This window comes from Novosphingobium sp. (assembly GCF_027489515.1).
GTDB lineage: Bacteria > Pseudomonadota > Alphaproteobacteria > Sphingomonadales > Sphingomonadaceae > Novosphingobium.
In genome coordinates, this window is record NZ_JAIXZS010000026.1 from 1 (window position 1) to 57,372 (window position 57,372).

At 63.4% G+C, this 57,372-nt stretch carries 50 protein-coding genes and 1 pseudogene (1 of these 51 only partly in view); 30 read left to right on the top strand and 21 right to left on the bottom strand.

The genetic code is table 11. The annotated features are described in order from the left end of the window. The first annotated feature begins 400 nt into the window (after nt 1–400). From Q0082_RS04090 to Q0082_RS04100, 3 genes are read left to right on the top strand one after another with little or no spacing between them, the layout of a single operon-like run. Nucleotides 401–835, top strand: a complete 435-nt coding sequence (locus Q0082_RS04090) for a TIGR01244 family sulfur transferase (protein ID WP_298190225.1) — start codon at nt 401–403, stop codon at nt 833–835. Nucleotides 836–850: 15 nt separating this feature from the next. Next, nucleotides 851–1,291 (top strand): hypothetical protein, encoded by a 441-nt coding sequence (locus Q0082_RS04095; protein WP_298190227.1) that lies wholly within the window; start codon nt 851–853, stop codon nt 1,289–1,291. Next, on the top strand, nt 1,288–2,277 hold the full coding sequence (locus Q0082_RS04100; protein WP_298190229.1) for a sterol desaturase family protein: 990 nt from the start codon (nt 1,288–1,290) through the stop codon (nt 2,275–2,277). The genes Q0082_RS04095 and Q0082_RS04100 overlap by 4 nt, the downstream gene beginning before the upstream one ends. Here Q0082_RS04100 and Q0082_RS04105 read toward each other — a convergent pair. The 5 genes from Q0082_RS04105 to Q0082_RS04125 are packed head-to-tail and all read right to left on the bottom strand — an operon-like array spanning nt 2,218 to nt 8,833. Continuing rightward, nucleotides 2,218–3,687: a hypothetical protein gene (locus Q0082_RS04105; RefSeq protein ID WP_298190231.1), complete on the bottom strand. Its 1,470-nt coding sequence runs from the start codon at nt 3,685–3,687 to the stop codon at nt 2,218–2,220. The two genes, Q0082_RS04100 and Q0082_RS04105, sit on opposite strands and share 60 nt — an antisense overlap. A 40-nt stretch (nt 3,688–3,727) precedes the next feature. Continuing rightward, the gene (wecC, locus tag Q0082_RS04110) at nt 3,728–5,047 is read right to left on the bottom strand and encodes a UDP-N-acetyl-D-mannosamine dehydrogenase (RefSeq protein WP_298190233.1); all 1,320 of its coding nucleotides are present in this window, start codon (nt 5,045–5,047) and stop codon (nt 3,728–3,730) included. Next, nucleotides 5,037–6,158, bottom strand: coding sequence for a UDP-N-acetylglucosamine 2-epimerase (non-hydrolyzing) (gene wecB, locus Q0082_RS04115; RefSeq protein WP_298190235.1), 1,122 nt, complete (start codon nt 6,156–6,158; stop codon nt 5,037–5,039). The genes wecC and wecB overlap by 11 nt, the downstream gene beginning before the upstream one ends. 55 nt (nt 6,159–6,213) lie before the next feature. Continuing rightward, the gene (locus Q0082_RS04120; RefSeq protein ID WP_298190237.1) at nt 6,214–7,200 is read right to left on the bottom strand and encodes an agmatine deiminase family protein; all 987 of its coding nucleotides are present in this window, start codon (nt 7,198–7,200) and stop codon (nt 6,214–6,216) included. A 4-nt stretch (nt 7,201–7,204) separates the two neighbouring features. Beyond that, entirely contained in the window at nt 7,205–8,833 is a 1,629-nt protein-coding gene (locus Q0082_RS04125; RefSeq protein ID WP_298190239.1) for a M28 family metallopeptidase, read from the bottom strand. Between the two features lie 193 nt (nt 8,834–9,026). Between Q0082_RS04125 and Q0082_RS04130 the strand changes: the two genes are divergently transcribed. From Q0082_RS04130 to Q0082_RS04155, 6 genes are all read left to right on the top strand, one after another. Continuing rightward, nucleotides 9,027–11,771: a bifunctional [glutamine synthetase] adenylyltransferase/[glutamine synthetase]-adenylyl-L-tyrosine phosphorylase gene (locus Q0082_RS04130; RefSeq protein ID WP_298190329.1), complete on the top strand. Its 2,745-nt coding sequence runs from the start codon at nt 9,027–9,029 to the stop codon at nt 11,769–11,771. After that, nucleotides 11,768–12,241: a peroxiredoxin gene (locus tag Q0082_RS04135; protein WP_298190242.1), complete on the top strand. Its 474-nt coding sequence runs from the start codon at nt 11,768–11,770 to the stop codon at nt 12,239–12,241. The genes Q0082_RS04130 and Q0082_RS04135 overlap by 4 nt, the downstream gene beginning before the upstream one ends. 17 nt (nt 12,242–12,258) lie before the next feature. Then, on the top strand, nt 12,259–13,047 hold the full coding sequence (locus tag Q0082_RS04140; RefSeq protein WP_298190332.1) for a ferritin-like domain-containing protein: 789 nt from the start codon (nt 12,259–12,261) through the stop codon (nt 13,045–13,047). Between the two features lie 266 nt (nt 13,048–13,313). Next, nucleotides 13,314–13,958 carry a M23 family metallopeptidase gene (locus Q0082_RS04145; RefSeq protein WP_298190335.1) on the top strand — a complete coding sequence of 215 codons (645 nt, stop codon included), beginning with the start codon at nt 13,314–13,316 and terminating at the stop codon, nt 13,956–13,958. Nucleotides 13,959–14,181: 223 nt separating this feature from the next. Continuing rightward, complete coding sequence (locus tag Q0082_RS04150) at nt 14,182–15,720, top strand: acyl-CoA synthetase (protein ID WP_298190244.1); 1,539 nt, start codon at nt 14,182–14,184, stop codon at nt 15,718–15,720. Nucleotides 15,721–15,739: 19 nt separating this feature from the next. Continuing rightward, nucleotides 15,740–17,041 (top strand): cytochrome P450, encoded by a 1,302-nt coding sequence (locus Q0082_RS04155; RefSeq protein WP_298190337.1) that lies wholly within the window; start codon nt 15,740–15,742, stop codon nt 17,039–17,041. Nucleotides 17,042–17,051: 10 nt separating this feature from the next. Here Q0082_RS04155 and galU read toward each other — a convergent pair whose 3' ends face one another. Further along, on the bottom strand, nt 17,052–17,951 hold the full coding sequence (gene galU / locus Q0082_RS04160) for a UTP--glucose-1-phosphate uridylyltransferase GalU (RefSeq protein ID WP_298190246.1): 900 nt from the start codon (nt 17,949–17,951) through the stop codon (nt 17,052–17,054). Between the two features lie 125 nt (nt 17,952–18,076). On the opposite strand from galU, the gene murA reads away from it, so the two are divergent. Both murA and chrA read left to right on the top strand, forming a co-directional pair. Then, complete coding sequence (gene murA, locus Q0082_RS04165; protein WP_298190248.1) at nt 18,077–19,360, top strand: UDP-N-acetylglucosamine 1-carboxyvinyltransferase; 1,284 nt, start codon at nt 18,077–18,079, stop codon at nt 19,358–19,360. Next, nucleotides 19,360–20,646 carry a chromate efflux transporter gene (chrA, locus tag Q0082_RS04170; RefSeq protein ID WP_298190250.1) on the top strand — a complete coding sequence of 429 codons (1,287 nt, stop codon included), beginning with the start codon at nt 19,360–19,362 and terminating at the stop codon, nt 20,644–20,646. Before murA ends, chrA begins: the two co-directional genes overlap by 1 nt. On the opposite strand, the gene Q0082_RS04175 is transcribed toward chrA, so the two are convergent. After that, the gene (locus Q0082_RS04175) at nt 20,635–20,871 is read right to left on the bottom strand and encodes a ribbon-helix-helix domain-containing protein (protein ID WP_298190252.1); all 237 of its coding nucleotides are present in this window, start codon (nt 20,869–20,871) and stop codon (nt 20,635–20,637) included. The two genes, chrA and Q0082_RS04175, sit on opposite strands and share 12 nt — an antisense overlap. 61 nt (nt 20,872–20,932) lie before the next feature. Between Q0082_RS04175 and Q0082_RS04180 the strand changes: the two genes are divergently transcribed. Continuing rightward, the gene (locus Q0082_RS04180; RefSeq protein WP_298190254.1) at nt 20,933–21,718 is read left to right on the top strand and encodes a DUF4019 domain-containing protein; all 786 of its coding nucleotides are present in this window, start codon (nt 20,933–20,935) and stop codon (nt 21,716–21,718) included. Nucleotides 21,719–21,763: 45 nt separating this feature from the next. On the opposite strand, the gene phbB is transcribed toward Q0082_RS04180, so the two are convergent. Both phbB and Q0082_RS04190 read right to left on the bottom strand, forming a co-directional pair. Continuing rightward, nucleotides 21,764–22,486 carry an acetoacetyl-CoA reductase gene (phbB, locus tag Q0082_RS04185; RefSeq protein ID WP_298190256.1) on the bottom strand — a complete coding sequence of 241 codons (723 nt, stop codon included), beginning with the start codon at nt 22,484–22,486 and terminating at the stop codon, nt 21,764–21,766. Nucleotides 22,487–22,598: 112 nt separating this feature from the next. After that, the gene (locus Q0082_RS04190; protein ID WP_298190258.1) at nt 22,599–23,411 is read right to left on the bottom strand and encodes a hypothetical protein; all 813 of its coding nucleotides are present in this window, start codon (nt 23,409–23,411) and stop codon (nt 22,599–22,601) included. A 425-nt stretch (nt 23,412–23,836) separates the two neighbouring features. Here Q0082_RS04190 and Q0082_RS04195 point away from each other — a divergent pair, with 425 nt between their 5' ends. The 11 genes from Q0082_RS04195 to Q0082_RS04245 all read left to right on the top strand — a co-directional run bounded on the left by Q0082_RS04195 (nt 23,837) and on the right by Q0082_RS04245 (nt 37,308). Then, nucleotides 23,837–24,250: a DUF3576 domain-containing protein gene (locus Q0082_RS04195; RefSeq protein WP_298190339.1), complete on the top strand. Its 414-nt coding sequence runs from the start codon at nt 23,837–23,839 to the stop codon at nt 24,248–24,250. 66 nt (nt 24,251–24,316) lie between these two features. Then, complete coding sequence (gene leuS / locus Q0082_RS04200) at nt 24,317–26,878, top strand: leucine--tRNA ligase (protein ID WP_298190261.1); 2,562 nt, start codon at nt 24,317–24,319, stop codon at nt 26,876–26,878. Nucleotides 26,879–26,909: 31 nt separating this feature from the next. Next, on the top strand, nt 26,910–27,365 hold the full coding sequence (gene lptE, locus Q0082_RS04205) for an LPS assembly lipoprotein LptE (protein ID WP_298190263.1): 456 nt from the start codon (nt 26,910–26,912) through the stop codon (nt 27,363–27,365). 7 nt (nt 27,366–27,372) lie between these two features. Further along, on the top strand, nt 27,373–28,407 hold the full coding sequence (gene holA, locus Q0082_RS04210; protein WP_298190265.1) for a DNA polymerase III subunit delta: 1,035 nt from the start codon (nt 27,373–27,375) through the stop codon (nt 28,405–28,407). A gap of 197 nt (nt 28,408–28,604) precedes the next feature. After that, on the top strand, nt 28,605–30,038 hold the full coding sequence (locus tag Q0082_RS04215) for a sugar transferase (protein WP_366522498.1): 1,434 nt from the start codon (nt 28,605–28,607) through the stop codon (nt 30,036–30,038). A 199-nt stretch (nt 30,039–30,237) separates the two neighbouring features. Then, nucleotides 30,238–30,510: a hypothetical protein gene (locus Q0082_RS04220; protein WP_298190267.1), complete on the top strand. Its 273-nt coding sequence runs from the start codon at nt 30,238–30,240 to the stop codon at nt 30,508–30,510. 302 nt (nt 30,511–30,812) lie between these two features. After that, entirely contained in the window at nt 30,813–32,132 is a 1,320-nt protein-coding gene (locus Q0082_RS04225; protein ID WP_298190270.1) for an O-antigen ligase family protein, read from the top strand. 101 nt (nt 32,133–32,233) lie between these two features. Continuing rightward, nucleotides 32,234–32,926, top strand: coding sequence for a polysaccharide biosynthesis/export family protein (locus Q0082_RS04230; RefSeq protein ID WP_298190273.1), 693 nt, complete (start codon nt 32,234–32,236; stop codon nt 32,924–32,926). Between the two features lie 13 nt (nt 32,927–32,939). Then, nucleotides 32,940–35,189, top strand: a complete 2,250-nt coding sequence (locus Q0082_RS04235) for a polysaccharide biosynthesis tyrosine autokinase (RefSeq protein ID WP_298190275.1) — start codon at nt 32,940–32,942, stop codon at nt 35,187–35,189. A gap of 3 nt (nt 35,190–35,192) precedes the next feature. Further along, nucleotides 35,193–36,398: a hypothetical protein gene (locus Q0082_RS04240; protein ID WP_298190277.1), complete on the top strand. Its 1,206-nt coding sequence runs from the start codon at nt 35,193–35,195 to the stop codon at nt 36,396–36,398. A 544-nt stretch (nt 36,399–36,942) separates the two neighbouring features. After that, nucleotides 36,943–37,308, top strand: a complete 366-nt coding sequence (locus tag Q0082_RS04245; RefSeq protein WP_298190279.1) for a hypothetical protein — start codon at nt 36,943–36,945, stop codon at nt 37,306–37,308. Nucleotides 37,309–37,325: 17 nt separating this feature from the next. On the opposite strand, the gene Q0082_RS04250 is transcribed toward Q0082_RS04245, so the two are convergent. After that, nucleotides 37,326–37,664, bottom strand: a complete 339-nt coding sequence (locus Q0082_RS04250) for a hypothetical protein (protein WP_298190281.1) — start codon at nt 37,662–37,664, stop codon at nt 37,326–37,328. On the opposite strand from Q0082_RS04250, the gene Q0082_RS04255 reads away from it, so the two are divergent. Next, the gene (locus Q0082_RS04255) at nt 37,642–39,492 is read left to right on the top strand and encodes a hypothetical protein (RefSeq protein WP_298190283.1); all 1,851 of its coding nucleotides are present in this window, start codon (nt 37,642–37,644) and stop codon (nt 39,490–39,492) included. The genes Q0082_RS04250 and Q0082_RS04255 overlap by 23 nt on opposite strands. A 2-nt stretch (nt 39,493–39,494) precedes the next feature. On the opposite strand, the gene Q0082_RS04260 is transcribed toward Q0082_RS04255, so the two are convergent. From Q0082_RS04260 to Q0082_RS04270, 3 genes are read right to left on the bottom strand one after another with little or no spacing between them, the layout of a single operon-like run. Beyond that, the gene (locus tag Q0082_RS04260; protein ID WP_298190285.1) at nt 39,495–40,391 is read right to left on the bottom strand and encodes an aldo/keto reductase; all 897 of its coding nucleotides are present in this window, start codon (nt 40,389–40,391) and stop codon (nt 39,495–39,497) included. Further along, nucleotides 40,388–41,959 carry a GMC family oxidoreductase gene (locus Q0082_RS04265; RefSeq protein ID WP_298190287.1) on the bottom strand — a complete coding sequence of 524 codons (1,572 nt, stop codon included), beginning with the start codon at nt 41,957–41,959 and terminating at the stop codon, nt 40,388–40,390. The genes Q0082_RS04260 and Q0082_RS04265 overlap by 4 nt, the downstream gene beginning before the upstream one ends. Beyond that, complete coding sequence (locus Q0082_RS04270) at nt 41,956–43,272, bottom strand: oligosaccharide flippase family protein (protein WP_298190289.1); 1,317 nt, start codon at nt 43,270–43,272, stop codon at nt 41,956–41,958. Before Q0082_RS04270 ends, Q0082_RS04265 begins: the two co-directional genes overlap by 4 nt. 479 nt (nt 43,273–43,751) lie before the next feature. On the opposite strand from Q0082_RS04270, the gene Q0082_RS04275 reads away from it, so the two are divergent. The 4 genes and pseudogenes from Q0082_RS04275 (at nt 43,752) to Q0082_RS04290 (ending at nt 47,963) form a co-directional block, all read left to right on the top strand. Next, nucleotides 43,752–44,939, top strand: coding sequence for a glycosyltransferase family 4 protein (locus Q0082_RS04275; protein ID WP_298190292.1), 1,188 nt, complete (start codon nt 43,752–43,754; stop codon nt 44,937–44,939). A gap of 391 nt (nt 44,940–45,330) precedes the next feature. After that, nucleotides 45,331–45,510: pseudogene (locus Q0082_RS04280) on the top strand (type B chloramphenicol O-acetyltransferase); the annotation flags it as partial. A 44-nt stretch (nt 45,511–45,554) separates the two neighbouring features. Beyond that, nucleotides 45,555–46,151, top strand: coding sequence for a putative colanic acid biosynthesis acetyltransferase (locus Q0082_RS04285; protein WP_298190295.1), 597 nt, complete (start codon nt 45,555–45,557; stop codon nt 46,149–46,151). Between the two features lie 372 nt (nt 46,152–46,523). Beyond that, nucleotides 46,524–47,963, top strand: coding sequence for a hypothetical protein (locus tag Q0082_RS04290; protein ID WP_298190298.1), 1,440 nt, complete (start codon nt 46,524–46,526; stop codon nt 47,961–47,963). Here the strand turns inward: Q0082_RS04290 and Q0082_RS04295 are convergent. The 8 genes from Q0082_RS04295 to Q0082_RS04330 form a co-directional block, all read right to left on the bottom strand. After that, complete coding sequence (locus Q0082_RS04295) at nt 47,950–49,350, bottom strand: hypothetical protein (protein WP_298190300.1); 1,401 nt, start codon at nt 49,348–49,350, stop codon at nt 47,950–47,952. The two genes, Q0082_RS04290 and Q0082_RS04295, sit on opposite strands and share 14 nt — an antisense overlap. A gap of 149 nt (nt 49,351–49,499) precedes the next feature. Next, entirely contained in the window at nt 49,500–50,735 is a 1,236-nt protein-coding gene (locus Q0082_RS04300; protein WP_298190302.1) for a WcaI family glycosyltransferase, read from the bottom strand. A gap of 39 nt (nt 50,736–50,774) precedes the next feature. Further along, nucleotides 50,775–51,731, bottom strand: a complete 957-nt coding sequence (locus Q0082_RS04305; RefSeq protein WP_298190304.1) for a GDP-L-fucose synthase — start codon at nt 51,729–51,731, stop codon at nt 50,775–50,777. A 1-nt stretch (nt 51,732) separates the two neighbouring features. After that, complete coding sequence (gene gmd / locus Q0082_RS04310) at nt 51,733–52,806, bottom strand: GDP-mannose 4,6-dehydratase (protein WP_298190306.1); 1,074 nt, start codon at nt 52,804–52,806, stop codon at nt 51,733–51,735. Between the two features lie 131 nt (nt 52,807–52,937). Beyond that, nucleotides 52,938–53,510: an LptA/OstA family protein gene (locus Q0082_RS04315; protein WP_298190343.1), complete on the bottom strand. Its 573-nt coding sequence runs from the start codon at nt 53,508–53,510 to the stop codon at nt 52,938–52,940. Continuing rightward, on the bottom strand, nt 53,510–54,154 hold the full coding sequence (locus Q0082_RS04320; RefSeq protein ID WP_298190308.1) for an LPS export ABC transporter periplasmic protein LptC: 645 nt from the start codon (nt 54,152–54,154) through the stop codon (nt 53,510–53,512). The genes Q0082_RS04315 and Q0082_RS04320 overlap by 1 nt, the downstream gene beginning before the upstream one ends. A 36-nt stretch (nt 54,155–54,190) precedes the next feature. Further along, nucleotides 54,191–54,808 carry a ribonuclease D gene (locus tag Q0082_RS04325; RefSeq protein WP_298190310.1) on the bottom strand — a complete coding sequence of 206 codons (618 nt, stop codon included), beginning with the start codon at nt 54,806–54,808 and terminating at the stop codon, nt 54,191–54,193. 62 nt (nt 54,809–54,870) lie between these two features. Continuing rightward, nucleotides 54,871–56,187, bottom strand: a complete 1,317-nt coding sequence (locus Q0082_RS04330; protein WP_298190312.1) for a UDP-glucose/GDP-mannose dehydrogenase family protein — start codon at nt 56,185–56,187, stop codon at nt 54,871–54,873. A gap of 113 nt (nt 56,188–56,300) precedes the next feature. Here Q0082_RS04330 and ung point away from each other — a divergent pair, with 113 nt between their 5' ends. Both ung and Q0082_RS04340 read left to right on the top strand, forming a co-directional pair. Then, complete coding sequence (gene ung / locus Q0082_RS04335) at nt 56,301–56,990, top strand: uracil-DNA glycosylase (protein ID WP_298190314.1); 690 nt, start codon at nt 56,301–56,303, stop codon at nt 56,988–56,990. Between the two features lie 67 nt (nt 56,991–57,057). Next, nucleotides 57,058–57,372 carry the 5' end (the start) of an ATP-dependent Clp protease adaptor ClpS gene (locus tag Q0082_RS04340; protein ID WP_298190317.1) on the top strand. Its footprint extends 1,431 nt past the window's final position, so 315 of the gene's 1,746 nt are visible here — the first part of the coding sequence; its start codon is at nt 57,058–57,060; the stop codon falls past the right edge of the window.

Below are 57,372 nucleotides of genomic sequence, written 5' to 3' on the forward strand. Positions count from 1 at the left end.
CGTCCGCGACCCCGCCGCCCTCTGTCAAAACCCATAAAAACCAATAAACCTTCGTTCCGCCCCTGCTTTCCTGGGTGCCGCAAGCCGGACGCGGCTGCCGACGGCACAACAAGGGAAATTCGCGAGACTCTGCTCGCCTGATCCTCTGCAATTAAGACTATAGCCAACAAACGCTTCAAGAGCGAACGGATTCGTTGGCACCGGGCACACGGGCTTGGATGACTGTTGCCTTTGTGCCATGCGGCCGCGGCTCTTGCCCTTGGCGGACAGTTTGGGCAATGGAGGCGGCCATGCCCCTGGTTTCCTGTCCTGCGGTCCTTTGGCCCGGCGCGTGCGCCCCGCCCGACTTCAGCCCGCCGCACAACCGGTAGGCCAACAAAGGCGAAAGAGAGGTTGCCCAATGTTCCGCAAGATCGATGACAAGACCTATGCCAGCCCGCAGATCGAGGTGGCTGATGTTGCCGAGGCTGTCGCTCTGGGTGTGGGTTTCATCATCAACAACCGGCCCGAGGACGAATCGCCGGACCAGACGCCAGGCGCCGAAATCGAAGCCGCAGCCAGCGCCGCCGGCATCGGCTATGTCGCGATTCCGGTGACCCATGCGGGCTTCTCGATGCCGCAGGTCGAGGCCATGCAGGCCGCGCTCGATGCAGCGGGTGACAAGCCGGTTCTCGCCTATTGCCGCTCCGGCACGCGCTCCACCCTGCTCTGGGCACTTGCGCAGGCGCGCATGGGCATGGCGCCCGATGCGATCGCCGCGCATGCCGCGGGTGCGGGCTATGATGTAAGCCCGATCATGCCGCAGCTCGATTTCCTCGCCGCGCAGGCCCGCTGAGTTCGGCGACCGTCGATGTCTTCGCTCGAGGCCCTGCTGGCCCTGCCCGGTGCCGCGATCGCCTTGCAGGCGGCCGGTTCCCTGATCGCGGTTCTCCTCGTCTTCCTGCTTGTGCGCGCACTCGACTTGGGCGGCGACGTCAGGATCACGGATGAAGCCGAAGCACGTGCACTCGCCGAAGCAGCGCGCTGCGGGTTCGAACCGGTCGAGGTCGCGCTCGACCGGGCGCGGATCGGTGCGCTGCTGCGCAACCGGGCGGGCGAAGTCATGTTGATCCGCCGCCACGGCGCCCGCTTCGCCGCCCGCGTCCTGTCCTCGCATGCCGGGGTGCGGCTTGATCGCGGCTTCCTGACGCTCTCGACGGACGATGCCCATTTTGGCAGCATCACGCTCGATCTGGGCGAGAAGGCGCAAGTCTGGGCCGCCAGCCTGCGCCGACTGGGGGCCCGCAAATGACCGATTTTCTTGCACCCCTGCTGGCCGCGCTCAGCCAGCCGATCAGCCAGCCGATCGATGTGATCGCTTATGCCGTGCCGGTGTTCGTCGCGATGATCCTGATCGAGATCGCCTGGGCGCGCCGCCACGCGCCCGAAGCCTACGAACCGCGCGACATGCTGACTTCGCTGCTGATGGGCCTCGGCAGCACGATCGCGGGCGCGCTCGTCGCCGGCCTGATCTATGCGGCAGCCATGTGGCTCTATGCGCACCGCGTGGCGACCGTGCCGTATGCCTGGTGGTCGTGGATCGCGGTGCTGCTGCTTGATGACTTCAACTACTACTGGGCGCATCGCACTGGCCACCGCGTGCGCTGGTTCTGGGCGGCGCACGTCAATCACCACACCAGCCAGCACTACAACCTGAGCACCGCCCTGCGGCAGACCTGGACCGGGTTCCTCGCGCTGTCTTTCACCTTCCGCATCTGGCCGGCCTTCTTCGGGGTCCCCCCGGAAATGCTGCTAACCGCAGGAGCGGCCAACACGGTGGGCCAGTTCTGGATCCACACCGAGGCCGTGCGGCGCATGCCGGCGTGGTTCGAGTGGATCTTCAACACCCCCTCGCACCACCGCGTCCACCACGCGACCAATCCGCTCTATCTCGACCGCAACTATGCCGGCGTGTTCATGTTCTGGGACCGCCTGTTCGGCACCTTCCAGCCCGAACTCGACGAGGAACCGGCGCACTACGGCGTGATCCGGCAACTGGGCACCTTCCATCTGCTCCACAGCGTGTTCCACGAATGGAAGGGCATCGCGCAGGACTTCGTGACGGCGCCCTGGCGCTACAAGCTGGCCTATCTCGTCCGCGAACCCGGCTGGAGCCATGATGGCAGCCGCGATACCAGCGATGCCATCCGCGCGCGCTGGCGGGAGTGCAGCGGGCACCTAGCGTCCGATGAGCCCCAGCGCATGCCGGATGAAGGCGTCGCGGTCAGCCACCCATAACATGTCATCGGCAAGGCGTGGGTTGGCGTAGGTCCAGCCGTCGGCGGAATAGGCCTTGCTGAAGGTGCCGCGTGTGCCGAACGCCAGCGAAACCGCGCGCTGCTCGCCTTTAAGGGTGAGGCCCTCGCCCGCGATCGTTGCCGTGCCCGGTTGGAAGCCCCGCCCCCATGGGCGGAGCGCAAAGACGTAGGGCTCGCTCCGAAAGCTGCGGACGTCTGTATTGAAGAAGACCGAGAGATAAACCTGATCCAGCACCCCGAGCGGCGCGGAAGGCATGCGCCACTCGGAAGTCGCGATCACCGGCCAGGGGTAATGCTGCGGGTTGCCGTAGAGGATCTCGCTGCGCAGATCGACGAGCGCCTCGCGCGGCTCCTGAAGCGGCGCCATCCGCTCGATCCTGAGGTTGTTCGACCAGGTGAACCCGAACGAAGTCGCGTCGATCAGGGGCATCGCCGAAGGCGGCCCCTGACCGGGCGCGTTCGAGACTGTCACGTTCTCGTAGATCCGCAGGTAGGCCTTGTCCTTCAGCTGGTGCCCGCTCGCGATATTGCTCCAGCCCTTCTGCCCCTGCCAGCGCACATTGCGGAAGTGCGAAACCAGCGTGCCGTTGATGTAGGTGCTGTGCTCCTGATCGGCCGCGGTGCCCACGTTGCCTGTGATCTCGCTGTCTTCGGCATAGAGCATGGTCTCCCCGCTCGGCGCGAAGATCGCGTTCTTGCCGCCGAACAGTTTCGCGCGCCGGATGACCGCAGTGAACAGACCCGGCGGCGCGCCGCCGTAGGTTTCGAGATGCACCGCCCCCATCGGCTGGATCGCGCCGGGGAAATCGAGCTCGATATCGCGCATCTCGAAATGGATGCGGGCACGGCCCATCTCCAGCGCTCGGATCCTGAGAACAGCCCATTGGTCGCCGCTGCGGAAGGTGACGCGTGCCCCGGGCTCCGATGAGCGGAAGATGTACTGCGTGCCGTCCAGATTGCCGACAATGTCCGGCAGGCTCGGCGCAAAGGGATAGACGCAGGGCCGTTCGGCCCGGTCGCGCGCTTCGTAGACGAACTCGAGGCCGCCCTCAGCCCGCCCATAGAGCGAGGCGACATCGTTGCCCTGATAGACCTCGCGCCCTGCCGCCTGCGAGGCATCGCACTTCACGAAGAAGCGGTTTGCGGGCCGGCGCAGGCCCTGCATCGGCATGTAGAACGGATAGCTCGCATCGTGCGCGGCATAGCCGGCCGGGGTGGTCGGCGGCGGCAAGTCCGGCGGGACCACGGGTTGCAGCGGCGGCAACCCAGGCTGCTGCGCGGCGCCAGGGCCGCGCGATGCCGTCTGCGCGTTCGATTCGCTGCCGAGCCCGCTGCAGCCGATGGTGCCGAGGACCGCGAGGCCGGCGGCCAACCGAAGGGGTAGTCTCATGGCGATCCTTCCGGCCACGGGCAGGTTCGCCCGAATCAGTTCAGCTCGCGAGCCGGAGCGCGGTACCGGCGGTCTCCGCATCCGGCTGATCAGGCCAGATGCCGCGCGTATCGTAGACGATCTTGCCGCTGCGTTCAGCGAGTGGGACGACCTTGAACACATCGTGATCGACCAGCACGATCAGCAGGTCGCAGGTCTCTAGCGCATCGTCGAGGTCGATCTGGCTCGCGCCGGTGTCGGTGAACTCGACCGGCAGGGCATTGGCATAGGGCTCCACGATGCTCACGCGAGGGCCGTACTTGCGCGCGATCCGTGCCGCCACGAAACGCGCCGGGCTCTCACGGAAGTCGTCGATATTGGCTTTGAAGGCGAGGCCGAGGCAGGCAATCCGCGCATCGGGATGAGCCTCGATCAGCTCGGTGGCCCGCGCGATCACGTGGTGCATCTTCTGGTCGTTGACCCCGCGCGCGGTGCGGATCAGCGGCGTATCCTCGGGCGCGCTTGCCACGATGAACCAGGGGTCGACTGCAATGCAGTGCCCGCCCACACCCGGGCCCGGCTGCAGGATGTTGACGCGCGGATGGCGGTTGGCCAGCCGGATCACTTCCCACACATCAAGGCCCATGCGGTCCGACACGATGGAAAGCTCGTTGGCAAAAGCGATGTTCACGTCGCGGTAGGCGTTCTCGACCAGCTTGGTCATTTCGGCACTACGCGCGTCGGTCGTCACGCAGGTGCCGCGCACGAATCGCTTGTAGAAGGCGAGCGCCTTGCGCGCGCAGCGCGGGGTAATGCCGCCGATCGAGCGGTCGTTGTTGGTGAGTTCTTCCAGAATGCGGCCCGGAAGCACGCGCTCGGGGCAATAGGCGATCGAGACATCGGGCGTCTCGCGGGTCAGGCCGGGGAACTTGAGATCGGGGCGCAGGCCCGCCATGAGGTCGCGCATTGCATCGGTCGTGCCGACGGGGCTGGTCGATTCGAGGATTACGACGTCGCCGGGCTTGAGCACGCCCGCCACCTCGCTGGCAGCCGCCTGTACGTAGGAGATGTCTGGCGTGTGGTGGCCGTCCTTGGCGAACGGCGTCGGCACCGCGATCACGAAAACGTCGGCGGGTTCGATCTGGGTCGAGGCACGCAGCAGGCCGCGCTGCACCACGCCCTGCACCAACCCGTCGAGATCGACTTCCTCGATATGGATTTCGCCGCGGTTGATCGTATCGACAACGCTCTGCGTCACATCGAGCCCGAGCACCGGGCAGCCCGAGCGGGCGATGATCGCGGCCGTGGGAAGTCCGATATAGCCAAGGCCGACAACACAGACCTGCGGCTTCTGATCGCCGTTTCCGATTTTAGCGGACATTCCCCAAGAGCTCCACGATACGCCGCGCGGCGTGCCCGTCCCCGAAGGGATTGTGCGCGCGCGCCATGGCCGAATAGGCAGCCTTATCGTCGAGCAGAGTAAAGATTTCGGAAACTATGCGCGCGGTGTCGGTGCCGACGAGCCGCGCGGTGCCGGCTTCGACGCCTTCGGGGCGCTCGGTCGTCTCGCGCATCACGAGCACCGGCTTGCCGAGCGCGGGGGCTTCCTCCTGCACCCCGCCGCTGTCGGTCAGCATGATTTCGGCAAGGCCCAGCAGGCGGGCGAAATGGGGGTAGTCGAGCGGCTCGATCAGCGCGACATTGGCCAGGCCGCCGAGCGCGCCTTCCATCACCTTGCGGACATTGGGGTTGGGGTGGACCGGGAAGATCAGCGCCACGTCTGCACGCGCTGCAATCTGCCGGATCGCCTCGGCAATCGCTTCGAGGCCGCCACCGAAGTTTTCGCGCCGATGGCTGGTGACACCGATGATCCGCTTGCCGGCAAATCGTGATTCCAGTTCGGCGAGGCCGCTAGCGAGCGCCGGCTCGGCTTCGATTCGCGCGCTCACCCACTGCAGCGCATCGATCACGGTATTGCCCGTCACGTGGATAGCATCGGCGGCCACATTCTCGGCCCGCAGCGCTCCCGCCGAAGTCTCGGTCGGTGCGAAATGCAGCGCCGCGATGGTGCCGATGATCTTGCGGTTCACCTCTTCAGGCCAGGGGTGATAGATATTGTGGCTGCGCAGCCCCGCCTCGACGTGCGCCACGGGAATCTTGCGGTAATAGGCCGCCAGCGCACCCGCCATCGCGGTGGCGGTATCGCCCTGCACGACCACCCAATCCGGCTTTTCGGCATCCATCACGCCGCCCAGCCCCGTGAGCAGCGCCGCCGTGAGCCCGTCGAGCGTCTGGTCCGGCTTCATCAGATCGAGATCGTGATCGGGTACGATCCCGGCAATCGCCAGCACCTGATCGAGCATGCCGCGGTGCTGCGCCGAAACGCAGGTGACCACGCGAAATGCGGGATCGGCGGCAAGCGCGTGCACCACCGGGAACATCTTGATTGCTTCCGGCCGCGTGCCGAAGACCACGAGGATTGTCTGTGTCATGACCCGCGCCATACCATCAGCCGGTTAAGGGGCGCATAATCACGCCCCTCAAGTTTCAGATGGACGGCATCTGCTGGCTGGAACAATGGAACCCGCCGCCTCCCGCGAGCACCGCATCGGCCATCAGTCCGATCACCGCGTGCCTCGGGAACAGTTCGGCAATGGCGGCGACGCCATCCTCGTCATGCTGCGTACCGAACACCGGCACGATCACCACGTTGTTGGCAATGACGAAGTTCATGTAGCTGGCCGGCTGGATCATGCCGCCCCATTCGACGAGTCCCGGCGACGGGACCTCCACCACCTCCACGCCGAAATCCCGCGCCCGTGCCGCCGCATCGGCATAGATCGCGGCGTTGGGATCGTCCGGACCCGTTGCGCGAGGGAGCGCCAGCCGGCTCGGCGCCACGAAGCGGGCCAGATTGTCGACATGACCATCAGTATGATCGTTGATGAGGCCATCCCCGAGCCAGAGCACGCGGTCGTAGCCGAGATCGCGCGCCAGCCGCGCTTCGAGATCGGCCTTGCTCAGCGCAGGGTTCCGGTTCGGATTGAGCAGGCACTGCGCCGTGGTCGCAACGAGCCCCGTCCCGTCACCATCGAGCGCGCCGCCTTCGAGGATCCAGTCGCAGCGATCGGCAGCGAGGCCTGCGCTGGCGGCAAGGTCTGCGCCGATGGCCTCGTCACCCGGCATCAGGTACTTGCCGCCCCAGCCGTTGAAACCGAATAGCCGCGCGCAGCGCTGCTCCCCGCCGCAGACGACCAGCGGCCCGGTATCGCGCAGCCAGACATCGCCATAGACCCGGCGCTCCAGCGTGACGGCGCCAGACACAAGGCTGCGCGCGCGGGCCTCGTTGGCTGCGTCGCGCACGATGAGGCGCACCTGCTGCCCGCTGTCGGCAACGGCGCTCGCAAAGGCGGCGATCTGCTCCTGCGCGGCATCGATCACGCCGGACCATTCTTCCGCCAGATGCGGAAAACCGATCCATAGCCAGTCCTGCGGATGCCATTCAGGCGGCATCCGCAGTTCAATCGTGGTCATGGCTTTACTTGCCCTTCGTTTCAGCCAGGCTCTTGTCGCGGATGGCGCGGAACTCGTCGTTCGGGTGCCAGTTGGGCCAAAGGGCGCTGTCAGCAAGCTCGCGGCCGAGCCGGTAGAACAGCTTCACATCCTGCTTCATGCCAGACATGTCCCAGCTTTCCTCGTATTCGTCACTCGGCTGGTGATAGCGCACATTCGTGTAATCGTCCGAGATCGCGGTCCCGGCGGCCTTACCGCCAACAACAAGATCGGTGCCGCGCTCGACCGCGAACATCGGCACACCGCGCTTGGCAAAGCTGAAGTGGTCCGAGCGGTAGTAGTATCCGCGCTCGGGATGGTCTTCTGGGGCTTCGCTCAGCCCCATTTCGGCTTCAACCTTGTGCAGGATCGCGGTCAGCTCCGATTTGTCGCCGCCGGTCACGGTCACGTCCTTCGCCGGGCTGCCGACGGGAAGCGCATCCATGTTCACCCCGCCCACGGTCTTGGCGAGCGGAAACACCGGGTTCTGGGCATAGTATTCCGAACCGAGCAAACCCGATTCCTCCAGCGTCACCGCCAGAAACACCTGGCTGCGTGCCGCCGGGCCGGCCATCCGGCTCATCTTCGCCAGCGCAGCCAGCGCGGCCACGCCGGTCGCGTTGTCGACCGCACCGTTGCAGATGTCATCGCCGGATGCATCGGGCTTGCAGCGCCCCAGATGATCCCAGTGCGCGGTATAGAGCACGTATTCATCGGGCCGGGTCTTGCCGGGCAGCAAGCCCACCACATTGTGCGAATTGGCCTTCTCGATGGTGTTGTCGAACGAGAGGTTGGCCTTCAGACCAAGCGGTACCGCCTTGAAGCCCTTCGTCTGCGCCGCTGCCGTGAGCGCAGCAAGGTCCTTGCCCGCCGCCTTAAGGATCGCTTCGGCCACGGGCTTCTGGACCCAACCATTCGCGATAGTCTGGTCCGCGCCGTCGTTGGCAGTCTGAACGAAGTGCTGCGCGCCCGACCAGCTCGATTCGACCACCTGCCAGCCATAGGCCGCCGGGAACGTATCGTGGATGATCAGCGCGGCCGTCGCCCCCTGCCGCGCGGCTTCCTCGAACTTGTACGTCCAGCGCCCGTAATAGGTCATGCGGCGGCCGCGGAAGAGGCCGTCCTCGCCGTCCATCGCATAGTCCGGATCGTTGACGAGGATGACCGCAGTCTTCCCCTTCATGTCGATCCCGGCATAGTCGTTCCAGCCGAGCTCCGGCGCGTTGATGCCATAGCCGACGAAGACCAGCTCGCTGTCCTTCACCTCGGTATGCGGCGTGATCCGGTAGCTGCCAGCCACGAAATCGCTCGAAGGCTTGAACGTCAGCGCCTCCGCTCCGCCAGTGATGGTGAGCGGGCTGCGGTTCGTTCCGGTGATCGTCGCAGTCGGCACATCCTGCAGCCACGTCGGTTTGCCATCTGGCCCTGTGTTCCCCGGCTGGAGCCCCGCCGCCTTGAACCGCGCGATGATCGCATCGAGCGTCTTGGGCTCCGCTGCCGTACCCGGCCCACGCCCCTCGAACTCGTCCGAAGACAGGGTACGGATCGTGTCGCGCATCAGCGTCTCGTCGACCGGCGGCACGGCGGGCGCGGCGTGGCTTGTCGCCAACGGCATGACCAGCGCAGCACCGCACAAGAGGGCAAGGACCCTGCGGCCCAACGACGTGCAGATTTTCATCCTCATTTTCCTCATTTGGCATGCATGGCGCCAGATCGGGCGTGGGGCGCACAGGTGGCAGAGCCCCCGCTTGCTGGCAAGCCGCACGCATGCGCTTGATCGCACCGCGCCGACCGGGCATCGCAGCACCATGATCGGCACCAACGCAGCAACGGACAACGCAGCAACAGACTGGGCCCACGCCCTCCACCGCGCCCGCACCGAAGCGCCGTTCCTGTGCCGCGGCCTCGAGCGCCTGCCCGATCTTGCTGATCTGCTGGCCGCCGGCCGAATCGAGGATGCCCTCGCCGCCGCGCATGCGGCGGGTCGCAGCGAGCCGGACACCGGCGTCGCGCTTCGCCGCCAGCGGCTTGCGCTCGCGGTGGCGCTCGCCATCGGCGATCTCGCCGGCGCGCTGCCGCTCGCACGCATCATGGCCGAGCTTTCCACCTTTGCCGATCAAGCGCTGGATGCCGCGATCATCGCCGCCATGCGCCGCCGCGTGCCCGATGCCGAGCCGCAGGGCTTCTCGGCCATCGCGCTCGGCAAGCACGGCGCGGGCGAGCTCAACTACTCGTCCGACATCGACCCGATCCTGCTCTACGATCCCGATCTCCTGCCCCGCCGCGAGCGGGACGATCCGGCCGAATGCGCCCAGCGCATCGCGCGCACCGTGGTCGAGCTGCTGAGCGCGGTCACCAGCGAAGGCTATGTCTTCCGCGTCGATCTGCGCCTGCGTCCCGCCGCCGAAGTCACCCCGCTCGCGCTGCCCTTCGTGGCCGCCATCACGCACTACGAATCGAGCGCGCTGGCCTGGGAGCGGGCCGCCTATATCCGCGCCCGCCCGGCCGCCGGCGATGTGGCCGCAGGGCAGGCTTTCCTCGACGCGATCCGCCCGTTCGTCTGGCGCCGCAGCCTCGATTTCGGCGCAATTGCCGAAATCGGCCGGCTCACCACCCGCATCCGCGATCATTACGCCGGCGGGCAGGCAGTCGGGCCGGGCTATGATCTCAAGCGCGGACGAGGTGGCATCCGCGAGGTCGAATTCTTCGCCCAGACCCACCAGCTGATCCATGGCGGCCGCAATCCGGCGCTGCGCCAGCGCGGCACCCGCGCAGCGCTCGATGCGCTGGCCGAGGCTGGGATTGTCGCCGCCGAAGACGCTGCGCTGCTTGGCGAGAGCTACGACCGGCTGCGCACGCTCGAACACCGCCTGCAGATGGTCGCCGATCAGCAGACCCATAGCCTGCCGACCGATCCCGCACAGCTCGATGCCGTGGCCCGGCTCGATGGTCTGCCCTCCGGCGCCGCACTGGTCGACGAGCTGGCGCAAATCTCCGAAGCGGTCGGCAGCCGGTTCGACGGGCTCATCGCGACGTACGCCCCCACCGGCGCCGTGCCCGTCACCACGCGCCCGCTTGAGCAGGAACTCAAGGCGCTCGGCTTTGCCGAACCCGCAGTGCTGGCCGCGCGAATCGAAAGCTGGGAGAACGGCCAGTACCGCGCCCTGCGCAGTGCCGAGGCCCGTGCTGCCTTCGCCCGTCTGCGCGAAACGCTGCTCGGCGCGCTCGCCGCAGCGCCCGATCCGGAGCGCGCCTTGGCGCGCTGGGAAGGGCTGCTCGCCGGGCTGCCCTCCGCCATCAACATCTTCCAGCTGCTCGAGGCACGCCCCGCGCTGCTCGGCGTCGTCATGCGGGTCCTCGCGCACGCGCCAACACTTGCCGACGAGCTCGCCCGCCGCTCCGATCTGCTCGACACCCTGATCGACCGCAGCGCCTTCGATCTGCCCGGCAGCGTCGCAAGCCTCGCCGCCGAATTCCGCCGCTGCGAGGCGGGCGATGACTATCAGTGCCTGCTCGATGCGGTGCGCCGCAAGGTCGGCGAGTGGCGCTTCGCGCTCGGCGTGCAGCTGATCGAAAGCCAGACGGGCGAGGCATGGCGCGACCCCCTCGATGTGGCGGCCGCGCTCTCGCGCATTGCCGAGGCAGCTATCCTCGTGCTGGCCGAGGCAGCGCGCGCCGAGTTTGTCCGCCCGCACGGCCGTATCACGGGTAGCGAGCTCGTCATCCTCGGCCTCGGCCGGCTGGGCGGCGCGGCGCTGACCCACGCCTCGGACCTCGATCTCGTGTTCCTGTTCAGCGGCGATCATACCGGCGAATCGGACGGGGGCCGCCCGCTTGGTAGCACGCTCTATTACAACCGGCTCACCCAGCGGGTCATCGCAGCTTTGTCCGCGCCGACCGCAGCCGGCGCGCTCTACGAGGTCGATGTCCGCCTTCGCCCCAGCGGCGCGCAGGGACCGATCGCGGTGAGCCTTGATAGTTTCGCCCGCTATCAGCGCGAGGATGCCTGGACCTGGGAGCACATGGCGCTGTGCCGCGCGCGGCCCCTGTTCGGCACGGACGAGGATTGCGCTGCGCTTGCGGCGATCATCGATACGGTGCTGCACCGCCCGCGCGACAGGGACAAGCTGCGCACCGATGTGCTTGCCATGCGGGCGGAAATGGCGCTGCACAAGCCGCCTGCAGGGCCGCTCGACGTCAAGCTGGCACGCGGCGGACTCGTCGATCTCGAGTTTATGGTCCACTATCTGCAACTGCGCGAGCGGACCGCGCTTGATCCCGATCTCGGTCTGGCAGTCGATGGACTTATTGCTGCAGGCCTGCTCTCCCCGCCCCTGCGCGCGGCGCACGATCTGCTTGCGCGCCTGCTCATAGTCGTCCGTCTGGTTGCCCCCGACGGACGCTATCCGCCCGAAGCCAGCCGCGCTATCGTCGCGCGGGCATGCGGTCTCGCCGATTGGCCGGGGCTGCTGACTGCCGTGTTGGCAGCCCGCCGCGCCATCGCGGCCTGCTGGCACACCGTTTTCGATGAGGAACTGGAGATCTGCGAATGAGCGAGACGATCGGCGCGGGCAGCAAGCTGCCTGATGTTGCCATGACCACGCCCGACGGCGGCACCGTGAAGCCGTCGGATTTTCTGGGCCGCAAGCTGGTGCTGTTCTTCTATCCCAAGGATGATACCCCCGGCTGCACCACCGAGAACAAGGACTTTTCAGCCCTTGCGGCCGAGTTTGAAGCCGCCGGCACCGCGCTGCTCGGCGTGAGCAAGGATCCGCCCAAGAAGCATCTCAAGTTCATCGAAAAGCACGGTCTCGCCGCGCCGCTGGCAACCGATGCGGAAGAGGGCGGCCTTTCGGACGCGCTCGGCATCTGGACCGAAAAATCGATGTACGGCCGCACCTACATGGGCATGGAGCGCACGACCTACCTCGTCGGCGCAGACGGCGTGATCGCGCAGGTCTGGCCCAAGGTGAAGGTCAAGGGTCACGCCGAAGACGTGCTGGCCACCGCCAAGGCGCTTTGACCGGTTCTGCCATGACGATGACCAGCATTGCCGCAGCGATCCGGGGAGCGATGCTCACCGCCGATCCTGCGGCCAAGGCGATGGCGACGCGTGCGGTGCGGCGTGACTGGGCGGCAGGAAAGCTGGCCTTCGTGTTCGATGCCTTGATGCCGGACGAGCCCGCGCGCCCGGCCCGGCCCGAGCTGCTCCCACCCAATGCCATGCCCAAGCGCGGGCGCGGCGGTTCGGAACGCGGGCGGCTCGCGCTGCTCCACGCGCTCGCGCACATAGAGTTCGTGGCGATTGACCTCGCGCTGGATGCCGCCGGCCGATTCGGTGAGCAGCGCGGGCCGGAATTTGTCAGCGACTGGCTCGATGTGGCAGCCGATGAGGCGATGCACTTTTCGCTGCTCGCCCGCCGGCTGCGCACGCTCGGCTCGGACTACGGCGCCCTGCCTGCGCACGACGGGCTGTGGGATGCAGCGCGCGAAACCGCGCACGATCTGGCTGCCCGGCTTGCCGTGGTGCCGATGGTGCTCGAAGCGCGCGGGCTGGACGTCACGCCGGTGACGATCGAGCGCTTTGTCGCCGCAGGGGACCAGCGGTCGGCCCGCATTCTCGAGCGGATCCTGACCGACGAAATCAGGCATGTGCGCTACGGCACAACGCACTTCCTCAAACTGTGCGACGAACGCCGGGAATCGCCGCCGGGATACTGGAAAGCGCTCGTCACGCGGCATTTTCGAGGAGCTGTTAAGCCACCGTTCAACGACTCAGCGCGTCGTGCTGCCGGTTTATCGTACGAATTGATGACAGGGGTTGTCTGATTAAGACACTTCCCCCTAACCGGTTTCCATCGAGGCAGCGGGAGGGGTTTCCGCGTAAGTCTCAGGGGACTTGCCAGGCAGGCCGGGATGATCCGGCGGGTTGTTGGCAGGAACCAGGTGGGTCGATCCGGGCTTTCAAGCAGCGCATGTGATGCTGCAAGATCCGGGCGGTTAAGGGTTAGCGGGTCGTAATGATAAACAACAAGATTTTGAAACTGGTGCTGGGCTCGATCGGAGCTGCTGCCTGTTTCTTTTCGGCTCCTGCCATGGCGAACAGCGCCGCATCGGCCGATATTGCTGCGCCGCTCCGCGCCGCCGAAGCTGCCCGCAACGGCACCACCGCCACCCCCGCCGACGATGAGTTCCACAAGCTGTTCGCAAGCTGGAAGGCCCTCGAAACGGGCGCACCGCTTGGCGCTGCAGCGCCCGCCCAGCGCAATGGCGGCGTTTCGATCCCCTCGCTCGTTCCCGTTTCGTCGAACCGCGCCATGAGCAGCGGCTTCGGCATGCGCGTTCACCCCGTTCTCGGCGGCTTTCGCGCTCACAAGGGCATCGATCTTCCCGCCACGACCGGCACCCCGATCCACGCTTCGGCTGATGGCGTTGTCGGCAAGGCTGACTGGTTTGGCGGCTACGGCCTGTTCGTCGAACTGGAGCATGGCGGCGGCATGGAAACCCGCTACGGTCACATGTCGCGCATCGCGGTTGCCGAAGGCCAGCGCGTCCGCAAGGGCGACGTGATCGGCTATGTCGGTTCGACCGGCCGCTCGACCGGCTCACACCTGCACTACGAAGTGCGGATCGGCGGTGAGGCCGTGAACCCCATTCCCTACATGCAGACGGTCGCGCCGGGTGTGTCGACCGAGACCGTGCTGGCACAGAGCGATGTGCCCGCCCCGCTGTCGCGCTGATCGCCGCGACGAAAAGTCATCTTGGAGAGGATGGGACGAAGGCGGCGGAAACGCCGCCTTCTTCTTTTTTGGCAAGAGCACAACCGGCCTTCAGCCTGCACGACGGCTCGAAACGTGCCTTCAGATTTGCCAAAACCGATGAATCCCGTTGCGCGTCTTAATCGAACGGTTAAACTCTCTGTGAACGCGGTCTGATCGAGCCGCAGATCCTGAGAGGATGCGCATGCACTACCACCCGAGTTTCCACGCGCGGACCAATCCTGAAAAGCCGGCGGTGATCATGTCCGGCAGCGGCGAAGTCGTGACATATGGCGAGCTTGAGGCGCAGAGCAATCGCTTCGCCCAGTTGCTGCGGTCGCGCGGGATTGGCATCGGCGATACGATTGCGCTCTGCTTCGAGAATCACCCCGTGTTCTTCTCGCTGTGCTGGGGCGCGCAGCGCGCGGGGATTGTCTACGTCGCGATTTCCTCGCGCCTCGCCCCTCCCGAAGTCGCCTATATCGCGCGTGACAGCGGCGCCAAGCTGCTGGTCGGCTCGGGCGCGCTTGCGCCGCTGCTCGATGCTGTCGCGGCACAGGCGCCCGAAGTCGCCCAGCTTCGCCTTGGCGGCAGCGGTGAACATGACCTTGCAGCGGCCCTTGCCGCGATGCCGGCCGACCCCGTCGCCGACGAACGCGCGGGCTGCGACATGCTCTATTCGTCGGGCACCACCGGCAAGCCCAAGGGCGTGCGCGTGCCCCTTCCCGAAGACCCCGCGATTGGCGGCGCCAACTCGCTGATCATGCTGGCGGGCGGCCCCTTCGGCATTCGCCCCGATGCGGTCTATCTGTCCCCCGCACCGCTCTACCATGCCGCGCCATTGCGCTGGTCGATGACCATCCACCGCTTCGGCGGCACCGTGGTGTGCATGGAAAAGTTCGATGCGGAGAAGGCGCTGGAAGCGATCGAGCGCTACAAGGTGACCGACAGCCAATGGGTGCCGACCCACTTCGTGCGCATGCTCAAGCTGCCCGAGGATGTCCGCAAGCGCTATGATCTCTCCTCGCTGCGCGGCGCGATCCACGCGGCAGCGCCCTGCCCGGTCCCAGTCAAGCGCGCGATGATTGAATGGTGGGGCCCGGTGCTCAACGAGTACTATGCCGGCACCGAAGGCAATGGCTTCACCTTCATCTCGAGCCCGGAATGGCTGGCGCGGCCCGGCTCGGTGGGCCGGGCGCTGCTCGGCACGATCCGCATCTGCGACGAGAACGGCGATGAAGTGCCGCGCGGCACCGAAGGCCAGGTCTTCTTCGAGGGCGGCAATCCCTTTGCCTACCATAACGATCCCGACAAGACGCGCGACGCCACCAACAAGCACGGCTGGACCAGCCTTGGCGACGTGGGTTGGGAGGATGAGGATGGCTATCTGTTTCTCACGGATCGCAAGAGCTTCATGATCATCTCGGGCGGGGTCAACATTTACCCGCAGGAGATTGAGAACCTATTGATTACACACCCGAAAGTAGCCGACGTCGCGGTCATCGGCGCCCCCGATCCGGACATGGGCGAGCGCGTGGTCGCCGTCGTTCAACCGCATGAAATTGATGAAGTTGGCCCCGCCCTGGCCGAGGAGCTCCTTGCCTGGCTCGCCCCGCAGCTCAGCCGGGTGAAGCTCCCCCGCCAGATCGACTTCCGCGCCGATCTGCCGCGCGAACCCACCGGCAAGCTGTTCAAGCGCCTGCTGCGCGATGAGTACAAAGCTGCGGCCGCAGCAGCCGCCTGACCAGATCGAGGATACCGCAATGGCAACCACCACCGAGAACATCGTCCCGGAAGAAATCGGCCGCGCCGTCATCGATCCCGCCGCCTATGCTGCCTGGGATCCGCTGCTTGACCAGTTCGACACTCTGCGCAGCGAAGGCCTGCAAGTTGGCCGCGTCATCTCGTCGGCCGATCTGCACGAGCCGTTCTGGCTGGTCAGCGGGTTCGATGAAGTGATGGCGGTGAGCAAGGACAACGTCACCTTCCTCAACCACCCCAAACCGACTGTCTTCACGCTGCGCAGCACCGATGCGCTCGCCCGCGCGATCACAGGCGGCAGCCCGCATCTCGTGCAGTCGCTCGTCCAGCTCGATGCGCCCCTGCATCCCAAGCTGCGGCGGCTGACGCAGGACTGGTTCATGCCCAAGAACCTGCGCACGATCGAGGCGCGCACCCGCAAGATCGCTGAAGCCACCGTCGACCGTTTGCTCGCCGCCGGCAGCGAAGGCGATTTCACCAAGCTCGTCTCCTCGCCCTATCCGCTGCATGTCGTCATGCAGATACTCGGCGTGCCCGAAGAGGACGAGCAGCGCATGCTGGTGCTAACCCAGCAGATGTTCGGCGGACAGGATGAAGAGCTCAACCAGTCCGGGATCAAGGACCTCCCGCCCGAAATGATCACCCAGATCGTGGCCGGCGCGGTGAAGGACTTCGAGGCCTATTTCGCCGCGCTCGCCGCCGAACGCCGCAAGAACCCCACTGATGACGTCGCCACCGTCATCGCCAACGGCACCATTGACGGGCAGCCGCTCGATGATGTGGTAACGGCGGGGTACTACATCATCACCGCGAGCGCCGGGCACGACACGACGAGCGCATCGACCGCTGGCGCGATGCTGGCGCTTGCCCGCGATCCCGAGCAGTTTGCCCGGGTCAAGGCGGATCGCAGCCTGCTCGCCGGGATCGTCGAGGAAGCGATTCGCTGGACCACCCCGGTGCAGCACTTCATGCGCACCGCTGCGGCCGATACCGAACTAGGCGGGCAGAAGATCGCCAAGGATGACTGGCTGATGCTCAACTACGTTGCGGCCAATCACGATCCGGCACAGTTCCCCGATCCGCGCCGATTCGATGCGGCCCGCGAGGGCAACCGTCACCTCGCCTTCGGCGCCGGCGCGCACCAGTGCCTCGGCCTTCATCTGGCGCGGCTTGAAATGCGTATCCTGTTCGAAGTTCTGCTCGACCGACTGGACAGCGTGGAACTGGCGGGCGAGCCCGCGCGCGCCAAGTCCACCTTCGTCGGCGGGCTCAAGCGCCTTCCGCTGCGTTGGAAGGCGGCCTGACCCCTTCGCGTTACTGTGCCAGCAAGCGCTGCATGATCGCGCGGACGTCGTCCGCCATGTCGGGCCGTTCGAGCGCCAGCGACAGGGTCGCCTCGACGAAGCCGGCCTTGCTGCCGCAATCGAACCGCCGCCCGGTGAAGGTGACGGCGTGGAAAGGCTGTTCGCCGATCATCCGCGCCATCGCGTCCGTGAGCTGGATCTCGCCCCCCGCACCCTTCTCCTGCCCCTCAAGCGTGCGCATCACTTCGGGTTGCAGGATGTAGCGACCGGAAATGATCAGGTTCGAGGGCGCGTCCTCCCGCTTCGGTTTCTCGACCAGGCCGGTCACTTCGGTCAGCTTGTCGGAAATACGCGCGCCGGGCGCGATGACGCCGTAACTGGAGACTTCCTCCTCGGGCACTTCCAGCACGCTGATGAGATTGCCGCCGACCTCGTTGTAGGCGTCGACCATTTCCTTCATGCAGCCGGGCGTCCCGATCATCAGCTCATCGGGCAGGAAGATCGCAAAGGGCTCGTCGCCGACAATGGCCCGGGCGCACCAGATCGCATGACCGAGGCCCATCGGCACCTGCTGACGGACGGTCACGAGATTGCCGGGCAGGATGCGGGTGGCATCGAGGATGGAAAGATCCTTGCCGCGGTCGCTCATCGTGCGCTCGAGCTCGAAAGCGGTATCGAAATGCTCGACAATCGCGGTCTTGCCCCGACCGGTCACGAAAATTAGCTGCTCGATGCCCGCCTCGCGCGCCTCGTCCACCGCATACTGGATCAGCGGCCGGTCGATGATCGGGAGCATTTCCTTGGGGATCGCCTTGGTAGCAGGGAGAAAACGCGTGCCCATCCCGGCGACGGGGAACACCGCCTTGCGAACGGGTTTGCGCAGCGGCTGCGTTGCATTGCTACCGGTCATGTCGTCTCTGGTCCCCTTGTTGAGCGGCCGGCAATGGCCATGCAGTCACTGTGACATAACGGGGTGCTAGTGCGCCACCATTTCGATCCTGTTGCGCAGACAACCAAAAAAGCTAAACGACTGCGATGGACAAGATCATCATTCGTGGCGGCAACCGCCTTTCCGGCACGGTTCCAGTCTCGGGCGCGAAGAACGCAGCGTTAACGCTGCTGCCCTGCGCGCTCCTTACCGAAGAGCCGGTAACGCTGCGCAACTTGCCGCGCCTTGCCGATATCGATGGTTTCCAGCACCTGCTGAACCAGTTCGGCGTATCGACCTCGATTGCCGGTGCGCGCCCTGAAGACTTCGGGCGGGTCATGACCCTTCAGGCAACGCGGCTCACATCGACCGTCGCGCCCTACGATCTCGTGCGCAAGATGCGCGCCTCGATCCTTGTGCTCGGGCCGCTGCTGGCGCGCGCCGGCGAGGCGACTGTCTCGCTGCCGGGCGGCTGCGCCATCGGCAACCGTCCGATCGACCTTCACCTCAAGGCGCTGGAAGCCTTCGGTGCGCAGATCGAACTTGCCGCGGGCTATGTGCGCGCGATTGCGCCCGACGGCGGCCTGCCGGGCGGGGACTACAGCTTCCCGATCGTGTCGGTTGGCGCGACCGAGAACGCACTGATGGCCGCCGTCCTCGCGCGGGGAACAAGCACGCTGCACAACGCAGCGCGCGAGCCCGAGATTGTCGACCTGTGCAATCTTCTCGTCGCGATGGGCGCGCAGATCGAAGGGATCGGCACGTCCGACCTCACCATCCATGGCGTGAACCGGCTCCACGGCGCAACCTATATGGTCATGCCGGACCGGATCGAGGCGGGTAGTTATGCCTGTGCGGCGGCGATCACCGGTGGCGATATCACGCTCGCGGGCGCCCGCGCGGAAGATATGGCCGCCACGATCCAGGCCCTGCGCGACGCGGGCGTGCTGGTTGAGCCCGTCCGTGGCGGACTGCGCATAGCCAGCGACGGCCAGCTGCGCCCTGTCACGCTTTCAACCGCGCCCTATCCCGGCCTTGCGACCGACATGCAGGCACAGCTCATGGCGATGCTGTGCCTCGCCAATGGTTCGAGCGTGCTCACCGAGACGATCTTCGAGAACCGCTACATGCACGTTCCCGAACTCAACCGCATGGGCGCCCACATCGAGACCAAGGGCCGCACCGCCATTGTTCACGGCGTCGGCAAGCTTCACGGCGCCGAAGTGATGGCGACCGATCTTCGCGCCTCGATGAGCCTCGTGATTGCCGGCCTTGCGGCAGAAGGCGAATCGCAGGTCCACCGTCTCTATCACCTTGATCGCGGCTATGAGCGGCTCGAGGAAAAGTTCGCGCTGATTGGCGCGGACGTGGAGCGCGTCGGCGGCGACTGATGTCTGAACCCACGCTGGCAGAACTGACCCGGGTTTTCGCGCGGATCGGTTGTCTCAGCTTCGGCGGGCCTGCCGGGCAGATCGCGTTGATGCAGCGCGAATTGGTTGATGAGCGCGGCTGGGTCGAACAGGGCGCCTTCCTGCGCGCGCTCAATCTCTGTCACTTGCTCCCCGGCCCCGAAGCGCAGCAACTGGCGACGTGGATTGGCTGGCGCCTGCACGGCGTCCGCGGCGGTCTGATTGCCGGGCTGCTGTTCGTTCTGCCCGGCGCGGTGGTCATGCTGGGGCTTTCGCTGCTCTATGTTGCCGCAGCGGGCCTGCACTGGTTTGCTGCGCTGTTCCTGGGGATCAAGGCGGCGGTGCTCGCCGTCGTGGTGCAGGCGCTGCTCCGGGTTGCAAGGCGCGCACTGGGCACCCGCTTCAAACTGGTGCTGGCGGTTCTGGCTGCGCTTGCACTGACACTTCTTCACGCACCGTTTCCGCTGGTCATTCTCACTGCAGGCGTGATCGGCGCGGCAGCGGCCAAATGGTCGCCGCAGTGGCTGGGCTCGCACCATGCGGCACTCGGCGACGGCCCGCTTGAGGCACCGCGCCGGCTCGCGACCCTGACTGTGCAGACGGTCGCCGTGTGGCTCGCGATCTGGGCCCTGCCATTGGCACTGGTGTTCGTGACACTCGGCCCCGATCATGTGCTGTGGCAGGTCGGGCTATTCTTCTCGCGCCTCGCCGTCGTTACCTTCGGCGGAGCCTATGCAGTGCTCGCCTATATGGCGCAGGCGGCCGTGAGCGGGTTCGGCTGGCTTTCTCCCGGCGAGATGGCGGACGGCCTCGGCCTTGCCGAAACCACGCCCGGTCCGCTGATCATGGTCACCCAGTTCGTCGGCTTCATCGCAGCCTGGCGCCATCCGGGCTGCCTTTCGCCGCTGGTTGCCGGCCTGCTCGGCGCAGGGCTGACCACATGGGTCACCTTCGCCCCCTGCTTCCTGTGGATCTTCGCCTGCGCGCCGTGGATGGAACGACTTGAGCGCGCCGAACGGCTGCAAGGCGCGCTGGCGGCGATCACAGCAGCTGTCGTCGGCGTGATCGCCAATCTGGCGCTGTGGTTTGCTTTGCACGTGCTCTTTGGCCGCACGTCGGCGGCGGGGCTGCCGGACATCGCCAGCCTCGACTGGCGCGCCGCCGTGATCGCCGCCGGCGCTGCCGCGATGCTTTTCCCTCTGAAACGGGGCATCATGCCGACCCTCGCCGTCGCCGCGGCAGCAGGCTTCGCGCTGTCAGCCTTCTAGTGCCCGCGAGGCGAGCCAGAGGCGGATCGCACCGGCGAGCCCCGGCGGCGTTTCTGCAGCAATCCGTTCGGCATCGATCCGGGCGACAAGGGCGTTGATCGGCACGCTCTCCGCTTCGGCCGCCATGCGCAGCCAATCCCAGAACAGCGGTTCCAGGCTGATCGAGGTCTTGTGCCCGGCGATCTCGACCGAACGCTTGACGGGAGGGTGGTAGAGTTCGGGCATGGAAGAGCGATACGAATTATTGGGGGTGGCCCGCAACAGGCGGCGTCTCTAGATCGGCGAGATGGCGAGCGGATATCAGGCACTCACCGAAAAGGAAAAGGAAACGCTGCGCCTGCTCGTTGGTGGTCACGATGCGAAATCGATCGCGCGCCACCTTGGCCTATCCGTCCATACCGTCCACGAACGGCTTCGCGATGCCCGGCGCAAGATGTCCGTCTCTAGCAGCCGGGAGGCAGCGCGCCTGCTCCACCAAATCGAAGGAAGGCCTCCCGAATTCTTTGGGGACAAAGCAATCGGGGATGCGGCCCCAACCGCTGCGGCACATCCAAACCGCGAGCCAGTCAAAGGCCGCGGCGATAGGCGCCGCGCCGGCTGGATCTTCGGAGGAATTGCCATGATCATCAGCCTAGCCCTGCTTGCCTCGCTTGCCCTTTCCGGAACCGGCGCACCATCCGAAGGCAGCCTGCTGGCTGCCGCGGCGTCCGGTACTCCGGTCGCCGCTGCGCCAACCTCGGCCAGCGAGGCTGCGGCAACCGGCGCGGCGTTGCGGTTCCTTGCTCTGCTCGATCGGGATGACTGGGCCGGAAGCTGGCAGGCAACCCACAAGTCGTTTCAACTGCTCAACACGGTGGATTGGTGGACCCAGGCATCGCAATCGGTGCGCGCCCGGGTTGGGAAACCGATATCGCGCGAACTCGCCACCGTCGATTTCACGGCTGCACCGCCCAAGGGCTATTGGGTGATCACGTTCACGGCCCGCTACAGCAACCAAACCCGCGTGACGGAAACGCTTCAAATGGCTTCTGAAGGCGACGGCTGGAAAGTTGCGGGAATCACCGTCGAGTAAACGCGAGGTCCTGCCCCGCCCAAGAACGGGCGGGGCAGCCACCAATCAATACATATGCTGACCGCCGTTGATGCTCATTGTCGAGCCGGTCACGAACGCACCGTCTTCAGAGGTGAGGAAAGCCACGCCGCGGGCGATCTCTTCGGCCTGGCCAAGGCGGCCGACCGGGATCTTGGCGACGATCTTCTCCAGCACAGGCGCCGGCACGGCAGCAACCATGTCGGTATCGATGTAGCCCGGCGCGATGGCGTTCACGGTAACGCCGTACTTCGCGCCTTCCTGTGCGAGCGCCTTGGTAAAGCCATGAATGCCCGACTTGGCAGCCGCATAGTTGACCTGGCCGTACTGCCCCGCCTGCCCGTTGATCGAACCGATATTGACGATGCGGCCCCAGCCGCGCTCGCGCATGCCGGGGAACGTGGCCTTGGCCATGTTGAAGCAGCCGCCGAGGTTGATTCGCATCACCTCGTTCCAGTCGTCGAAAGTCATCCTGTGGAGCACGCCGTCGCGCGTGATGCCGGCATTGTTGACCACGATGTCGATCGGACCAACCTCAGCAGCGATCTGCGCGCACATTTCGAGTGTCGCTTCATGATCGCCCACGTCAAAGCGATAGGCCTTGATCCCGGTCCGCTCCGTGAACGCGCGCGCCTTTTCCTCATTGCCTGCATAGTTGGCGACGACCGTGCGGCCCTGCGCCTGAAGCGCGAGGGAAATGGCTTCACCGATACCCCGAGTACCCCCGGTAACCACAGCAACGCGCGTCATCGTCTTCTCCCTCTCCGGTCCATCGCGGGGAGGGTAAACGCAAGGCTGCTGGCCGACAAGCACTTAGGCTGCGGGCATACGACTGCACCGCATCGGTTCACAACAGCAAGGGTTAGAACCGGAACTGGGTTCCGACGTAGACCGCCTGGCTATCCTTCTTGCCATCGGTGAGCGGACGAAGCCGATCACGCTCGGGCGAGTACCGGACGCCTGCCGTGACATCGAGGTTGCGGGTCAGGCGATAGCTACCGCCCAGATCAACCTGATAGTCGTTCTGGCCTTCGAACGTCCGCGGCGTGTGGCCGACATGATCCCGCGTATCGAGTTCAATTCGCGGGGCAAGGCGTGCAGAGGCGTTCGCCGTCGCCGTTGCGAAGCTGTCCTTGCGGCCAATGGCACGCAGATCAGGCATTTCCAGACGCTGGATATCGAGACGCGACTCGCGAGCGAGACCTGGCGTCGCTGCGAAGCTCTGATAGCCGCGCGCAAGGCCGAGGTTGTAAACCATCGGGGCAATCCGAACTGGCGCAGCGCCTAGCGCGCTGACGCCTGCCGGGAGCGCCGTGCGCACGACCAGATCCTGCGCGCCGATACCGCTGACCCGCACAGCTACGGTGACGGCGCGGTCAGGACGGTTTTCCATGCCGGCCGGCGTGAAACGGAACAAGCGGCCGTGACCAGCACTCCGCCCCTGAATCTGCGCCGTGATTTCCGAAACCAGCTTCGGATCGACGGATGCGGGCGTGAACGAGCCGATGCCGCCACGTGCCGAAAGGCTAACTGGAGCAGACGCAAAACCACCCGTCAGCGCACTGCCCAGCGCGGGCGCCGCGACCATGCCAAGCAGCGCGCAACCGACCAATGGCAGCACACGCGCACGGACAACACCGCGCGTCTTGGCTCCCTTGATCGTCTTGCCATTCATGGCCAACCTGACTTTCCCATTTGCCGAGCCGCAAAAAATGGCAGCTCCGACGGAACTCGCGACCGAGTCTGTAGGTAGGACATACGGTGGTCCGAGGATAATTTCCAGTAGCACAACGATTTTCTGCAAGCTTGGGCGCGTGTCTTGTGAGACCTGTTGCATCGAGCCCACATCATCCCGGTTGGCAGACGACCTTGTTCGATCTGTTCAGGCCATCGCAAGCCGCAATGAGCCATTCGATGCATTGCCCTTGCGGCGCGCGTCAACGGGATGATAGAGCGCCAGCGGCAAGGCGCCGGATTGGCGCGGATTTCACAAGGCAGGAAAAACGGCGCGACCGCTGAGTTCCTGCCAGCAAGGACAGTATGCACGTGACGACACGCCCCCGCATTTCTTCTGCCTTCGTCCGGGGTATCACGACCGGCATGCTTGTCATCGCCGCGACCGGTCTGGTCGCTGGCTGCAGCGGCAAGCCCCGCCCCAAACTGGACCTCGCGGCCAGCAAGGTGACGACGATCGGCGTTAATGCCTACCTGTGGCGCGCCACGCTCGAGACACTTTCGTTCATGCCGCTCGTGCAGACCGACAGCAACGGCGGCGTGGTGGTGACCGACTGGTATGCGAACCCGCGCAATCCAGGCGAACGCATGAAGCTTTCTGTTTCGATCCTCGATCAGGACTTGCGCGCTGATGCGCTGCGGATCGCGGCAAGCCGGCAGGTCAACCAGGCCGGCAACTGGGTCGATGCCCCGGTTCAAGCCGCTACCGTCCAGAAACTGGAAGACATCATCCTGACCAAAGCGCGCGATCTCAGGCGCCAGACGCTGGTCAAAGGCTGAAATCCGGGCGGGTTTGCCCTAGCCTGACAGTTGCACGGCATCGCGCCGCTCCCTAGAGGGGGCGGCATGACTGCCGACCGACCAGAACCCGTCCGCCCAGAACCTGTGCGTTTCGACCCTGCCAGCGCCGATCTGCGTTGGCAGCGCAAATGGGACGAGCGCCAGACCTTTCGGGCTGACGACGCTTCGCCAAAGCCGCGCAGCTACGTGCTCGAGATGTTCCCTTATCCTTCGGGGCGCATCCATATCGGCCACGTGCGCAACTACACGATGGGCGACGTCCTCGCGCGCTACAAGCGCATGCGCGGGTTCGAGGTTCTGCACCCGATGGGCTGGGACGCCTTCGGCATGCCGGCCGAGAACGCAGCGATGGAGAAGGGCGTCCACCCCGGCGGCTGGACCCGCGCCAACATCGCCAACATGAAGGCGCAGCTGAAGCGCCTCGGTTTCGCGCTCGACTGGAGCCGCGAACTCGCGACCTGCGAGCCGGAATACTACGGCCACGAACAGGCGTTGTTCCTCGATCTCTACGCCGCCGGCCTCGTCTATCGCCGCGAATCGACGGTCAACTGGGACCCGGTCGACATGACCGTGCTCGCCAACGAACAGGTGATTGACGGGCGCGGCTGGCGCTCGGGCGCGCTGGTGGAAAAGCGCAAGCTGAACCAGTGGTTCCTCAAGATCACCGACTTCGCCGACGAACTGCTCGAAGGTCTCTCCGGCCTCGACAAGTGGCCCGAGAAGGTCCGCACGATGCAGGAAAACTGGATCGGGAAGTCGCAGGGCCTGCAGTTCCGCTTCAAGCCGGTCGCTCCGCTCGCCGAAGACATCGAAGTCTATTCGACCCGGCCCGATACGCTGTTTGGTGCAAGCTTCGTGGCGATTGCCGCCGATCACCCGATCGCGCAGGCCCTGGCCAAGGATTCGCCCGAAGCCGAAGCTTTCATTGCGAGGTGCAAGCAGGGCGGCACCACCGCAGCCGAACTGGAAACCGCAGAGAAGCTGGGTTTCGACACCGGCCTCAAGGTGCTGCACCCGCTCGACCAGACCTGGCAGCTGCCCGTCTACATCGCCAACTTCGTGCTGATGGACTATGGCACCGGAGCCGTGTTCGGCTGCCCGGCGCACGACCAGCGCGATATCGATTTTGCGCGCAAGTACGGCCTGCCGGTCACCCGCGTCGTCGCCGATGGCGACAAGACCGATCCCGTGTTCGAGGGCAACGAAGCTTATACTGGCGCCGGTAAGCTGGTGAACTCGCGCTTCCTCGACGGCATGGACGTGACGGCAGCCAAGGCCGCCGTGATCGCCCGCGCCGAAGCCGAAGGGTGGGGCGAGGGCAAGACCGTGTGGCGCCTGCGCGACTGGGGCGTCAGCCGCCAGCGCTACTGGGGCACGCCGATCCCGTTCATCCATTGCGAGGTCTGCGGCGTGGTGCCGGTGCCCAAGAAGCATCTGCCGGTCGTGCTCCCCGAGGACGTGACCTTCGACGTGCCGGGTAACCCGCTCGACCGGCACCCGACGTGGAAGCATGTCGATTGTCCGCAGTGCGGCCATCCCGCGCGCCGCGAGACAGATACGCTCGATACCTTTGTCGATTCCTCGTGGTACTTCCTGCGCTTTGCGAGCCAGCCGGGTGATGCACCGTTCGACGCCGAAGCCATCCGGAAATGGCTGCCGGTCGAGCAGTACATTGGCGGTATCGAACACGCGATCCTGCATTTGCTTTACGCGCGTTTCTGGACCCGCGCGCTGGCCCGGATCGGAAAGCTCGAAGTGCAAGAGCCCTTCGCGAGCCTTTTCACGCAGGGCATGGTGACCCACGAGACCTACGAACGGCGCAACCCCGAGAACGGCCAGCCGGTGTTTTTCTCGCCTGGCGAGGTGGAGCGCACGGCGGATGGTGCAATTCTCAAGGCCGATGGCGCGCCGGTCGAGATCGGCCGCGTCATCAAGATGTCGAAGTCCAAGAAGAACGTGGTCGATCCCGACGAGATCGTCGCGAAGTACGGCGCAGACGCGATCCGCTGGTTCATGCTCTCGGATAGCCCGCCGGAGCGCGATCTGCCGTGGTCGGAAGCGGGCATCGAAGGCTGCTGGCGCTTTGTCCAGCGGCTGTGGCGCCTGTTCGGTGCGGCGGATGCGGGTGCAACGGGCGAAGATCCAGCTCTGCGTCGCAAGACGCATCAGACCGTTCACGCGGTGGCTCAGGACATCGAGGCGTTGGGCTTCAACAAGGCGGTTGCGCGGATCTACGAGTTGACCGGCGCGACCGAGAAGGCTCCGCCATCAGCCGACCGCACGACCGCAGTCCGCACTCTGTTGCTGCTGGTTGCTCCGATGATGCCGCACCTTGCCGAGGAAGCTTTCGCGGCCTTCGGCGAAGGGCTGGTGGCCGATGCCGCCTGGCCGGCTGTCGATCCCGCGCTGCTGGTGGATGACGATGTGACCGTGGCGGTGCAGGTCAAGGGCAAGCTGCGCGACACGCTGACCGTGGCGAAGGGAACCCCGCGCGAAGAACTCGAACGGCTTGCTCTCGCTTCGGACAAGGTGCAGCGTGCGCTCGACGGGGCGGATGTGAAGAAGGTGATCGTGGTGCCCGACCGACTGGTGAACCTTGTCGCGTAAAGTCGTCTTCGCCGCCCTTGCGCCTTTGGCCATGCTGGCCAGTTGCGGCCTGCAGCCAATGTATGCAGGTGGCGGCAGCGGCACCGTTGCGCGCGCGCTGGCCGGTGTCGACGTCACCTCAATCGAAGGCAAGGCGGGTTGGCTGATACGCGCTGCCTTGGTCGACCGGCTCGGCGCTGGCGCGCAAGGCACCCCGCGATATCGCCTCGACGTGCGGCTTGATGAGCAGCTCCAGGGCCTCGGCCTGCTTTCCAATGATGCGGTGACCCGTGAAAGGCGGACCTTGCGGGCGCGCTATCAGCTTGTCGATCTAACCAGTGGCGAGATTGTTCTGGACGCTACCGCTGGGGCAGACGCTGGCATCGATATTGTCTCAAGTGAATATGCCGTGATCGCGGCCGAGCAGACTGCGCTCGAGAACCTGAGCCACGAAGTCGCTGACCAGATCGTGACCCGCGTGGCCACGAAGCTGCGCAAGGCTGGCTAAGCCTGCCGTGAAGGCGACTCAGAAGAACTTTGCCAGCCAGATTGCGCGCGCGGCAGCGGACGCCTCAGTGTTTTACTTTTGCGGCCCGGATGAAGCCGGTGCAGCCGATGCGGCTGCTCGGCTCTCGGGCCATATTGCAGCGCAGCAAGGCCACTTCGAGCGCGTGGAACTGGCGGGTGGCGACTTGCGCCGTGACCCGGTCAGGCTCGCGGACGAGGCGCGGTCGGTTTCCTTGTTCGGCGACCAGCGACAGATCCATGTCCGCTGCTCCGGAGATGAGGTCTACGACGCTGTCGAGACGCTCCTCGCCAGTCCGGTTAGGGGCTGGCCGGTTTTCATCATCGCCGGTTCGGCGACGGACAAGTCGCGCATCGCCAAACTGCTCTCGGATCGCCCCGACGCTCTTGTCACGATGTTCCACCAGCCGGACATTCGGTCGGTGACGCTGGCGGTGCGTGAGATGGCTGATCCGGTTGGGTTGATTCTGACCGATGAACTCGCCGAGCGAATCGCTCGCGGTGCGGCGCTGGACACGCGGATGGCGCGAAGCGAGATTGAGAAGCTAGTCCTTTATCTGGATGCCAGCCCCGAGTCGCCACGAAGAGCCGATGCGGCAGCGCTTGATGCGATCGCCGCCGTCAGCGAAGATGACAGCTTCATGCCGCTGGTAAACACCGTGCTGGCGGGCGACACGGCGCGACTTTCCTCCGAATTGGTGCGTTTTCACGAACTCGAACTCAATGCCGTCGGGCTACTGCTCGCCTTTGAGCGCCGCGCCGCGCAATTGGCACAACTGGCAGGACGCATGCGCGGACGAAGCGATATCAATGCATTTCTTGAGCAAGAGATGGCTGCCAGGCGTGTCTTCTTTCGGGACAAGCCCGATCTTGCCCAACAACTGCGCCGATGGCGCGGGCGCAAACTGGGACGCCTCGTTGAGCGGCTGATGGCTTTGCACCGCCAATTGCTCGCCGATAACCGAAATGGCGAATTGGTGCTTTCTCAAGGACTTGCGGAAATTGCACGGGCTGCTGCCCGCTGATATCCGACGAGTTGCCGCACATGTCCGACCGGCTGCGAGGTGGGATGCACTGAATCGCTTGTTTTTGTCGTTCAACCCTGTACGTATTGCAACGCAGCATTCCTACCGATATCGAGGAATCTGTTCAAAAGAACTTTGTCGTCCGGGTCGCACAACCGGAGCGCTGATTTCTAGCGGTTCATGAGGGTGCATTTAACATGACGACGTTGCAACGAGACAGGGAAACCGTCACGTCGCCGAATGGCGCGGGGGGCGAAGCGCCTGCGGGCGCCAAGCGGCAGCTGCGTCTTCCTCTTGCACCCTCGCTCGAGAAGCGGCGGCTTCAGGCTTATCTGCTGCTTATGCTGATTGATGGCCTCGTGATCGTCGGGGCATCACTGCTCGTCAGCCTGCTTTATCTGGGCAATGCGTCCGATCCGCAGACCCTGCAGCAGATTAATCTGTATGTCCCCCTTTACTGGGGTGCAGCGCTCATGCTGCGGGCATATTCGATCCAGGCTCTGACTTCGCTGCGATACAGCCAGTCACGTTCGATGCTGGCGATGGCCAGTGCGCTGACGCTGATGATCTTCGTCGCCTTCTTCACCAAGTCGAGCGAGCATTTTTCTCGCGTTTCGACGGTAACCATCCTCGTTGTCGTCGCTGCCGGCTTGGCCTGGGCCAGAGCTGTCACTCAGCCGATCATCCGTTCGGGCTGTGGACCAACCGCGCAGAATGTGCTGGTCATCGATGACGGTGGAAGCCCGGTGCGCGTTCCGCATGCATGGCATATCGATACGCGCGAGCATCGGCTTCGCCCTGATCGCAACGACCCACATATGCTCGATCGCCTCGGCATGTTCATGACGAACATGGACCGGGTGATCGTGACCTGTCCGCCAGCGCGTCGCAAGGACTGGGCGCTTGTCTTCAAGGGCTCGAACATCTGCGGCGAGATTGTTGATCCCGAAGTGCAGGAACTCGGTGTGCTTGGCGCGGGCCGCGGGTTCGGATTTGGATCGCTGGTTGTGTCGGTGGGGCCCCTTGGTCTCAGGGCAAGGGCGGTCAAGCGCGCGATAGACGTCCTCATTGCCGGCTGCGCCACATTGGCACTCGCTCCGCTGTTATCGGTCGTTGCCCTGCTGATCTGGCTCGAGGATCGCGGTCCGGTGTTTTTCCTCCAGCAGCGTCAGGGGCGGAACAACCGGCTGTTCTGGATCTACAAGTTCCGTTCGATGCGGGTCGAGAAGCTCGACGCCAGCGGTGCGCGTTCCGCCAGCCGCGACGATGACCGCATTACCCGGATCGGTCGTTTCATTCGCAAGACGAGCATCGACGAGTTGCCGCAGCTCCTGAATGTGCTGCGCGGCGACATGAGCATTGTTGGCCCGCGGCCCCATGCGATTGGCTCTCTGGCTGGTCAGAAACGGTTCTGGGAAGTCGATTCGCGCTACCTGCTGCGCCATTCGCTCAAGCCCGGTCTCACCGGTCTTGCGCAGATCCGCGGGCTGCGCGGAGCGACCGACTCGGAAGAGGATTTGAGCAGTCGGCTCCAGGCAGACCTTGAGTATCTCGATGGCTGGAATGCCATTCGCGATATCAGGATCATTTTTGCGACATTTGCGGTTCTTGTTCACGACCGCGCGTTTTGAAGATGAGCCGTTGGATTGCTGCGACAGAGCGATTGCACATGCGAATTTGGTTGAACGTGGGAATCGATGTGTCTCAACCTAAATCACTTTTTGTGCTTCGCATGTGCAGCATTAAGTTACTCGCGACGCAACATTCGGGTTGAACGAATCGCGAAAGCCTACTAAGTGTTTTCCTGTAGAGTTAATGGAGTGTGGGACGATGAGCATGTTCAAGATCGCTATGGCCGGTGCCGCTACGCTTGGCGTGGTTTTCGCCAGCACGGCTGCCAACGCGGAAACGATCCGCGCCGGCGCTGCAACCCCGGGCGTTGTCTCGGTGAAGAAGACCAAGGTCATCCGCACGGCTGCTCCGGCATCGCGCGAATCGCGTGAGGTCACTGGCACCGATATTGGTATCGGCGTGCTCGCTGCCGGTGCATTTGGTTTCGGCCTCTATGAAGCCACCAAGTCGGGCGACAGCAACGGCGGCTGATTGCCAGATATTTGATGAGTACGTGAAGGGCTCGCAATTCGCATTGCGGGCCCTTTTCGTAAGTACGCGACGCGTTTTTCGACTCTGAACAAATCGTGGCGGCAAGCAATCGGGATTTCCCTTGAACGCTTACCGTGCGTGGTTTGCTCAAGGTCTACAAGGGAGGCACAGGCATGGCGGGGGCGTACGCAACAGCTGCTGCAGACGATTCGCGCACAAGCGAGAGACGCGCTTCGTCGGGCCGCACTGCTGATGCCCTTCCCCCGCCAAACACTAAGCCTCTGCCGGGAACCATGTTGTGCATGGCTCTGGTGGGCCTGGCGATTGCGCTCGGCGGCGGCGGAACGGTGAACCCCCGGACTGAAATGGTCCTGCAGGTTCTGACAGCGCTGATCATGATACCGCTAGTCGCTTCGACCGAATGGCAACGTGGACTTGGATCAGTCCAGCGCCCCGCCTGGCTACTCGCGGCGCTTGTACTGCTCATGCCGGTACTGCATCTGGTGCCGCTTCCGCCGGCGCTGTGGCAGAAGCTGCCCGGCCGGGCGATCGAAGTGCAGTCGCTCGCACTGATCGGTGCAGATCAGTCGTGGATGCCGCTCACGATGGCACCGGCACGGACATTTGCTTCGCTGCTGGCGATCATCTGTCCTGTCTTGTTGATGTTGCAGGTATCGCGGCTCTCGCTGCGGGGTCGCAATTGGCTCTTTGCGGTCATCGTCATCGGCGGGTTCATCTCGCTCGCACTCGGCGTGCTGCAGCTCTCCCATACCGGTGGATTTGACTGGTCGCTCTACAGCGAGTTCAGCGCGGGGACGCTGGTAGGCTTCCAGGCCAACCGTAACGCGGAGTCCGATTTCCTGCTCATCGCGCTTTTGGCCATGGGCGCGCTCGCGACAAACAGACTTAGCGACGGTCGTCATCATGCACTCACCTGGGCGGGGCTGTTCCTCGGCTCCATGTCAATCATGGTCGGTCTGTTCATGACCGGATCGCGTACCGGTATCAGCCTCGCTGCTCCGGCACTCCTGTTCTTCGCTGCCATCCTCTGGCCGCGCCTGCGCTTGCGGCGCATTTCAACATTCTGGTTTGGCGGAGGTGCGGCGGCTCTGGTTCTTGGCGGTGCCTTGTTGCTGCAAGCCCAATCCATGCAGAAAGTTCTCGCGCGTTTCTGGCTGACCAAAGAGGCACGCTGGGATCTCTGGGCCGACACCTGGTACGCCATGGGACAGGTCTGGCCGTTCGGCAGCGGCATCGGAACAATCGTCCCGATGCTTGAAGCTGCGGAACGGCTCGAGGTGGTGGATCAGACCCGTCCAGTGCGCGCGCACAACGACTGGCTCGAATGGCTTCTGGAAGCCGGTTTGCCTGGGGTCTTCGTGCTCGGTGCGATTTTGCTCGTGGTCGGCTACCTGATCGTGCGCGCAATCATGATGGCGAACCGATCGGACACGGCTGCAGCAAGACGAGCCCAGATCCTCTTCAGCTGCGGCGTTCTCACGATCGAAGCACTCCATTCCATTGTCGATTATCCGATGCGCAGCATGTCGCTGGCGATGCTTACCGCACTTGCGGTAGCCCTCCTCATGGAGCCTGCTGCACCGCAGCGTAATCGGCAGTGACTTATTGAATCTATGGGCGCCCATGCAATGTTGCACTGGGCCATAGAAGCTGGCATCGTTCATTTTGGCAGGCACGTTTTCCCCAAGGGGCATTGATTACAGTGAAGAAATCCTCGGCCACTCTTCTGCTGCTCGCCTCTGCGAGCCTCGCTGCATGTTCTTCGCACCTCTACAGTGCACTTCCATCGCGAGATGCTGCCTATTCCATCATCCCGCCGATCGACAAGGCAGTGACGCCAGCCGAGTATTTGATCGCGCCAGGTGACATCATTTCCCTGTCGGTTTTCGGCGAGCCCGATCTCAACATCGAGAAACTGCCTGTGGACGACGCGGGCTTTATCCAGGTCCCGCTGGTCGGTGCTGTCAAGATCTCGACACTAACCCCGGCACAGGCATCCACGCTGATTGCAACTAAGCTCGGCGCGCGCTTCCTCCGCAATCCCGACGTTACACTCAACGTGATCGAGCAGACCGGTCAGATTGTTACGGTGGAAGGCCAGGTCATGAAGGCCGGCGCTTATCCGGTCGACAACCAGACAACACTTCTCGGTGCCATCGCGCTTGCGCAGAGCCCAACGCGGATTGCCAAGCTTGACGAAGTGGTGGTGTTCCGGACGATCAACAACCAGCGCTTGGCTGCCCGTTTCGATCTCGGCAGGATCCGTGCAGGGCAAGACCCCGATCCTCAGATCCTGGGCGGCGATGTGGTTGTCGTAGGCTTCTCGCAGGCAAAGTCGATCTATCGAGACGTCCTGCAGGCAGCTCCCCTCTTCAACGTTTTCACTCGTTTCTAACGGCGGCGGTATCGTGCAGCAGATCACCACAGTTCCCGGCACAGCCGACCAGACCCCCATCACCGAACAAGCGGCCACGAACGGCGGCTACTACAGCTATGGCGACAACGATCCCTATCTGGACGGCGAACCGTCGTTCGATATTCGCGCCATCATCGCAACGGTTCGGGCCAATCTCGTCATCATCAGCGTGATCGTGGCGGCTACGCTGGTTCTGGCGGTCATCGTGACGATGCTGCAAACGCCGCGGTATACCGCCGAAACGACGCTTCAGATCAACGATCAGTCTGCGCAGGTCTTCGGCAAGCAGGACGACACGATGCAGGATCCAGTCGTTGCGGCGACGGACACTGAGCGGTTCCTGCAGACGCAAGTCGAGATTCTCAAGAGCCGGGCGCTTTCCGAACGCGTTGCGCAAAAGCTGCGGCTGGTCGGCAATGCGAAGTTCTACGATGCAATGGGCGTCCGCCAGCCACCGGCCAATCTGACGCGGGCAGAGCTTGAGGATATGACGATCCGCATGATTGAAAGTGCGCGCGACGTTGACCTTCCGCGCAACACTCGCCTTGCGACAGTCAGCTTCGTCAGCACGCAGCCAGAACTTGCTGCGAAGATCGCAAATTCCTTCGCATCGGAATTCATCCAGACCAATCTTCAGCGCCGGTTCGACAGCTCCGCTTATGCGCGTGAGTTCATTTCCGGTCAGCTTGCGGAAGCACGCGCCAAGCTTGAACGGTCGGAGCGTGAGCTCAACGCCTACGCACGTGAAGCTGGCCTTATCCGCGATCGCGATGCGAGTGACGGCGGGTCGCGTCAGGGCGGAAAAGTCGGCAGTTCGGTGACGACAACCAGCCTGCTCGAAATCAACTCGGCCGCTAACCAGGCGCAGGCCACCAGAATCGCCGCAGAAGGACGTTGGCGCCTGATCTCGGTCGGCAACGCCCTTAATTCACCCGATGTGCTCGCCAATCCGGCGATTTCGCAATTGCTGGCCGAACGCGCACGCCAGATGGCCGAGCTTGAAAAACAGCGCGCTAATCACCTCGAAGATTATCCAGCGGTGCAGCAGCTCAAGGCGCAAGTCGGCGTGATCGATGCGCAGATTCAAAACGTTGCCCGCAGCATTCGCGCTTCGGTCAAGCAGCAATACGATGCCGCAGTCGAAGCGGAAAAGAGTCTCAAGCAGCAGGTTGCCGAGCTCAAGGGCTCCTCGCTCGCCGAGCAGGATCAGTTGGTCCAGTACCGCTTGCTGGAACGCGAAGCGGATACCAACCGTACCGTCTACGAGGGTCTGCTGCAGCGCTTCAAGGAATTGAACGCGGCAGCCGGCATCAGCGCCAGCAATATTTCCATCATCGATACGGCGGTACCGCCGATCCGTCCGAGCTCGCCGAACCTTTTCCGCAACCTGCTGCTGGCGCTTATCGTCGGGTTCGGCACTGCGGCTGGCTTCATCTACCTGCGCACCCTGCTCGATGACTCAGTCCGGGTCCCCGAGGATGTCGAAGGCAAGCTCCAGATGCCGCTGCTCGGGGTGATCCCTTATGCTCAGGATCTCGATATCGCTGTGGCGATGGAGGATCCCAAGTCTGCGATCAGCGAGGGGTACAACTCGCTGCGAAGCGCATTGCTCTACTCGACCCCGAAAGGCTTGCCAAAGACCATGCTGGTCACGAGCTCTCAGCCTTCGGAAGGCAAGTCAACCACAAGCCTTGCGATTGCCAGAGGCATTGCCAAGCTTGGACAGAGCGTGGTCCTGCTCGACGGCGACCTGCGGCGTCCGGCATTGCACCGTGCCATTCCGATGCTGAACGCCGAGAACAGCGTTGGGGTTACAAGCATTCTGACGGCCCAAAGTTCGGTCGAGGACGCCCTGCGCAGTACCGACATCGAGCATCTCAAGGTCATCACGTCGGGTCCGATCCCGCCAAGCCCGACCGAACTGCTGAGCTCGAACCGGATGCATCAGCTCATCGAGGAACTCTCGGCGCAGTTCGATCTGGTCATGCTCGACAGCCCCCCGATCCTCGGCCTTGCGGACGCCCCGCTGATGGCCGCGCTAGTCGACGGAGTTGTGATCGTGATCCAGTCGGATCGCAGCCGTCGTGGTTCTCTCAAGGCTTCGCTCCGCCGCCTGCGCAACATGCGGACAAACGTACTTGGCGGCGTGCTGACGAAGTTCGACCCCAACGACGCGAGCAATCGCTATTCAGAGTACTACGGCTACAACTACTACCAGTACAGCAACTCCGCAGCGAACTAGGCCATGGCGGAGGAAGCGGCACCAGGTCTGTTCGTCCAGGCGCGCGGAGCAGTTGCGGTCTTCGGACTGCTCGTGCTGGCGGCAGCGGCGTTGCTCAGTGGTTCCGACAGACAAAGCAAGGACTTCCCGAACTCCCCGAGCTTTGTCGGTTGGCCATACGATACAGGCGCAGCAAGGGCGAAGGCTGCCAACGCCTTCGTTCGCAGTGGGCCAGCAAGTGCGATCGCCCTTGCCCGCCGCTCGATCCTCTCAGACCCTATCTCGGCGCAGGCCGTTTCGCTGCTTGGCCGATCAGAACTTTACGCCCAGCACCTTCCCGAGGCCCAGAAAGCATTCGTGGTATCCGGCCAACTGGGCTGGCGCGACCCGATGACGCAAATCTACTGGCTCGATCAGGCATTGCAGGGCAGCGACTACAAGGTCGCCGCTGAGCGGCTCGATGCCCTTCTGCGCCAATCCCCGGATGACGAGAACCGGGACCGGTTCATCGCGGTCATGGCATCGACGCCAGAGGGCCGTGCCGCCATGGCAACGCGGCTCAAGCTCGCACCGCAATGGGCACGTGTCATGGTGATCAACATCGCTGATCTTCCTGACGACCAGTTGCGGCAACGCGTCGATCTGATGCTGCGGACCGGTTCCGGCGTGTGGGACTGTCCCGCGACCCAGCTGTTTGCCCAGAAGCTCATCAACCAGGGCCTCCTGGGTGAAGCGCAATCGGTGTGGCGCCTGAACTGCGGTTCCTCGGACGCGCTCGTTTATGACGGCCGCTTCGAGCATTTCGATACGCTGAAGGCGACCTTCGGGTTCGATTGGCAAGTTTCGAACCGCGGCGATGCCGAGATCGCGATGGTCGACGAGGGAACCCCCGATCGCAGTCTCGCCCTCGAGGTCACGGCGACCGTCACGCTCCCGATTGTTCGGCAACTTTTGGTGCTGAAACCGGGACGGTATCGGCTGACCTGGCGTACGCCGGGAACCGATCCTGCGCTGGCGCAGGCGTTGCAGGTTTCGCTTGGCTGCCAGAGCGACCTGAGCCGCGCCGCCCGCGGTATCGCAAGCGCGGCGAAGCCGGGATCATGGAGCCAGGACTTCACCGTCGATGGGGAATGCCCCGCGCAGCAACTGGTTTTCTGGCTTGCCCCGCATGCTCGTGTCCGTCTTGGCGATGTGGCGCTAAGTCCAATCGGCGGGGCCTCAGACGATTAGAACTTGCGGTTGTGATGCCCCGCCATCGCAGGCGGTCGTTTGGCGGATGACTGGTCTGTGGTGCAGAATTCGGGCCGTTTTTGGCCGGAAATCCTCGCCGGTCCGTTGACATGAGCGCTCCCTCGGGTCCGGTGCTGAATCTTCCGGGTCTGATCACTGGGTAAGCCCTCACCACGCAGTTGTACTTGATAGCCTTTATGGCAGCCCTTCGGCGCAGCCTGTAGTCTTGCCGTGCAGGACAGGACGCGATCGGCCTTGGTCGACCGGCGAGCGTCGCCTGAGCAGCCACGAAGCCAGACAAGCGGCGACTATCGGCACCTCCCACACATGTTCGGGCGCCCCGCAAGCGCGCCTCGGCAACGCCCAGTTCCATCGGCAAACTAACCTATTTGGTTTTTACATTGACTTGTTGGAACGTATATGGAACATAGACCAAATGGGCGGACATCCCGATCCCTCACCGGTCTGATCCATCGTTGGCACTTGCCTGCCGATCCACCGCACGCCTGGGGATCGCCGGAAATACTCATGCCAGGAGCATGTCATGCCAGATTACACCTACACCACCGTCGGCAATCGCCAAAAGCGTCTGGTCGATATGGGAGACGAGACCTTCGCGGAAGTGACCGCCTTGCCGATCGTTCTACCCGTCAACTGGGCACCGGCGGTGGCATTCAACGCCCGGGTCTATCCCGACGTCGAGATCCAGATCATCGGCACACCGACGACGGCCTACATCTTTCAGGACAGCTTCGACGGAGCGGCGTTCAACGATTGCCTCGCCATCGACATGACCGGCCAGTCGTTCAGCACGATCGTAGCGGCGGGACGTTACCGCCTGCCGGGCAATTGCTTCCTGCGTGCCCGCCAGGGCGCAGGTGCGACCCTCATGATCCGGGCGGGGAGCTGAACCATACCGACAGACGCCTATGCGCGGCAAATTGCCGCAAGGACTGCAGACCTCGCATCGACCGCCAATGGCAAAGGCGCCGCGCTGATCGGTGCCCGGCAAAGCGGCAGCAACATGCGGCCGCAGACCGTGTTCGAGATCATGAAGCGCGGTGAGATCTGGCTGACGGACCATTCCTCCGCCGATGCGAGAGGCAACTCCGACAGCAGCTCTGCACTGGCCGATGTCGCGACCGAGGCGGCCGCATCGAGCCGCCGCATCAAGCTGCCAAAGGGCACCTTCAAGCTGAGTTCGAGCCTGGTGATTCCGCCAAGCGGTATCGTGATTGAAGGGATGGGCGAGGACAGCGTGCTCAAGGCGGGCGCTTCCAATCTGAATTTGCTGACAGCTGTCGCCACCGGCAAGATCGTGCTGCAGAACTTACGCCTTGAAGGCGATGGAACTTCGAATGGCTACGCTTCAGGCTGCGGACTGCGGGCCCGCAACACTGACGTGGAGCTCGACTGGGTCTATCTCGTCGGCTTCGGCGGGCATGGCATCTGCACGCAGATCGACGATGCGGCCCATTTCGGCCTGCGTCATTTCCGTGCCGGCGTGATCCGTGCATGGGAAGGCCGCAACCCGCGCGATGCCATCAGCTATACCGGCGTCGATGACGGCTATGGCAATATAGCCAACGGCAACGAGAATGCGGACATCCTGATAACCGGCGGATACCGCAGCATCCGGATTGGATCTTATCGCGGCGAGACGACCACGGCGCCTTCGGACGGTTCGATCGCAGTCGGCAATGGCATCATGATTGCAACATCGTCCGCGCAGGGCGCCCTTGGGCTCATCAGCATCGGATCGGTCGAAGTCTCCGGGCATCGGAAGCGTGGGCTGACGCTGGCCAACAACATGATCCTCGAGAACGTCAGCCGCGACCCAATCGTGATCGGAAAGGTGGTGGGCAAGAATATCGGCTGGCAACTCATCAAAACGAAGTTCCTGCCCAACATCTCCATCAGCAATGTCATCGGCCGCAATATCGAGGACAGGGCTGTCGCGGGCGCGGCCCTGCCCAGCATGGCCGCGGCTGGCTGGCCGAATGGCTATTTCTCTCCGGAGATCAAGGGAACGTTGCAAGGCGCCGTGATGATCAATGGAACCGAGAACGGATCAGTCGGTTCGGTCGTTATCGACAACGCGGGCGGCGATGGCGGCACTGATGCGCTCATGCTGAACGGCAATCAGTACGGCATCGGCGGTGGCAGCAATCCGCCGATGGGAACCGGCAGAGACAACTGCACGGTCGGGCGCGTAATCGCTGTGGGGTGCGCCGGGGCAGCGGTCTCGGTCAAGCAATGCGTACAGCATGCGTCGGTGGGGCAGGTCATTGCCGAAGGCTGCCGCAATGCCGTCTACATCCAGCTTTCAAACAGCAACGCGGCGCAATCCGCGCTGCACTTCGGCCATGTCAAATCGCGGTTCTCAACCGCGCAGGGCATAGTCGTGCTGGGCTCGTCGACCTTCAACATCGGCAAGGTGATGTTCGAGAACGTGGATATCGACAGTTCCGCGTCGGACGGAATAACCGCACAGTATGCCGACGAACTCGCGATCACGAGCGGCTCGGTTCTCAACAGCGGTTGGGGCAACGCGGCGAGCACCTCGATCGGCGTCAACGTTGCCGACGTCCGGGTGGTCGAAATCAAGGCGGTGCGCAGTGAAAACACCGGTGAGAACGTGAGCCAGCGCACTGGCTTCCGGCTTTCGGGCGCGATCACCAGCTATGCGCTGCTCAACTGCACGTCCGGCCTAAACAGGGCGAATCCGGCCGGTACCAACACGGCGCTGGGCAATGGCAACCGTATCTTTCCCATCGATGAGACGACCACCGGCACCCCGACGAAGCGCATCTGGGGTGGCATAGGCCTGCTCGAGCGGGGAGGCCTGACCATCTCGCCTGGACCAATCGCAGCAGGTGCGATCTACGCGACTAGCGAATTCACCTTGAACGGGCTGGAACCGGGCGACCGCGTCGATGTGACGTCGACACTGATCGACGACAACTTCGACATCTGGGCTGTGGTCTCGTCTGCCGGGAAATTCACGGTCAAGGTGCGCAACCGCTCGGCCGGGGCCCTCAATCCGGGAACGATCACATACGGCGTGCGCGGCACGAAGCAGCGCAACGTGTGACTTCACCGGAGCGCGGCGGCCTTGGCGGCGTGGGCGATCCGCTCCGGGCTGGACGAGGTGATCAGCAGCAATCCCTCGGGATTATCGCCCAGCGCAAGCGCCAGTGCAGCCTCTGCGCTGGCGTTGGGCGCAGCAAGGTCGATCCCATGGGCAACAAGCCGCTGCCGCAGCGCCGCATCCGCATCGATCCGGGCGCCCACTTCAGCGCGACTGCGCAGGGCACCGTGATAGGAACGGAAGTGCATCGTTCCACTTGCGCCCTGCGGCAGCCCTTCCGGCGACCAGTCCGTCTGGACAAAGGGCGTGTTGGGCCAGTTCGCAAGGACCGCTGCCAGATTCGTCCGCTTCGCGCCGAAACCGACGGTGCCGGCCCGGCCCTGCGCAACCTTGTCTTCCATCCAGCGCGCAAGCTCGTCGGTCACGTCATGCGGCTCGGGCTCATGAAGCAGCAGCACGTCGACCCGCTCACGCCGCAAGCGCTTCAGGCTATCGGCCAGCGAAGCCTCCAGCGCGTCGATCGAGAAATCAGTTCGCCGCGACATCTGATAGGCGCGCTGACCGAGTTTGGCCTTCAGTCCCGGCGCGAATGCCAATGCCTTGCGCGCAAACTGGCGCAGCTTGAGGCCCGCCGAGGCAGGTGCGGCGGCTGCCGGTCGCGCAAGACCGAGCTTTGTCGTGATTGTCACGCCGTGGTCTCGTCCCTCCAGCGCCGCTGCAAGCGCATCTTCAGAGGTTCCGGAACCATAGGCCGGCGCCGTATCGAAATGGCGGATCCCCGCGTCGAGCGCTGCGCCGACCAGGCGCCGCGCGGTCTCGAGGCCGGGCCCGGCAAAAAGCGCGGCACAGCCGAAACCGATCTGCGACGTGGGGGTGCCGTCAGGCAGGGGCACCTGTTTCATGCTGCGCTCCGCAAGTGATCGGCGAGGCGAAGACCGAGTGCCATGGCCGTGAAGGTCGGATTGGCAAAACCGGTGGACGGGAAAACCGCAGCGCCGGCAACGTAGATGCCGTGCGCGCCGTGGACCTGCAGATTGGTGTCGACCACGCCGTCAGCCTCCGTCAGACCCATTCGCGCGCCTCCCATCTGGTGATAGCCATCGTCCACGGTAGCGAGGAAGGCAGGATCGCGCGCCACAAGCCGCGGATCAAGTTCGATTCGGGCCAACCCCAGCCGTTCCAGTTCCCGTTTTAAGCGATTGCCGAATTCGAGGAAAGTTTCGATCTCCTCGCCGCTCAATTGCCAGTCGACCGCGACGATCGGCAAACCGAGCGCATCGGTCTGGTTGGTCAGGCTGATCCGGCTGGCACGGTTCGGGAACTGCTCGGCGGTAAGGCGCAGCTTGATCCCGCGATCGCTGGGATTGAACGCCCGGTTCGATCGGAGATAGCGCAGCGCGAGCGGCACCGCGACTTTCCACAGTGCGAAGAGATGGGCCGGCACAGCGGCCAGATTGGCCGGCTTGCGCCCTCCCATGAGCGAACGAACGAAGATCTTGAGATTTGCAAGATGCTCGCTCATGCTCGAAAGGAACAGGAAATGCGCGCTGATGCCCAGCAGTTGGGCTTCGTGCTGGGCATTCCCGCCCAATTTGATCTTCGGGTGATACTTGCACTTGTCGAGATAGATGTTGTCGAACAAGGCGTGGAAGGCCGCCTTGTCGGTCGGAATGACCTCACCCGCATAGCAATCGGCGTGATCGACAAAGCCTTGGCCAAGCCACGGCGATGCATGCCACGGCGCCGGCTTGTCGCCGCCGGTCGGCAGCATCAGCAAACGGCTGATCTCGATCGTGCCACAGGCAAGCACGACGCGGCGCGCGTTGATGGTAGCCGTTTTGCCGCCCAAGGTACGCACGGCGAGGTGGTTTTGAGCGCCGTGTTCGGCCGCCGGAGTGATCTGCGTGACATTGGCGTGGACAAGCGTTCGCAGCGCTCCATCACGCAACTGCCGGGCAAAAACCTGAGGCAGGATGGGGTTTGGCAGCCAGCGTGTCATGAAGAACTCCAACCCTTCGCGAAGGGCCGGCGGATCAACCGCGAGGCGCTGCCAGACTTCTGCATCGGTGCGCAGGCAGCCTAAGCCCAGCACATCGAACACCCGTTCGTAATAAGGTTCCACCTCGCCACGCGTGACGGGCCAGCCGCTGTAGGGCAGCCATTCACGCTTCTCGAACACCACCGGATCGAAGGGGACCAGCTGCCCGCCCCAGAAATTGGTGGTGCCGCCGAGCAGGCGATAGCGACCTTCATGCAATCCGGGCAGCCGATGACCGACCGACTGTGCGGCGAGATAGAGCGCCTGGCTGGCGGACTCCATCCGTTCGCCGCCTGCCTCGATCAGCAGCACATCGGCACCCTTGCTCGCCAGCTCCACCGCCATCGTGATGCCGACGGCGCCCGCACCGACGATCGCGATATCGCAATCGAAGCGGTCACCTGCGGAGTCCAATTCCAGATCGATGATCACGTCGGGTTCCCTTTCGGCGCATCGGCCGGCCTGACGTTGCGCGACAGGATGGACCACATCAGCACGAAGTTGGACTTGCTCGGCAGCATCAGCCGGCGCGGTGAAAGCTTCAGCGTCTGCACCGCTGCGTAGAGCGCGATGGCCAACGAGACAAAGGCACTGATGATATGGGCCAGAGCGCCGGCGAACACACCGAAGTGCGAGCCGCCGCCGACGAGGACTACCAGCATGATGACCGAGCCGACAAACTCGAACCGCATCATTGGCCCGCTGAGATTGAAGGCCTTGAACGCCCCGCCAACGACGATGCGGAGCGCTTGCGCCGCGCCTGCAATCAGAAACCAGGGGGCAAGAGCAGTCGAGGCCGCATAATTCTTGCCGAACAGCAGGAGGACCAACGGCTCGATCACGAACGCAAAGCAGGTCACCAGTATGATCAGCATGAGGAACGTCATCGAAATGCACAGTTCGGCAAGGCGGCGGCGCGCATCGTCGTCCTTCACCGCTGCCATCGCCGGAAAACCGACCAGGTCGATCGTCATGCCGACCACGTAGATCAGATAGGCGATCGATCCGGCGACCACATAGTGCCCGAGATCGCTGGCCGTTACGAAGAAGGGCAGGATCATCCGGTCCAGATTGTCGCGGCAGACGATCGCGATGCGCTGGAAGATCACCGGCACGCCGAAGCGAAAGACCCGGCCAATCAGCGCGGTCTCTGGCATCTTGAATGGCTCGCCAGACCGCAGGACAATCCCAGCACAGACCACCAGGGTCACTGCAAGGCTGATGACGTTCGCCGCAATCACATTAGCCGGCGAGGCATGGCCGCTGTACCAGACCAGAAAGAGGCCGCTGATGTAGACCAGCCCCGGCAAGACACGCGCGATTGTCCAGACCGCCGGGCGCGCGCCGGCCTGAAAGTAGGAGTAGAAGATCTGCTGCCACTGATAGAACGGCGCGTAGAACAGAAACAGCCAGGCCCCGCTGATCGCCAGCGCACTGCTGCTGGAGAAAATCGTCAGGATCACCGTGATACACATCAGAGTGGCGATCAGAATGAACGGGATCGACAGCAGGAAGGCGCCTGCCAAGACGGCGGTACCTTCGGCCGGATTGCGTGAGCGGAAGTAAGCCACGCTGTCGTTGATGCCGAGCATCATCACCGGCACGATGAAGCTGAACCACGCAATCACCTGCGCTACTTCGCCGCGCAGCGAAGGGCTCAGCATCCGCGCCAGCATGATGCCGCTAGCGAAACTCGACAACTGCATGACGCCCGTCGCGAGGAACGCGAACAGCACTTTCTTCATGGCGCGACCGATCGGGCCGGCCAACGCATCGGCGAAGCGCAGCCTTGCGCAAGCAGCGGCATCCCGCGCTCGTCACCAGAGCAATGCATTATCACCCCTCTGAATAAAGTGCGGCAAATTCAGATATATAGAAATTGTCGCGGGGCTTGGATATGCACGGTTTGCGCTGCAATGCAACATGAATTTGTGCGCTGGTCCGCGCAGGAACGGGGTGAGCCTTCAAGCTTTTGCATTGCAAGGCATTTGGCGCGGACCGAGCCTCTGCATAACCTCCGCCAGTGCGTCAGCCTGTCGACAGCGTAGTGCTCTACAGATGGCCATTCACGCTTGCCAAACGGACGCATTGAGGTCTTTAACGCAGTTGCAGCATTTTTGGACTTCGATGTCGAAGAACTTGTGTCTTATTCAGGCTCTATCGGATTGGGCAGCTGCTTCCTCCCATTGATTGCCCGTGACTCCCTGCTAGGAAAAGGTCCATCATGAACGGAAATTCCGGTCAGCATGCGCTCAGGAGAGATCGATTGACGTTGGACCGGCCTTTGCGCGTAGCGGTCGTCTATCACCTGTGGCCGCATTATCGCTCCGCCGTCGTGGCAGCGATGGATAAGTCAACGAATATTCAGTATGATTTCTACGGGAGTGGCTTGCCCTACCAGGGAATCAAACACATGGCTCCCGAATCGTTCCGCAGCTTCGTCAAGGCACCGTTTCGCATGGTTGGACGTGCCATGTGGCAGCCCAAGGCCGTCAGCGCGGCCGTGTCGGGAAACTATGACGCGCTGATCTATCTCGCCGACCTCAATTTTGTTTCGACATGGGTCGCCGCGGTCCTCGCACGGCTGCGCGGACGCCCGGTGCTATTCTGGGCGCACGGTTGGCTCAAGCCGGAAAGCGGCATGAAGCGGCGGATTCGCAATCTGTACTTCGGCCTTGCCAATCGGATGATGCTGTATGCCGAACGCGGCAAGCGCCTGGGAGTTGCCGCCGGCTATCCCGAAAGCCAGATTGCCGTCATCTATAACAGTCTCGATGTCGAAGCCGCCGACAGCATTGTCGCCCGTATCGAATCGGGAGCGCTGGCGAGCGTTCGTCCGCAGTCGTTGTTTGCGGATCCATCGCTGCCCTTGCTGATCTGCACCGCGCGGATCACGCCGCTGTGCCGGTTCGATCTGCTGCTGAAGGCAGCCGACATGCTGAAAGCGCAAGGAAAGCCGGTCAACATTCTGCTTGTGGGAGATGGCCCCGAGCGGCCCCCGCTCGAGGCCTCGGCGAAGGAACTCGGCCTCAGCGTCCACTTTTACGGGGCATGCTATGACGAGGAAATCACCGGCCAGTTGATCTATCACGCCGATCTGACGGTCTCGCCGGGCAAGATCGGGCTGACCGCGATGCACAGCCTTGGATACGGCACGCCGGCGATTACGCATGACAATCTGGACCAGCAGATGCCGGAGGTCGAGGCCTTGACCGACGGCGTTACTGGCAGCCTTTTTAGGTGCGATGATGCGTCAAGCCTGGCCGCCGCGATCAGCGACTGGCTGGCGGCCGGCCGCGATCGGCAGGTCGTGCGCCAGAACTGCCGTGCTGCGGTGCACGATCGGTGGAACCCGGATGTGCAAGCCGCTCTCATCGAGCAAGTGATCCTGGAAGTGACCGGCAATGCCTAGAAAGTCGTCCAATAAGCGGGAAGTCACGCAAGCTCTGCCCGAGCCTGAACGCGCTAACGATGCCATCATCGAACGCTGCCGAAACGAGATCGAAGGTTGGCAAAAGAAGCTCGCGCGCAAGTTCCTCGTGCCCTGGCTCAAACGCAAGTACCGGCTGGCCGAGCTTGGCGAGGGCTTTCACTGGCAGCGCGGAAAATCGCTCGTTATTGCGCCCGGCAGCAAGGTCGGCCGCTTTGCCTATCTAGGTGGCGGCTTCGAAGCGCACGGGCCGGTTGTCGTGGGTGACCTTTGCATGGTCGCCGCCGGCTGCAAGATCGTCGGCGCCGACCATGATTACAACCGCGTTGGCGATCCCACCCGTCTCGCCTTCCCCGAGGCCGGTCGTCCCGTCACCACCTTGGGACTCGACGTCTGGCTGGGTCAGCGCGTGACCTTGATCGAGGGCATCACCATCGGACGCGGCGCCGTGATCGGATCAGGATCGATGGTCACGAAAGACGTCGAACCTTATGCCATCATGGCAGGCGTGCCAGCCCGCTTTATCAAGTGGCGCTTTGAGCCCGAGGAGATTGCGGCGCACGAAGCTGCGATCATGCAACGGACTGGGGCCTGACCATGAACCTCTCGCAACCATCGCCGGACAAGACCGGCCTGCGCGATGTCCGCAGGGACATGAAGAACAACACGCAGTCGTTCTTCACGCTGCGCAATCGCATCGAGCGCACGATGTTCATGCTGGTCTGGGCCGTGCTGGCGGGCTGGACACCACCGCCGCTCCATCGGTGGCGCTGCGCGATCCTGCGCGCGTTCGGCGCCGATATCGGTGCCCGCGTACGGATCTACGGCTCCACAGTTGTCTGGCTTCCACGCAATCTGGCCATTGGCGATGACAGCCTGATCGGACCGCGAGTGCGGCTCTACAACCAGGGCCGTATCGACATCGGCAAGAATGTTGTGGTGAGCCAGGGCGCGCATGTCTGCGCCAGCAGCCATGATGTTTCGGATCCGCTCTTCCAGTTGGTCCTGCGGCCGATCCGGATCGATGACCGCGCATGGGTCGCTGCCGATGCCTTTGTCGGGCCGGGCGTCACTGTCGGCGAAGGCGCAGTGCTCGCAGCGCGCGGGGTAGCGGTCCGGGCGATGGATCCTTGGATGATCTACGGAGGCAATCCCGCTCAGGCCCTGCGCACGCGCAGTTTCAAGGAAGAGTAATGGCCAAGTCTTTTGCCCTGCTTGGGGAAGGGTCTGATAAGTGGACACCGCGGGTAGTGCCGCAAGGACAGGACCTCATTCCGGCCTGCGTTATGCCCGACTCCCCAGACTTGCGCGCATTAATGCTTGCCACTTCGCCGCTCCGAACTGTACTGCTTGTGCAGTGCAGCACTGCCAGTCCCGAAAGCTACAGCAGGTCTGGGTTTCAGCTTATCGCCACGGTGAACGGACGGAGGCAGGGCGGTTCCTGTTTGAAGATGTTCGAGAACACCTTGCGTCCGCAAGCGCGTATCACGCTATGAAGTTATCCGAAAGAACTGGCCCTGACCCATGGTAACGCTAGTCGTCATATTAGTTTATATCCTGATATTGATGGTGAACGCGACGGCGTTGCGGGCGATAAATGTTCAACGCCTTCAATTTATCGACGGCGTAATTCTCGGCTTGACGTATTACATAACGATTCCAATGTTTTTCATTCTGCTATCTGGCCGCATTGGTTCAAACTTTCTTCAGATCGAAGATTATCTGCCATACGAAGACATCAGCACGACATTCGTGATATTTTCCGCGTCTCTGCTGGTATGCGGGCTTAAGATTTATCTCCCGGCGTTAATGTTGCGTCGAAGGTCCGCTTTGATGTCGATACCACCGGTTGGTGGACCTGCTGCCGCACAGATACCCGCTTCCCCGCGCAGGAATGGCAATCGCCGTGGCTTCCGCTGGAGTTATGTGCATTGGTTGCTCGGCATGAATTTGGTGATCTATTACGCGTCCACCATCTTTGTGTTCTATCGAGCTGGCGTCGCCGATGGCGAGCACTGGTATCAGGCGACCTCTACGCTTCTCTCCGAGAGCCCGATCTACGTCATCATCAAGTACTTCTCAAACTTCACCCGAACATCGGTATTCGGCATTCTGGGCATACTCACGCTTCGTGACCCGAAACGTCGGTACCAGTTGGCCGCCATTGGTCTGTTTGTTTGTGTGTCGGATCTCTTGATGACTTTCAATCGCGTTACGGTTGTCTATTTTGGCATTCTTTTGCTGATTGGTTCGTGGAACAAAATTTACAACATCTTGTTCGGTTTCTTTGTGCTGTTGTTTGGTGGTGTCTATATCGGATCGCTCTGGCCGGAATTTCGAGGTCAGGTCAGCAATTATGGCTATTCGCTGTCGGGCTTCGCGGATGCGTTTGCAAAAGCTGTGGAAGTGAATTCCAGATCCCTGCCATTCGTGGACGCGATGAATGGCCTGTTCGAGTCCTTCACCTTCAGCGTGCTCAACTGGGAGGTGAAGCACTACAGCTATATCAGCGTCGATTTCGGGGCCTATTTCACCCGTCCGCTCGGCGTGATCATCCCGCGCTCGATCTGGCCCGATCGGCCCGAATCCTTTGCGCTCTTGCTTGGCCGCAACTTCTCCAAATCCGAGCTGGCCTTGAATTCTTACATCATCGGCGAGCCCTTCGCCAATTCATGGGTGTTCTGGCCGTCACTCGTGGTCATCGCGATCATGGCGAACGAACTTGTCTATCGCAAGTTGGGCCAGCGCGATCCGGTCTGGGGCTTCATCGGTGCCATGATAGGGTTTGCATGGTGGCGTTTTGACACGTCCTTCCTAGCCGTCTCGTTGCTGATCAGCCTGATCGTGTACGGTGCCATGCAGGCTCTGGTTGGCAGCGGCACGCGTGCGACACGCGAAAGAGCGCGTGCGCCGGGACCGGATCGTCGCTTGCCCGTCTACGCCCCCGGTGGTCGGGCGACCACAGCACGCGGTCGTGGCCGCGGACGCCAGATCAATGCCAGGTAAGGCCGTCGTCGGTTGAAACCAGCGTGACGGCGCCCCGTTCGCGCATGGTCACATACCAGCACAAACCATGGCCGCAGTCCTTCGTTTCCGTGCCCACAAGGCCTTCCTGCGCCGCCTCGGCCCGAGTCAACATGTTCGGGTAATAGCGGAAATTCAGATAGAGTTGCCCGAGGCTGTCCACCGTCAAGCGCTGCCGCCAGGCCGAATAGTGTGATCGATCCGGCTCGGCTATCGGCCGAACGATCGAGCCGTCCGGCCATCGCTGCCAGGGTTTGTTCCACGGTTTGCGCAGCTGCACGAGCGGATAGCGGGCCGACGCATCGGTCAGCCGCGAGATCAGGTTCAGCGTGCCGTCGCTGCTCATGGCGAGGCTGACATATGTGAAGACATCGCCCTTCGCGAGGCCGCTTGTGCCGATCGGACTGGCGGAAGACCAGCCGCCAACGGCTGAGTCCTGCGCGTCTGCACGCACCCACTGCAATAGCGCATGATGGGCGCCGATAATGACGATGAGACGCCGGTCTGGCCCCATTGTGATCGCCGGGATGTCATGTCCATCGGCGCACGCCTGCGTGAGGCTGCGGCCTAGCACGACTTCGTCACCCACCAAGGCGTGCCTGGCCCGGTCGACTTGCCGGACGACGATCTTGGTCCCGGTGGTCGAGCAGTCATCGGCGTTGAAAGCAACGAAGACCTGACCTTTGGTTGTGAAGGTTGAATTGGCGGCACCCGAATGGTTTCCGGCAAGAATGCTGTTGCTGCTGATCAGGATCGACGGTCCATCGGGAAGGATTGCGCCGCCAACGTCCTTGAACAGGTTCAGCCAGAGCCGCTTGCCGACCACGCCGCCGTAGTTTTCAAAGCTGAGCACTGTTGGTGGTCCGGCATGATCATTGAACGCGTCAGGGCGTTCGATCGCGGCGTTGCGGCCCGGAAGCTTCAGGGCGTGCCAGTCCCTCCCGCCGTTGTCGGACCACAGCAGCGCGGCGTTGCGGAGGTTCGAATATCGCGGAATGAGCAACGTATAGAGCCTGCCCGAGGCATCGGACACGACGGACTTGTCATTCATGAAGCCCCTGTCCCATCGGCGATCCCATTGACCGGCGACATCGGGAATGTCGCGGTTGATCGCGACCTCGGCCAGCTTCTCGAAATCCATCGCCGCAACCTGGGTCCCGTTTCGCAAGACGATCAGCTGCTTTTCATCGCGCAGGTACGTTGTGCCATCGGCGCCGAACCCCGGGCTGCCGGTGTCGAGCGGTGAGCCCGCGTGGCCTGAGGCGGCGACAAGCCGGTATTCGGATGGGCGCGCGACGGTGCAGGGGAGAAACAGCAATGGGGCCAGTATCAGTTTGACCATCAGCCGGAATGTCGTCGTGCTTGTCATCCTTGTCGCACCTTCAATTGCCGGCCACCGGATTGCGGCATCATGGATGCACGACAGTGTACAGATGCTGACGGTGTCCCCAGGAATACGCAGCAGCGGTTCCGGGCAGCGCGATGTCCGCCGCACAAGATCACCAAATCCCTCCGGCTTTAGGCACCGGTCGACCTGCCGCGTACCAACTCCTGAATTGCACTCTCGAGGGAATCGAGAATGGACTTGCGGCCCCAACGCTCTCTTGCTCGCACAAGGGCGGCCTGACCTAACTCAAGTCGGGCTGCCTCATCGTCAATGAGACTGATGATTGCATCCGCAAGCGCTTGAGCGTCGCCCGGCGCAGCCAGTCGTCCGCATCCATCCACTTCCGCGTAGAGCCCGGTTCCCGGATCGGCGGTAGCGATCACCGGACGCCCGGATTGCAGCATGTTGGTAAGTTTGGAGGGCAGGACGAGGTCGGCAGCACCCGGTATCTGAGGAAGCAGGTGCAGGGATGCAAGCGAAAGCAAATCGCCCATGCGTTCGGCTGGCTGCAGATCATGAAGCTGGACGTTTGCGAGGCCCTCGGCCATCTGTGCCAGCCTGATCCGATTGGGGCCTTCACCACAGATCACAAAGACCAGATCCGAGCGGTGGCGAAGCAATTGCGCCGCTTCGATTACGATCTCGATGCCTTGCTTGTTGGCAATGTTTCCAGAGTAAAGTGCGACTTTGCGATCACCGATGCCCCACTCCTGGCGATAGGCAGCACCATGAGTGTCGTTGGGCGCAAACGTTGCGTTACTCCAGTTCCGCAGCTCATAGATGCGTTCCGGGGGGACGCCCTTTTCGATCAGTTTGGCGCACATTTGCGGACTGATCGTGGAGACCCGCGCGGCTGACTGGAGGATACGATGTTCGACCGCCCGCGCGCATCGCTCTACCGGTCCGCCCCCTTTGACAAGATTGGTCGCAAAGGCGGCCTCAACTTCGAAATCCTGGATGTGGACCCAGAGCGGAGCATGGGCGCGTCCTGCGGCACGCGCAGCTATGGGCACAGACATCAAAGAGGGCGCAATCGCTAGGACCAGGTCAGGATTTTGGCGGGCCGCTGCCATCATCGGCGCACTCGCAGACAGCGCAAAACTCGCGTGATGAAGAAGACGACGCGATCCGTTGGGCGTCGCCGGAACATAGTGCGGCACCCTTGTAACGTTGACCCCATTCTCGACGGTGTCCGTGCGTCCTTTAGGCTGGCCCGCATAAGGGCGCCATTGCGGATAATAGGGTTTGCCGGCAACCACCTCGACCTGATGACCGCGCGATGCCATCTCCTCGGCGAGGCCAGTTGTGTAGGGGCCGATCCCAACCGGTTCCGGCGCATAATTCAGCCCTAGAATCAGCAGCTTCACCCCGGCCTACCTCTCTTAACTGCGATTCGGGATCGAAACTCAGGCCAACGCCTGCTTTAGGTTTCCAGCGACGTAATCCCGATATGCGGAAGCAACGCCGTCAGACAGGCCAATCGAAGGCGCCCAACCCATGCCGAGCAGCTTGTCGCTGCTCATCAGCTTGCGTGGCGTTCCATCCGGCTTGGTCAGATCCCGTTCGATCCGGCCTTGAAAACCGACCACCCCACAAACCAACTCGGTCAACTCGCCGATGGTGATGTCAGTGCCGGAACCGACATTGACATGGCCATCATCCGAATAGGACTTCAGCAGGAATACGCTGGCATCGGCCAGATCATCGACATGCAGGAACTCGCGGCGCGGGGTGCCAGTGCCCCAGATCGTGATGCTGTCAGCCCCGGCCAGCTTGGCCTCATGAGCCTTGCGAATCAGCGCGGGCATCACGTGGCTGTTGGCAAGGTCGTAGTTGTCGCCGGGACCATAGAGATTGGTCGGCATCGCCGAGATAAAGTCACAGCCGTACTGTCGGCGATAGGCCTGGCACAGCTTGATCCCGGCGATCTTGGCCACCGCATACCATTCGTTGGTCGGCTCCAGCGGCCCGGTAAGGAGCGATTCCTCGACGATCGGCTGCTCGGCGAACTTGGGGTAGATGCACGAAGAGCCGAGGAACAGCAGCTTGGCCGCGCCCTGGGTCCGGGCAGCCTCGATGATATTCGCCTCGATCATGAGGTTGTCGTAGAGGAACTCTGCCGGATAGGTGTCGTTGGCATAGATTCCGCCGACCTTCGCGGCGGCGAGCACCACGACATCCGGCTTCTCTGCCGCAAACCATGCGCGAACCGCCGCCTGCTCGCGCAGATCGACTTGCGCACGGCTTGCCGTCAGCACCGTGCAATTCTCCTGTGCCAGTCTCCGCACGACGGCCGAGCCGACCATGCCGCGGTGCCCGGCGACGTAGACACGCTTGCCGGCCAGATCGAAAGTTCCTGACATGTCAGGCGTCCTTGGCGATGGGGGCGTCACGCATGGTTTCAAGGTCGGACAGGACCATTTCACGCGCCAGCTCACGGGCCGACGTCTCGTGGGTCCAACCCAGCTTCTGATTCGCCTTGGTCGGATCGCCAATCAGGAGATCGACTTCGGTCGGACGGAAGTAACGCGGATCGACCTCAACAAGGCATTTGCCGGTCTTCTTGCAATGGCCCTTCTCGGCAGCACCTTCTCCGGTAAATTCGATCTCGATGCCGACATCCTCGAAGGCCCAGCGCACGAACTCGCGGACTTCGGTCGTCTCGCCGGTCGCCAGCACGTAATCGTCAGGCTCGTCCTGCTGCAGCATCATCCACATGCCGCGCACGTATTCGCGGGCATGGCCCCAGTCGCGCTTGGCATCGAGGTTGCCGAGGTAAAGCTTTTCCTGGCGGCCCAGCGCGATGGCCGCAGCCGCCCGGGTGATCTTGCGGGTCACGAAAGTCTCGCCGCGCAGCGGACTTTCATGGTTGAACAGAATCCCGTTCGAGGCATGGATGCCATAGGCCTCGCGGTAGTTGACCACGATCCAGTAACCGTAAAGCTTCGCCACGCCATAAGGCGAGCGCGGATAGAACGGCGTCGTCTCCCGCTGCGGTACTTCCTGCACCAGACCATAAAGCTCGGAAGTGGAGGCTTGGTAGAATCTCGTCTTGCCTTCGAGACGCAGAATGCGAATCGCCTCAAGCAGGCGAAGCGTGCCGATCGCGTCGGCGTTCGCCGTGTACTCGGGTGTCTCGAACGAAACTTGCACATGGCTTTGTGCAGCCAGGTTGTAGATCTCGTCCGGCTGGACCTCCTGCACGAGGCGGATCAGGTTCGTCGCATCCGTCAAATCACCGTAATGGAGGTGAAACTTCTGGTGCGGGACGTGCGGATCTTCGTAGATATCCTCGATTCTTCCCGTGTTGAAGGAAGACGAACGGCGCTTCATGCCGTGGACGACATACCCCTTCTCGAGCAGGAGCCGAGCGAGGTAGGCCCCGTCCTGCCCGGTGACGCCGGTGATAAGTGCAACCTTGCCTTGTCCGCTGAGCATGTAAACATACCTACGCTATTGTGCCGATGCGAAACGTCTAGCTGCAGTGCGGCGCAAGGCAAGCGGAATGCGCACTGCGCTTCAATCTCTCGGCTTACCTCGCCAAGGCGTTACCCCGGCCAGGATCGCGTTTAGGTCTTTGGCACGGTGAAACTGCCGCTGACCCGCCCATTTCCGCGACTCGGTTGCGGCCCGGATCCTGCAGAGGAACCGCCAGAGGCCCGGCCATCGATGTTCGAAATGCCGGTAGTGAGGTCGATCACCAAGCGTCCGCCATTGAGTGTGTCGCTTCCACGTCGCAGTGCAACATTTCCTGCCATCGTGATGAGCTTGCGATCGAAGTCGTACACAGCAACATCGCCGCTGGCGCGTTCACTTCCACGCGTGACGACGACGCCGCCGGTGGCTTCGATACGCTGGATCTGCAGCGATCCGGTATCGGTATAGGCCACCGTGGTCCGTGCAGCCTTCATGGTGAGATCGGCCTGGGTAATGTCGACGCTGCCGGACAGAACAACGCGGTTCTGCTTGTCCTGAAGCTCGATGCGGTCAGCCGCGTAGTTGACCGGTGCCTTGCTGTTGTGCGCAGCGATGGCCTGCGCCGAAAGATGCTGCGCGCCCGCGACAAGGGCGGCGCTCGCGCCGAAACCGATCGCAAAGGATCGTAGCGGCCGGCCGGCCTTGAGGGCTTCGATCAACGTCATCATGGCATCTTCAGCTTGCCTGGCTCCATCGTCAGGCGGGCGTGGCCATCGAGCGTGATGGTACGCGCCTCAAGATCCGCGCTTATCCTGTCGGCCGAGAAAGTGCCAGCAGGAATGCGGCCTTCCGCCCGCCCCTGGCTGACGAGGAGCCGCTTGCCGATGTCGATATCGGCACCGCCGGTGATCATCCGATAGCCGTCGGACGTCTCGAAGTTGACCGGGGTCGGCACGTCGATCTTCTGCTTGGCGAAATCGTAGATGCCCGCGCCCGTCGTAAGGCTGGCCGGCCCGTCGGTCAGCATGACACGCGCGGTGATGTCGCGCATCTCGACCTCGTCGCGCTTTTCCGAATGCTGCACCGCGCTTCCCGCGGTGACCGAAAAGTTCCGCCCGGAATCGTCCTGTCCGCGGTACATCGCGCTGACCACACGCAGCCGGTCATTGACCATCGCCACCTTGTTGCGATCGAGCAGGAAGCTGATTTCACCGCGCGGGGAAAACGGCGCAATCACCAGAACCGCAAGCAGGGCCCCGATCAGCGCGGGCATGCCCATCGCCACCATCCGGACCATGCGATCATGGAAGCCGCCGGGCGCAGCGAAATGCTGGCGGCGACCGCGCAGGTTGTCGGCCTTCTGCGTCATTGTCCCGGGCATCTGGTCAATGTCACCTGCAAGCTCTCACTCGTGGCTGAAGATGTCGCGGTCTGCCCAGCCGGCAATGTCCAGCAGAGCTCGCGTCGGCAGGAACTCGAAGCAGGCCTGCGCCACGTCGGTACGCCCTTCGCGTGCCAGCCTCTCGACGAAGATCAGATGCATCGCATGGAGATAGCGTACGTCGGACGCGGCATAGTCCTGCTGCGCGTCGCTCAGCGTCGGTGCACCCCAGTCGCTCGATTGCTGCTGCTTGGAAATCTCCTTGCCGAGCAGCTCGCGCACCAGTTCCTTGAGGCCGTGGCGGTCGGTGTAGGTGCGTACCAGCTTCGAGGCAATCTTGGTGCAGAACACCGGAGCAGCCATCACCTTGAGGTAGTAGTGGATCGCGGCGAGGTCGAATCGCGCGAAGTGAAACAGCTTCAGCCGCGCAGGATCGGCGAGCACGGCGCGCAGATTGGGGGCGGCGTAGCTGCTCCCGGCCGCAAAGCGCACCAGATGCTCGTCACCATGCCCATCGGATATCTGCAGCAAGCAGAGCCGGTCACGCGGGGTGACGAGCCCCATGGTTTCTGTATCGACAGCAACCGGCCCCGGCGCGAGCACGCCTTCGGGCAAGTCTTCTTCATGAAGGTAAACAGCCATTCGCTCCGCTTAGGCCTTCGCCGCAGTGGCGGCAAGCGCGGGAATCGGCGCGATGCCAAGCGTTACGTGCGTCCGACGCTGCTATAGTGCCATCCGGCGCCGCGCACTTCATCGGGATTGTAGACGTTGCGCAGGTCGACCAGCACGCGGCTGCTCACCAGCTGGCCGACCCGCTCGAGGTCGATACCGCGGAAAGCGTCCCATTCGGTCACGAGTACAACGGCATCAGCACCGGTGACCGCTTCATACGCGCTCTTCGCCATGGTCACCTCTGGCATCAGAGGAGCTGCCGCTGCCATGCCTTCCGGATCGTAGGCCACGATCTGCGCGCCCACATCGAGCAGCGCCTGGACAATCGCGATCGAGGGCGCATCGCGCATGTCATCGGTATTGGGCTTGAAGGTGAGGCCGAGGAGCGCAATGCGCCGACCACGCGGCTCGCCCACGCCAGCTTCGGCCATGGCTTCGATCACCTTGCGGCCCATGGCGCGCTTGCGGGTATCGTTGGTGCGCACCACCGCCTCGACGATCCGCACCGGGCTCGCATAGTCCTCGGCGGTCTTGAGCAGCGCTAGCGTGTCCTTGGGGAAGCAGCTGCCGCCATAGCCCGGCCCGGCATGGAGGAACTTCGAGCCGATGCGGTTGTCGAGACCGATCCCGCGTGCGACATCCTGCACGTCAGCGCCCACTTTCTCGCACAGGTCCGCCATCTCGTTGATGAAGGTGATCTTGGTCGCGAGAAACGCGTTGGCGGCGTACTTGATGAGTTCGCTGCTGCGCCGCCCGGTGAAAAGCAGCGGCGCCTTGTTGAGGAACAGCGGGCGATAGACCTCGGTCATCACGCCGCGCTCCCACTCTTCCTCGGCCCCGACGACGATGCGGTCAGGCCGCTTGAAATCGCCGATCGCGGCGCCCTCGCGCAGGAACTCGGGGTTGGAAACGACGGCGAACTTTGCGTCCGGCGCCCGTTCGCGGATGATCCGCTCCACTTCATCGCCCGTTCCGACCGGCACCGTCGACTTGGTCACGATCACGGCCGGACCGGTCAGCCCGTCCGCGATTTCCTGCGCGACCGCATAGACATAGGAGAGGTCGGCATGGCCATCGCCGCGCCGCGACGGCGTACCGACGGCGATAAAGATCGCCTGTGCACCGTCAATCGAAGCCGCCAGATCGGTCGAGAACGACAGCCGGCCAGCCTGCACGTTGCCGGCCACCAGTTCGGCAAGTCCGGGTTCGTAGATCGGCATCACCCCGGCAACCAGCCGGTCGATCTTGCTCGCATCCTTGTCGATGCAAACCACGTCATGGCCGAAATCGGCGAAGCAGGCACCCGATACCAGTCCGACGTAGCCGGAGCCCACCATTGCGATCTTCATACCGAAATCCCCGCGTACACAGCCAAAAGTACGTAGGGGCGGATAGCAAGGGGAAGTACCCCCTTGCAAATGGTATTCCCGCACTGCAGCAAAAGGTTTACGCTGCGCGTAGTATGACAGCCACCGTTATCCCCGAAACATGGCGCGGCCCGCTGGAAAGCGTGCTGACGAGCCGCCCTTTGCGTGCGTTGGGCGGTTTTCTCCGCGCCGAGGAAGCTTCCGGTAGGCGCATCTATCCTCCCGCCGGAACGCGGCTTGCCGCACTTGCGCACACGCCTCTGCCGCAGGTTCGAGCCGTGATTCTGGGGCAGGACCCCTATCACGGGCCGGGACAGGCGCATGGCCTTGCCTTCTCGGTGCCGCGCGGCGTTCCGATCCCGCCAAGCCTGCTTAACATCTTCAAGGAACAGGAAGCCGACCTCGGCCTTGCGCGGCCAGCGCATGGCTGCCTCGAGGCATGGGCGAAGGGCGGCGTGCTGCTGCTCAATACGGTGCTCACGGTCGAGGCGGGAGCGGCCGGCTCGCATCAGGGCAAGGGGTGGGAAGTATTCACCGATGCCGCGATCCGCGCCGTGGCACAGCGCAGCACGCCTTGCGTCTACCTCCTCTGGGGCAGCCATGCCCGCGCCAAGGCCGCGCTGATCCGCGAAGCCAGTGGCGGCCCGCACCTGATCCTCGAAGCCCCGCACCCCAGTCCGCTTTCAGCCCACCGCGGTTTCCTCGGCTGCCGCCACTTCAGCCGCGCCAATGCGTTTCTGGCGGAGCAGGGCACGGCACCAATCGACTGGAAGCTCCTGCCTTAACGCTGCAACAAGCATTGCGCATTTACTGCTCGAATAGGCAGTATTGCAGCAGCGTTCATGGGGCTTTATGACCGACCAAATCGTTCCCGATCTCGTTCAGATCAAGATCATCAACGATCAGAACACCCCATACCCGTTCGTCGTTGATCTGTTGCAGACGGTCTTTGGCCGCTCGCCGATTGACGCTCAATTGATCGGGACGACGGCCCACCACTATGGCGAAGGCGATTGCGGACTGTGGCCCCGTGGCGTGGCCGACGTGCTGGTGGCGGCCGCGCGGGAGCGGATCGAGAGCGCCGGCCATTCGCTCGTGCTGATGCGCTCCACCCCCACCGGCAGCGAAGCAGTGGGCCAGGAAACCTGCACGCTCTGCGCCAAGCCG

Bases quoted from the DNA above. Each gene is read 5' to 3' on its own strand.
- Q0082_RS04090 (WP_298190225.1), top strand. From the start codon at position 401: ATGTTCCGCAAGATCGATGACAAGACCTATGCCAGCCCGCAGATCGAG.
- Q0082_RS04095 (WP_298190227.1), top strand. From the start codon at position 851: ATGTCTTCGCTCGAGGCCCTGCTGGCCCTGCCCGGTGCCGCGATCGCC.
- Q0082_RS04100 (WP_298190229.1), top strand. From the start codon at position 1,288: ATGACCGATTTTCTTGCACCCCTGCTGGCCGCGCTCAGCCAGCCGATC.
- Q0082_RS04105 (WP_298190231.1), bottom strand. From the start codon at position 3,687: ATGAGACTACCCCTTCGGTTGGCCGCCGGCCTCGCGGTCCTCGGCACC.
- wecC (WP_298190233.1), bottom strand. From the start codon at position 5,047: ATGTCCGCTAAAATCGGAAACGGCGATCAGAAGCCGCAGGTCTGTGTT.
- wecB (WP_298190235.1), bottom strand. From the start codon at position 6,158: ATGACACAGACAATCCTCGTGGTCTTCGGCACGCGGCCGGAAGCAATC.
- Q0082_RS04120 (WP_298190237.1), bottom strand. From the start codon at position 7,200: ATGACCACGATTGAACTGCGGATGCCGCCTGAATGGCATCCGCAGGAC.
- Q0082_RS04125 (WP_298190239.1), bottom strand. From the start codon at position 8,833: ATGCCGTTGGCGACAAGCCACGCCGCGCCCGCCGTGCCGCCGGTCGAC.
- Q0082_RS04130 (WP_298190329.1), top strand. From the start codon at position 9,027: ATGATCGGCACCAACGCAGCAACGGACAACGCAGCAACAGACTGGGCC.
- Q0082_RS04135 (WP_298190242.1), top strand. From the start codon at position 11,768: ATGAGCGAGACGATCGGCGCGGGCAGCAAGCTGCCTGATGTTGCCATG.
- Q0082_RS04140 (WP_298190332.1), top strand. From the start codon at position 12,259: ATGACCAGCATTGCCGCAGCGATCCGGGGAGCGATGCTCACCGCCGAT.
- Q0082_RS04145 (WP_298190335.1), top strand. From the start codon at position 13,314: ATGGCGAACAGCGCCGCATCGGCCGATATTGCTGCGCCGCTCCGCGCC.
- Q0082_RS04150 (WP_298190244.1), top strand. From the start codon at position 14,182: ATGCACTACCACCCGAGTTTCCACGCGCGGACCAATCCTGAAAAGCCG.
- Q0082_RS04155 (WP_298190337.1), top strand. From the start codon at position 15,740: ATGGCAACCACCACCGAGAACATCGTCCCGGAAGAAATCGGCCGCGCC.
- galU (WP_298190246.1), bottom strand. From the start codon at position 17,951: ATGACCGGTAGCAATGCAACGCAGCCGCTGCGCAAACCCGTTCGCAAG.
- murA (WP_298190248.1), top strand. From the start codon at position 18,077: ATGGACAAGATCATCATTCGTGGCGGCAACCGCCTTTCCGGCACGGTT.
- chrA (WP_298190250.1), top strand. From the start codon at position 19,360: ATGTCTGAACCCACGCTGGCAGAACTGACCCGGGTTTTCGCGCGGATC.
- Q0082_RS04175 (WP_298190252.1), bottom strand. From the start codon at position 20,871: ATGCCCGAACTCTACCACCCTCCCGTCAAGCGTTCGGTCGAGATCGCC.
- Q0082_RS04180 (WP_298190254.1), top strand. From the start codon at position 20,933: ATGGCGAGCGGATATCAGGCACTCACCGAAAAGGAAAAGGAAACGCTG.
- phbB (WP_298190256.1), bottom strand. From the start codon at position 22,486: ATGACGCGCGTTGCTGTGGTTACCGGGGGTACTCGGGGTATCGGTGAA.
- Q0082_RS04190 (WP_298190258.1), bottom strand. From the start codon at position 23,411: ATGAATGGCAAGACGATCAAGGGAGCCAAGACGCGCGGTGTTGTCCGT.
- Q0082_RS04195 (WP_298190339.1), top strand. From the start codon at position 23,837: ATGCTTGTCATCGCCGCGACCGGTCTGGTCGCTGGCTGCAGCGGCAAG.
- leuS (WP_298190261.1), top strand. From the start codon at position 24,317: ATGACTGCCGACCGACCAGAACCCGTCCGCCCAGAACCTGTGCGTTTC.
- lptE (WP_298190263.1), top strand. From the start codon at position 26,910: ATGCTGGCCAGTTGCGGCCTGCAGCCAATGTATGCAGGTGGCGGCAGC.
- Q0082_RS04215 (WP_366522498.1), top strand. From the start codon at position 28,605: ATGACGACGTTGCAACGAGACAGGGAAACCGTCACGTCGCCGAATGGC.
- Q0082_RS04220 (WP_298190267.1), top strand. From the start codon at position 30,238: ATGAGCATGTTCAAGATCGCTATGGCCGGTGCCGCTACGCTTGGCGTG.
- Q0082_RS04225 (WP_298190270.1), top strand. From the start codon at position 30,813: ATGGCTCTGGTGGGCCTGGCGATTGCGCTCGGCGGCGGCGGAACGGTG.
- Q0082_RS04240 (WP_298190277.1), top strand. From the start codon at position 35,193: ATGGCGGAGGAAGCGGCACCAGGTCTGTTCGTCCAGGCGCGCGGAGCA.
- Q0082_RS04245 (WP_298190279.1), top strand. From the start codon at position 36,943: ATGCCAGATTACACCTACACCACCGTCGGCAATCGCCAAAAGCGTCTG.
- Q0082_RS04255 (WP_298190283.1), top strand. From the start codon at position 37,642: ATGGGCGAGGACAGCGTGCTCAAGGCGGGCGCTTCCAATCTGAATTTG.
- Q0082_RS04260 (WP_298190285.1), bottom strand. From the start codon at position 40,391: ATGAAACAGGTGCCCCTGCCTGACGGCACCCCCACGTCGCAGATCGGT.
- Q0082_RS04270 (WP_298190289.1), bottom strand. From the start codon at position 43,272: ATGAAGAAAGTGCTGTTCGCGTTCCTCGCGACGGGCGTCATGCAGTTG.
- Q0082_RS04275 (WP_298190292.1), top strand. From the start codon at position 43,752: ATGAACGGAAATTCCGGTCAGCATGCGCTCAGGAGAGATCGATTGACG.
- Q0082_RS04285 (WP_298190295.1), top strand. From the start codon at position 45,555: ATGAACCTCTCGCAACCATCGCCGGACAAGACCGGCCTGCGCGATGTC.
- Q0082_RS04290 (WP_298190298.1), top strand. From the start codon at position 46,524: ATGGTGAACGCGACGGCGTTGCGGGCGATAAATGTTCAACGCCTTCAA.
- Q0082_RS04295 (WP_298190300.1), bottom strand. From the start codon at position 49,350: ATGACAAGCACGACGACATTCCGGCTGATGGTCAAACTGATACTGGCC.
- Q0082_RS04305 (WP_298190304.1), bottom strand. From the start codon at position 51,731: ATGTCAGGAACTTTCGATCTGGCCGGCAAGCGTGTCTACGTCGCCGGG.
- gmd (WP_298190306.1), bottom strand. From the start codon at position 52,806: ATGCTCAGCGGACAAGGCAAGGTTGCACTTATCACCGGCGTCACCGGG.
- Q0082_RS04315 (WP_298190343.1), bottom strand. From the start codon at position 53,510: ATGACGTTGATCGAAGCCCTCAAGGCCGGCCGGCCGCTACGATCCTTT.
- Q0082_RS04320 (WP_298190308.1), bottom strand. From the start codon at position 54,154: ATGACGCAGAAGGCCGACAACCTGCGCGGTCGCCGCCAGCATTTCGCT.
- Q0082_RS04325 (WP_298190310.1), bottom strand. From the start codon at position 54,808: ATGGCTGTTTACCTTCATGAAGAAGACTTGCCCGAAGGCGTGCTCGCG.
- Q0082_RS04330 (WP_298190312.1), bottom strand. From the start codon at position 56,187: ATGAAGATCGCAATGGTGGGCTCCGGCTACGTCGGACTGGTATCGGGT.
- ung (WP_298190314.1), top strand. From the start codon at position 56,301: ATGACAGCCACCGTTATCCCCGAAACATGGCGCGGCCCGCTGGAAAGC.